Source organism: Acinetobacter sp. FB (assembly GCF_056033405.1).
The window spans coordinates 2,709,563-2,767,233 of the sequence record NZ_CM148502.1; the positions used below are offsets into that span (position 1 = coordinate 2,709,563).

At 40.6% G+C, this 57,671-nt stretch carries 51 protein-coding genes, 4 tRNA genes and 2 pseudogenes (2 of these 57 running past the window's edge); 18 read left to right on the top strand and 39 right to left on the bottom strand.

Annotated elements, in window-relative coordinates:
- From nuoG to ndhC, 6 genes are all read right to left on the bottom strand, one after another.
- On the bottom strand, positions 1-891 hold the start of the coding sequence (gene nuoG / locus AC0JIQ_RS12875) for an NADH-quinone oxidoreductase subunit NuoG (RefSeq protein WP_474201886.1). It extends 1,794 nt beyond the left edge of the window; only the first 891 of its 2,685 coding nucleotides appear in the window; its start codon is at positions 889-891; its stop codon lies off the left edge, out of view.
- Between the two features lie 11 nt (positions 892-902).
- Positions 903-2,228: an NADH-quinone oxidoreductase subunit NuoF gene (nuoF, locus tag AC0JIQ_RS12880; protein ID WP_046740049.1), complete on the bottom strand. Its 1,326-nt coding sequence runs from the start codon at positions 2,226-2,228 to the stop codon at positions 903-905.
- Complete coding sequence (nuoE, locus tag AC0JIQ_RS12885; RefSeq protein WP_004675093.1) at positions 2,225-2,734, bottom strand: NADH-quinone oxidoreductase subunit NuoE; 510 nt, start codon at positions 2,732-2,734, stop codon at positions 2,225-2,227. Before nuoE ends, nuoF begins: the two co-directional genes overlap by 4 nt.
- 12 nt (positions 2,735-2,746) lie before the next feature.
- Positions 2,747-4,534: an NADH-quinone oxidoreductase subunit C/D gene (nuoC, locus tag AC0JIQ_RS12890; protein ID WP_474201887.1), complete on the bottom strand. Its 1,788-nt coding sequence runs from the start codon at positions 4,532-4,534 to the stop codon at positions 2,747-2,749.
- A gap of 85 nt (positions 4,535-4,619) precedes the next feature.
- Positions 4,620-5,297, bottom strand: coding sequence for a NuoB/complex I 20 kDa subunit family protein (locus AC0JIQ_RS12895; protein ID WP_004638049.1), 678 nt, complete (start codon positions 5,295-5,297; stop codon positions 4,620-4,622).
- 6 nt (positions 5,298-5,303) lie between these two features.
- The gene (gene ndhC / locus AC0JIQ_RS12900) at positions 5,304-5,855 is read right to left on the bottom strand and encodes an NADH-quinone oxidoreductase subunit A (RefSeq protein WP_004663758.1); all 552 of its coding nucleotides are present in this window, start codon (positions 5,853-5,855) and stop codon (positions 5,304-5,306) included.
- A gap of 397 nt (positions 5,856-6,252) precedes the next feature.
- On the opposite strand from ndhC, the pseudogene AC0JIQ_RS12905 reads away from it, so the two are divergent.
- Positions 6,253-7,671 (top strand): annotated as a pseudogene (locus AC0JIQ_RS12905) (GGDEF domain-containing protein).
- 92 nt (positions 7,672-7,763) lie between these two features.
- A complete protein-coding gene (locus tag AC0JIQ_RS12910) occupies positions 7,764-8,120 on the top strand; it encodes a hypothetical protein (RefSeq protein WP_474201888.1) in 357 nt (118 codons plus the stop codon).
- A gap of 88 nt (positions 8,121-8,208) precedes the next feature.
- Here AC0JIQ_RS12910 and bfmS read toward each other — a convergent pair whose 3' ends face one another.
- On the bottom strand, positions 8,209-9,849 hold the full coding sequence (gene bfmS, locus AC0JIQ_RS12915) for a sensor histidine kinase BfmS (RefSeq protein WP_046740045.1): 1,641 nt from the start codon (positions 9,847-9,849) through the stop codon (positions 8,209-8,211).
- Between the two features lie 40 nt (positions 9,850-9,889).
- The gene (gene bfmR / locus AC0JIQ_RS12920; RefSeq protein ID WP_004655457.1) at positions 9,890-10,606 is read right to left on the bottom strand and encodes a response regulator transcription factor BfmR; all 717 of its coding nucleotides are present in this window, start codon (positions 10,604-10,606) and stop codon (positions 9,890-9,892) included.
- Between the two features lie 545 nt (positions 10,607-11,151).
- Here bfmR and AC0JIQ_RS12925 point away from each other — a divergent pair.
- The 7 genes from AC0JIQ_RS12925 (at position 11,152) to AC0JIQ_RS12955 (ending at position 19,788) form a co-directional block, all read left to right on the top strand.
- Positions 11,152-13,986, top strand: coding sequence for a ribonucleoside-diphosphate reductase subunit alpha (locus tag AC0JIQ_RS12925; RefSeq protein WP_474201889.1), 2,835 nt, complete (start codon positions 11,152-11,154; stop codon positions 13,984-13,986).
- A gap of 71 nt (positions 13,987-14,057) precedes the next feature.
- Complete coding sequence (locus tag AC0JIQ_RS12930) at positions 14,058-14,186, top strand: hypothetical protein (RefSeq protein ID WP_004663764.1); 129 nt, start codon at positions 14,058-14,060, stop codon at positions 14,184-14,186.
- A gap of 24 nt (positions 14,187-14,210) precedes the next feature.
- Positions 14,211-14,675, top strand: coding sequence for a hypothetical protein (locus tag AC0JIQ_RS12935; RefSeq protein ID WP_346511543.1), 465 nt, complete (start codon positions 14,211-14,213; stop codon positions 14,673-14,675).
- A 41-nt stretch (positions 14,676-14,716) separates the two neighbouring features.
- On the top strand, positions 14,717-16,000 hold the full coding sequence (locus AC0JIQ_RS12940) for a ribonucleotide-diphosphate reductase subunit beta (RefSeq protein WP_004663768.1): 1,284 nt from the start codon (positions 14,717-14,719) through the stop codon (positions 15,998-16,000).
- Between the two features lie 331 nt (positions 16,001-16,331).
- Positions 16,332-17,972 carry a malate dehydrogenase (quinone) gene (gene mqo / locus AC0JIQ_RS12945; protein WP_474201890.1) on the top strand — a complete coding sequence of 547 codons (1,641 nt, stop codon included), beginning with the start codon at positions 16,332-16,334 and terminating at the stop codon, positions 17,970-17,972.
- Positions 17,973-18,052: 80 nt separating this feature from the next.
- Positions 18,053-19,294, top strand: coding sequence for an MFS transporter (locus tag AC0JIQ_RS12950; RefSeq protein WP_474201891.1), 1,242 nt, complete (start codon positions 18,053-18,055; stop codon positions 19,292-19,294).
- Positions 19,295-19,332: 38 nt separating this feature from the next.
- Positions 19,333-19,788 (top strand): hypothetical protein, encoded by a 456-nt coding sequence (locus AC0JIQ_RS12955; RefSeq protein ID WP_474201892.1) that lies wholly within the window; start codon positions 19,333-19,335, stop codon positions 19,786-19,788.
- Positions 19,789-19,822: 34 nt separating this feature from the next.
- Here AC0JIQ_RS12955 and AC0JIQ_RS12960 read toward each other — a convergent pair whose 3' ends face one another.
- From AC0JIQ_RS12960 to AC0JIQ_RS12970, 3 genes are all read right to left on the bottom strand, one after another.
- A complete protein-coding gene (locus AC0JIQ_RS12960; protein WP_474201893.1) occupies positions 19,823-20,806 on the bottom strand; it encodes an alpha/beta hydrolase in 984 nt (327 codons plus the stop codon).
- Positions 20,807-20,983: 177 nt separating this feature from the next.
- Positions 20,984-23,044, bottom strand: coding sequence for a choline transporter (locus AC0JIQ_RS12965; RefSeq protein ID WP_474201894.1), 2,061 nt, complete (start codon positions 23,042-23,044; stop codon positions 20,984-20,986).
- Positions 23,045-23,161: 117 nt separating this feature from the next.
- Positions 23,162-24,781, bottom strand: coding sequence for a BCCT family transporter (locus tag AC0JIQ_RS12970; protein WP_474201895.1), 1,620 nt, complete (start codon positions 24,779-24,781; stop codon positions 23,162-23,164).
- Positions 24,782-25,045: 264 nt separating this feature from the next.
- Here AC0JIQ_RS12970 and betI point away from each other — a divergent pair, with 264 nt between their 5' ends.
- The 4 genes from betI (at position 25,046) to AC0JIQ_RS12990 (ending at position 29,773) form a co-directional block, all read left to right on the top strand.
- Entirely contained in the window at positions 25,046-25,672 is a 627-nt protein-coding gene (betI, locus tag AC0JIQ_RS12975) for a transcriptional regulator BetI (protein ID WP_474201896.1), read from the top strand.
- The gene (gene betB / locus AC0JIQ_RS12980; RefSeq protein WP_474201897.1) at positions 25,665-27,137 is read left to right on the top strand and encodes a betaine-aldehyde dehydrogenase; all 1,473 of its coding nucleotides are present in this window, start codon (positions 25,665-25,667) and stop codon (positions 27,135-27,137) included. The genes betI and betB overlap by 8 nt, the downstream gene beginning before the upstream one ends.
- A 92-nt stretch (positions 27,138-27,229) precedes the next feature.
- Positions 27,230-28,924: a choline dehydrogenase gene (betA, locus tag AC0JIQ_RS12985; RefSeq protein ID WP_474201898.1), complete on the top strand. Its 1,695-nt coding sequence runs from the start codon at positions 27,230-27,232 to the stop codon at positions 28,922-28,924.
- Between the two features lie 66 nt (positions 28,925-28,990).
- A complete protein-coding gene (locus AC0JIQ_RS12990) occupies positions 28,991-29,773 on the top strand; it encodes a TorF family putative porin (RefSeq protein WP_474201899.1) in 783 nt (260 codons plus the stop codon).
- Between the two features lie 70 nt (positions 29,774-29,843).
- Here AC0JIQ_RS12990 and AC0JIQ_RS12995 read toward each other — a convergent pair whose 3' ends face one another.
- Positions 29,844-31,019, bottom strand: a complete 1,176-nt coding sequence (locus tag AC0JIQ_RS12995; RefSeq protein ID WP_474201900.1) for a zinc-binding dehydrogenase — start codon at positions 31,017-31,019, stop codon at positions 29,844-29,846.
- Positions 31,020-31,373: 354 nt separating this feature from the next.
- Between AC0JIQ_RS12995 and AC0JIQ_RS13000 the strand changes: the two genes are divergently transcribed.
- From AC0JIQ_RS13000 to ntrR, 3 genes are all read left to right on the top strand, one after another.
- A complete protein-coding gene (locus AC0JIQ_RS13000; RefSeq protein ID WP_474201901.1) occupies positions 31,374-32,258 on the top strand; it encodes a phosphoribosyltransferase family protein in 885 nt (294 codons plus the stop codon).
- 18 nt (positions 32,259-32,276) lie between these two features.
- Positions 32,277-33,764 carry a nicotinate phosphoribosyltransferase gene (locus AC0JIQ_RS13005; RefSeq protein ID WP_474201902.1) on the top strand — a complete coding sequence of 496 codons (1,488 nt, stop codon included), beginning with the start codon at positions 32,277-32,279 and terminating at the stop codon, positions 33,762-33,764.
- A gap of 330 nt (positions 33,765-34,094) precedes the next feature.
- Positions 34,095-34,850: an ADPR responsive transcriptional repressor NtrR gene (ntrR, locus tag AC0JIQ_RS13010; protein ID WP_474201903.1), complete on the top strand. Its 756-nt coding sequence runs from the start codon at positions 34,095-34,097 to the stop codon at positions 34,848-34,850.
- Positions 34,851-34,889: 39 nt separating this feature from the next.
- On the opposite strand, the gene AC0JIQ_RS13015 is transcribed toward ntrR, so the two are convergent.
- The 17 genes and pseudogenes from AC0JIQ_RS13015 to rpe form a co-directional block, all read right to left on the bottom strand.
- Entirely contained in the window at positions 34,890-36,494 is a 1,605-nt protein-coding gene (locus AC0JIQ_RS13015) for a GMC family oxidoreductase (RefSeq protein ID WP_474201904.1), read from the bottom strand.
- A gap of 183 nt (positions 36,495-36,677) precedes the next feature.
- The gene (locus AC0JIQ_RS13020; RefSeq protein WP_474203285.1) at positions 36,678-36,956 is read right to left on the bottom strand and encodes an NERD domain-containing protein; all 279 of its coding nucleotides are present in this window, start codon (positions 36,954-36,956) and stop codon (positions 36,678-36,680) included.
- A 3-nt stretch (positions 36,957-36,959) separates the two neighbouring features.
- Positions 36,960-37,234: pseudogene (locus AC0JIQ_RS13025) on the bottom strand (nuclease-related domain-containing protein); the annotation flags it as partial.
- A 218-nt stretch (positions 37,235-37,452) separates the two neighbouring features.
- A tRNA-Pro gene (locus AC0JIQ_RS13030) sits at positions 37,453-37,529 on the bottom strand.
- A gap of 3 nt (positions 37,530-37,532) precedes the next feature.
- Positions 37,533-37,608: transfer RNA gene (locus tag AC0JIQ_RS13035), tRNA-His, on the bottom strand.
- Between the two features lie 36 nt (positions 37,609-37,644).
- Positions 37,645-37,721: transfer RNA gene (locus AC0JIQ_RS13040), tRNA-Arg, on the bottom strand.
- Between the two features lie 68 nt (positions 37,722-37,789).
- Positions 37,790-37,866: transfer RNA gene (locus tag AC0JIQ_RS13045), tRNA-Pro, on the bottom strand.
- A gap of 143 nt (positions 37,867-38,009) precedes the next feature.
- Positions 38,010-39,074: a quinolinate synthase NadA gene (gene nadA / locus AC0JIQ_RS13050; protein ID WP_005218157.1), complete on the bottom strand. Its 1,065-nt coding sequence runs from the start codon at positions 39,072-39,074 to the stop codon at positions 38,010-38,012.
- Between the two features lie 143 nt (positions 39,075-39,217).
- Positions 39,218-40,438: a bifunctional glutamate N-acetyltransferase/amino-acid acetyltransferase ArgJ gene (argJ, locus tag AC0JIQ_RS13055; RefSeq protein WP_474201905.1), complete on the bottom strand. Its 1,221-nt coding sequence runs from the start codon at positions 40,436-40,438 to the stop codon at positions 39,218-39,220.
- Between the two features lie 307 nt (positions 40,439-40,745).
- Entirely contained in the window at positions 40,746-41,231 is a 486-nt protein-coding gene (locus AC0JIQ_RS13060; protein ID WP_287690686.1) for a methylated-DNA--[protein]-cysteine S-methyltransferase, read from the bottom strand.
- Positions 41,232-41,249: 18 nt separating this feature from the next.
- Positions 41,250-41,567, bottom strand: coding sequence for a DMT family transporter (locus AC0JIQ_RS13065; protein ID WP_474201906.1), 318 nt, complete (start codon positions 41,565-41,567; stop codon positions 41,250-41,252).
- A 173-nt stretch (positions 41,568-41,740) separates the two neighbouring features.
- Positions 41,741-42,286 (bottom strand): hypothetical protein, encoded by a 546-nt coding sequence (locus AC0JIQ_RS13070; RefSeq protein WP_474201907.1) that lies wholly within the window; start codon positions 42,284-42,286, stop codon positions 41,741-41,743.
- Between the two features lie 2 nt (positions 42,287-42,288).
- Entirely contained in the window at positions 42,289-42,792 is a 504-nt protein-coding gene (locus AC0JIQ_RS13075) for a cobalt transporter (protein WP_474201908.1), read from the bottom strand.
- A gap of 82 nt (positions 42,793-42,874) precedes the next feature.
- Positions 42,875-43,774, bottom strand: coding sequence for a copper resistance protein B (locus tag AC0JIQ_RS13080; protein ID WP_474201909.1), 900 nt, complete (start codon positions 43,772-43,774; stop codon positions 42,875-42,877).
- On the bottom strand, positions 43,761-45,518 hold the full coding sequence (locus AC0JIQ_RS13085) for a copper resistance system multicopper oxidase (RefSeq protein WP_474201910.1): 1,758 nt from the start codon (positions 45,516-45,518) through the stop codon (positions 43,761-43,763). The genes AC0JIQ_RS13080 and AC0JIQ_RS13085 overlap by 14 nt, the downstream gene beginning before the upstream one ends.
- Positions 45,519-45,586: 68 nt before the next feature.
- Complete coding sequence (locus AC0JIQ_RS13090; RefSeq protein ID WP_474201911.1) at positions 45,587-46,006, bottom strand: hypothetical protein; 420 nt, start codon at positions 46,004-46,006, stop codon at positions 45,587-45,589.
- A 365-nt stretch (positions 46,007-46,371) separates the two neighbouring features.
- Complete coding sequence (rpe, locus tag AC0JIQ_RS13095; RefSeq protein WP_474201912.1) at positions 46,372-47,058, bottom strand: ribulose-phosphate 3-epimerase; 687 nt, start codon at positions 47,056-47,058, stop codon at positions 46,372-46,374.
- A gap of 182 nt (positions 47,059-47,240) precedes the next feature.
- Here rpe and AC0JIQ_RS13100 point away from each other — a divergent pair, with 182 nt between their 5' ends.
- On the top strand, positions 47,241-47,516 hold the full coding sequence (locus AC0JIQ_RS13100) for a DUF2218 domain-containing protein (RefSeq protein ID WP_474201913.1): 276 nt from the start codon (positions 47,241-47,243) through the stop codon (positions 47,514-47,516).
- 198 nt (positions 47,517-47,714) lie between these two features.
- Here the strand turns inward: AC0JIQ_RS13100 and AC0JIQ_RS13105 are convergent, their stop codons facing one another.
- From AC0JIQ_RS13105 to AC0JIQ_RS13140, 8 genes are all read right to left on the bottom strand, one after another.
- A complete protein-coding gene (locus tag AC0JIQ_RS13105) occupies positions 47,715-47,918 on the bottom strand; it encodes a hypothetical protein (RefSeq protein ID WP_474201914.1) in 204 nt (67 codons plus the stop codon).
- Positions 47,919-48,179: 261 nt separating this feature from the next.
- Complete coding sequence (gene fghA / locus AC0JIQ_RS13110) at positions 48,180-49,019, bottom strand: S-formylglutathione hydrolase (RefSeq protein ID WP_474201915.1); 840 nt, start codon at positions 49,017-49,019, stop codon at positions 48,180-48,182.
- Positions 48,988-50,433 carry a C13 family peptidase gene (locus AC0JIQ_RS13115; protein WP_004663809.1) on the bottom strand — a complete coding sequence of 482 codons (1,446 nt, stop codon included), beginning with the start codon at positions 50,431-50,433 and terminating at the stop codon, positions 48,988-48,990. Before AC0JIQ_RS13115 ends, fghA begins: the two co-directional genes overlap by 32 nt.
- 202 nt (positions 50,434-50,635) lie before the next feature.
- Positions 50,636-51,445: a class I SAM-dependent methyltransferase gene (locus AC0JIQ_RS13120; RefSeq protein ID WP_474201916.1), complete on the bottom strand. Its 810-nt coding sequence runs from the start codon at positions 51,443-51,445 to the stop codon at positions 50,636-50,638.
- Positions 51,445-52,266 (bottom strand): undecaprenyl-diphosphate phosphatase, encoded by an 822-nt coding sequence (locus AC0JIQ_RS13125; RefSeq protein WP_288401164.1) that lies wholly within the window; start codon positions 52,264-52,266, stop codon positions 51,445-51,447. Before AC0JIQ_RS13125 ends, AC0JIQ_RS13120 begins: the two co-directional genes overlap by 1 nt.
- A gap of 8 nt (positions 52,267-52,274) precedes the next feature.
- Positions 52,275-52,973 (bottom strand): tRNA (adenosine(37)-N6)-threonylcarbamoyltransferase complex dimerization subunit type 1 TsaB, encoded by a 699-nt coding sequence (gene tsaB / locus AC0JIQ_RS13130; RefSeq protein ID WP_336937595.1) that lies wholly within the window; start codon positions 52,971-52,973, stop codon positions 52,275-52,277.
- 143 nt (positions 52,974-53,116) lie between these two features.
- Positions 53,117-53,644, bottom strand: a complete 528-nt coding sequence (locus AC0JIQ_RS13135) for a gamma carbonic anhydrase family protein (protein WP_474203268.1) — start codon at positions 53,642-53,644, stop codon at positions 53,117-53,119.
- A 36-nt stretch (positions 53,645-53,680) separates the two neighbouring features.
- Positions 53,681-54,295: a CoA pyrophosphatase gene (locus AC0JIQ_RS13140; protein WP_005218190.1), complete on the bottom strand. Its 615-nt coding sequence runs from the start codon at positions 54,293-54,295 to the stop codon at positions 53,681-53,683.
- Between the two features lie 120 nt (positions 54,296-54,415).
- Between AC0JIQ_RS13140 and AC0JIQ_RS13145 the strand changes: the two genes are divergently transcribed.
- On the top strand, positions 54,416-54,964 hold the full coding sequence (locus AC0JIQ_RS13145) for an NUDIX hydrolase (protein ID WP_474201917.1): 549 nt from the start codon (positions 54,416-54,418) through the stop codon (positions 54,962-54,964).
- Between the two features lie 40 nt (positions 54,965-55,004).
- Here the strand turns inward: AC0JIQ_RS13145 and filF are convergent, their stop codons facing one another.
- Positions 55,005-56,963, bottom strand: coding sequence for a putative pilus system protein FilF (filF, locus tag AC0JIQ_RS13150; RefSeq protein WP_474201918.1), 1,959 nt, complete (start codon positions 56,961-56,963; stop codon positions 55,005-55,007).
- Positions 56,964-56,986: 23 nt separating this feature from the next.
- A protein-coding gene (gene filE / locus AC0JIQ_RS13155) for a putative pilus assembly protein FilE (RefSeq protein ID WP_474201919.1) crosses the window boundary here: on the bottom strand, positions 56,987-57,671 show its 3' portion. The gene runs 542 nt beyond the window's last position; 685 of the gene's 1,227 nt are visible here — the last part of the coding sequence; the start codon falls outside the window, past its right edge; it ends in the stop codon at positions 56,987-56,989.

A 57,671-nucleotide genomic window follows, 5' to 3' on the forward strand; every position in this document is an offset into this window, starting at 1 on the left:
TTGATCCACACTCACGGTTGTAACAGCGTCACCATTACGGAACTGTGGTTGACGTGGACGATCTGCACGATTCACATAACCTGTACCGAAACGACCTTTATCACACAAGAAGTATTGATTTACTGAACCATTGAAACGGTTTTCAACACGACGGATTTCGCCATAACGCTCACCCGGTGAGATGTTACAACCTGAAGAACAGCCTTGGCATACGCTTGGTGCATATTGCATGTCCCACTTACGGTTATAACGTGCTGAATGCGTCTTATCAGTAAATACACCAGTCGGACAGACTTCAGTCAAGTTACCAGAAAATTCAGATTCTAAAGTTCCTGATTCTGGACGACCGAAATAAACACGTGATGCATTGGCATAGACCCCAAAGTCTGTACCACCCGCGTAATCTTTGTAGTAACGCACACAACGATAGCACGCGATACAGCGGTTCATTTCATGTGCAATAAACGAACCCAATTCTTGGTTATGATGGGTACGCTTCGTGAAGCGATAGCGACGACGATCGTGTTGCGTCATCACCGTCATATCTTGTAAATGACAGTGACCACCTTCTTCACAGACTGGACAGTCATGTGGGTGGTTGGTCATCAAGAATTCGACGATTGATGCACGAAAATCCGTTGCTTCTTTGTCTTCAATAGAAATAAAGGTATTGTCGGCAGCTGGTGTCATACAAGACATGACTAAGCGCCCACGTGTATCTTCCGCATTATTATATTGCGTAACAGCACATTGACGACAAGAACCAACAGAACCTAAGGATGGGTGCCAACAAAAATACGGGATGTCGATACCAAGGCTGAGACATGCTTGTAGCAAGTTTTCAGAGCCATTGACTTCATACGATTTTCCATCGACATGAATTGTAGCCATAGTCGAATTCCTTAAGCTTGTTCTACGTCAAGAGCAGGAGCATGGGTTTTAACCTTTGCTTCAAACTCATGGCGGAAATATTTTAATGCGCCCATAAGCGGCTCCATCGCACCCGGTGCGTGAGCACAGAAAGTTTTACCGATCCATAATTTACGAGTCAGTTCTTGTAAATGATCGATATCTTCTTTCTTACCTGTACCTGTTTCGAGTGCTTTCAGCGCTTTGACTGCCCAAGGTAAACCATCACGGCACGGTGTACAGAAACCACATGATTCACGTGCAAAGAACTCTTCTAAGTTACGCGTTGCAGAGACCATACATTGGGTTTCATCAACCACCATCAACAAACATGTTCCTAAACGTGAACCTGCTTTCATGATGCTTTCAGCGTCCATTGGCAAGTCAATATGTTCAGCCGCCAAGAAATCTGTTGATGCGCCACCTGGTAACCATGCTTTCAAAGTGAGACCATCACGCATACCACCCGCATGATCTTCAATCACTTCGCGTGCAGTTGTACCAAAAGGAAGTTCCCAAAGTCCTGGGAATTTCACCTTACCTGATGCACCATAAATCTTAGTACCTGGATCTTTAGACTTATGTGCAGAAAGGTTGATATACCACTCTGGCCCACGCAACATGATTGCTGGCAAGTTATTATAGGTTTCAACGTTATTGACAATCGTTGGACGACCCCATGCACCAGCAACTTGTGGGAATGGTGGTTTAGTACGCGGATTGGCACGACGACCTTCAAGCGAGTTAATCAATGCAGTTTCTTCACCACAGATATAACGCCCTGCACCCGTGTGAACATACATCTCAAAGTTCCAACCAGTACCGAGGATGTTTTCACCCAAGTAACCTTTGGCACGAACTTGCTCTAATGCTTCATTTAAGTATTGAGCTGCTTCAATGTATTCACCACGAATGAAGATATAACCATGCGTTGCTTCAAGGGTATAACCTGCAATCAACATACCTTCGATCAATTGATGTGGAAGTTTTTCCATCAACAAACGGTCTTTAAAGGTACCTGGTTCCATTTCATCAGCATTACAAATTAAATAGCGTGGACCACCATCATTCGGTGCCATTAACGACCATTTAATTCCAGCTGGGAAACCTGCACCACCACGACCTTTAACCGTCGCAGCTTTAATCACGTCAAGTACATCTTTTGGTGGCATGCTGAGCGCTTTTTTGAAGCCTGCATAACCTTCTAAAGCTTCGTATTCATCAGCATTGCGTACCGCATCTTGCTTACTCAAACGCCAAGTGAGTGGATGAGTTTCTGGATTACCGTCGCCATAAATTGGTTTTGGTTCAGTATTCATACATACTTCTCCAATAACTGTTTAACTGATGACACATCCACTAAACCGTGAGTATCTTCATCAATCATTAACGTTGGACCTTTATCACAGTTGCCTAAACAGCAAATTGGGAGCAAGGTGAAACGACCATCTGCTGTGGTTTGTCCGTACTGGATGCCTAACTCTCGCTGAAATGCTTCTGCTAAAGTTTCTGCACCCATCAAGAAGCATGCAATTGAGTCACATAACAAAATCACATGACGACCTACAGGTTGGCGATAAATACGGTTATAGAACGTTGCTACACCTTCTAAATCCGCCACACTGATTGTCAACAATTGCGCAATCGCATTCATTTGAGCGTCATCTACCCAGCCATTACGACGTTGTACGCATTTTAATGCATCCAATGATGCCGCACGTGGATATGGATAGTGATCAATATGATGTTCAATGTCATGGATTTCTTCAGCAGTCAAAATCCCTTCAACATTCACACGAGGTTTTTTATCAGTCAAAATCATCATAATCGTTTACCCCTAGCGATCCACGTCAGCCATAACCACGTCAATGGTCGCCAAATAAATGATCAAGTCAGAAACCAAACTGCCATTAATCACAGAAGGCATTTGCTGCAAATGTGTGAAGGTCGGTGTACGAATACGAGTACGGTAACTCATCGTTGACTTATCTGAAGTCAAATAATAAGTACTCGCACCTTTCACCACTTCAGTCATAAATGATGACTCACCTGCAGGCATGACAGGACCCCAAGATACGCTCAGGAAGTGCGTAATCAAGGTTTCAATATCTTGTAATGTCTTATCTTTTGGTGGTGGAACAGCCAGTGGATGATCCGCTTTATAAGGACCAGATGGCATGTTGTCCAAGCACTGTTGAATAATTTTCAACGACTCAGTAATTTCACGGAAGTGAACCAAGACACGTGCATATGCATCGCCTTCATATTCCACTGGAATATCAAAGTCGAAGTTTTCATAACCACTGTATGGACGATATTTACGAACGTCAAAATCAATACCCGTCGCACGTAAACCAGTACCAGTTACACCCCAAGCCAACGCAGATTTAGCATCGTATTGCGCAACGTTACGCGTACGACCAATAAACACTGAGTTTTTAAGCGCCGAGGTGTAGTACTCATTCAAACGTTTCGGCATCCACTCTAGCAACTCTTTAACAAGTTTTTGCCAGTTATTTGGAAGGTCGTGTGCTGTACCACCAATACGGAACCATGCTGGGTGCATACGGTAACCCGTAATCGCTTCAACGATGTCATAGACTTTTTGACGGTCTGCGAACATATAGAATACTGGGGTCATACCACCCGCATCCTGAATCGCTGTACCACAGAATAACAAGTGGTTATTGATTCGGAATAATTCGTTCAACATCACACGAATCACTTGCGCACGCTCAGGTACTTTAATACCAGCAAGCTGTTCAACTGCCATCACATAAGGCATGTTTTGCGCACAACCGCCTAAGTAGTCAACACGATCGGTATAAGGAATGAATGAATGCCATGTTTGACGTTCAGCCATCTTTTCCACACCACGGTGGTGATAACCAATATCAGGTACGCAGTCTTTCACTTCTTCACCGTCCAACTGCAATACGACACGGAACGCACCGTGTGCAGATGGATGGTTAGGACCTAAGTTCAAGAACATGAAGTCTTCATCAGCATTGCCGCGTTTTAGACCCCAGTCTTCAGGCACAAAGCGTAGGTGTTCTTGTTCAAAATCCTGTTTCGCTTGATTCTGCATATACGGCGTATATTCTGTCGCACGCGCAGAATATTCTTTGCGTAATGGATGACCTTCCCAATAGGTTGGCAACAAGATACGACGGAGCATTGGATGCCCAGCGAAATCGATACCAAACATATCGTAAGCTTCACGCTCGTACCAGTTGGCATTTGGCCAAATATTGGTTGCGGTTGGAATGCTTAAATCATTTTCATTTAATGCAACTTTAATACGGATATCACTATTACGCTCAAGCGATAACAAGTGATAAAACACAGTAAAGTCTGATGCTGGTAAACCATCACGGTGAACACGTAAACGCTCATCAACCGCAGATAAGTCAAACAGCATTACATAAGGACGTTCCACTTTACGGAGGAACATAAGGACTTCTTGCACGCGTGCGCGCTCAACCCAGACTGTTGGAAACTCTTCAAAAGTCGCCTGCACATAGAAGTTCTCACCAAATTTGGTTTTGAGCTCTTCTACGATTGCAAATGCTGGGCGTGAATCAACTTGCGTTGACTCTGGCATAGCAATGTCAGTTTCAGCCATTGGCTTGGCTTCCTATTTAATACAAATTCTGGCAATTTTCCCGATGATCATGTCTCTTCAGACATGTCACAATTCATCGTTCAAATTATTTAATTTCATCCATAGAGCGTAAATTTTTCACCGCAATACGTTCCGCATTTTTACGATCGCGTTCTGGCATCATCTTTGGCTTATACACAGGCTGAAGATCATCACCAATCACCGCTGAAAGTGGACGGCGCTCTAGTTGAATTTGGTCTTGAAGTAACATCAATGCTTGGATCAATGCTTCTGGACGAGGTGGACAACCTGGAATGTACACATCAACAGGAATAATTTTATCGACACCTTGCACTACAGAATAGATGTCGTACATGCCACCAGAGTTCGCACAAGCACCCATAGAGATGACCCATTTAGGTTCAAGCATTTGTTCATACAAACGTTGAATTACAGGTGCCATTTTGACAAAACAGGTTCCTGCAACAATCATTAAATCTGCTTGACGTGGTGAAGCACGAATAACCTCAGCACCAAAACGAGACAAGTCATGTACACCAGTTAAAGTCGTCGCATATTCAACATAACAGCATGATGTACCGAAGTTAAAAGGCCATAAAGAGTTTTTACGACCCCAGTTCACTGCGGTATGCAACACATCTTCAAGACGTGTCATCATCACACTTTTATTCACTTCTTCCTCAAGAGGATCAGTTACGATTTGACGATCTTGTAATGGATACTGATCGGCATCTGGATTCGCACGGGTTAAAGTATATTTCATCCCGACTTACTCCTGTTCAAATGATGATGTAGTCGGTGTTTTAGACTTAACACGACCAGAAGATTGCGCTGGAATATGACCAGTAGGATCGACAACAAGCTCTTCAATATTATTGAATCGAGTAATGTCAGCAATATTCATATTCGGTGAACCAATTTTTGTTGTCACACCAGCAGATTTACGACGATCTACAGGTGCCCAATTCAGCGCGCCTACAGAAATTGCATAAACCAAAGCGATCAAAAGATCCACAACAAAAATAACGACCGTGGTAAATCCGAACCAACCTACTTCACGAACTGATGTCGACCATGCGTAGAGGTAAAGAGCTTCCAAGTCAAAGACAACGAAAAAAATTGCAACTAAATAGAATTTGGCTGACAAGCGGATACGAGCACCGCCCGCACCAACTACACCTGATTCAAACTGCTCTTGCTTCGCACGCCCCCATGCTTTACCCCCTAGGAGTAAGGGAACTGTAAGCATAAAAACGCAAAGAAATGTAACGCCGATCACGAAGGCGATAATCGCCCAATCGTATGGAGTAATGGCACTCATGCGGGGATAACTCCTGGCAGGCCTATTTTTAACAAAGAATGTATGTATTGGCCTTCAAATACACCAAACACAAAATTAATCCCGCCAATTGTACCTGATTTCTAATTTCTCATGCTAGTTGAAGCGCTTTAGTCTTTAGGATGATTTTGTTGATTAATTTCCTGATACGACCTAGATCGCTACAAATTCACCCTTAAAAATCGAATTATCAAATCGACTAACCAATATTGATCATTTTTTTCTTTATTCTTGCGCCAAAAATATCCGCAACTTATCATCAATGCTCAAAAATATTGCAGCATGAACTAAATCATTGCATTGATACAAATTTGTGCTGAAAATTTAAACAAAATTTATATAATAGCCCGACCTAATTCCTCAAAGGAAAAGTGTCAGGATGACTCAATCAATAGCAGCATCAAAACCTAAATCACTTTTGCAATTATTTTTCGTTTTCGCTGCTGTGATCTTTTTTTGTTGTCTCATCGGTATCGCTACCCGACACTTAACATTTCTTGCTTCGTTTTGGCCAGCCAATTCTGTTTTACTGGGTTTACTGATTCGTTTTCCACAAACACGGCACCCAATTAGTTTGATCGGTGCAATCGTAGGCTACTTGCTTGCGGATACTTTGCAAGATACTCCATTTTTGCTCAACCTCTGTTTAACTACAGCCAACTTGTGCTATGTCCTGACTGCACTTTTCCTTTACATCAAGTTAACCTCACTGATTCGCTCCATGCATCAAGGTTACTTCTACTTATTCTTATTTAGCTTCTGCTGTGTGGGTGCGGTATCAAGTTCTCTATTTGCTGCATTTTCCCTTCCCTACTTTAATAGCAAATTCGCTCTTGGTTCGTTTTGGATTGATTTCGGACATTGGTTTACCGCTGAAATTCAAAATGCTTTGTTAATCCTCCCCGCCATGCTAAGTGCACCTGTACTTGGAGAGTTCAAACAACAAATTAAAGAATTTAAAGCGCTCACTGTTCAGGAAAGCCTACCGTTATTTAGTGTTATTTTTTCAATTATAATCGCTTACTATGACACCGGTCCTGGTTCAGTGCTTTATCCAATTGCCGCATTAATTTGGTGTGCTTTACGCTATCGCCATTTTTCAGTCACGATTATCACGTCTGTGAGTTGTGCTTTTATTATTTATCACGTCTCACAAAACTATTTACTGCTCTATCCATAGCGATATTTAAATAATACCATTTCTATACGTTTGGGTTTAATCATGATGACGATTGGACCGCTCACAGTTTCCAGCATTAATATGGTGAGAACGAAGCTAATCCAAGAGTTACAACATATTATTGCTCATGATGAACTCACCTCAAGCCTGACTCGCCGTCAATTTTTACAGTCAGTTCAACTTTTACAACAGCAAGCAAAAAACTCTGCCCAAACGACCGCTTTTTTCATGTTAGATATCGATCATTTTAAACAAGTGAATGATAACTATGGCCATCAAATTGGAGATCGTGCGCTACAAAGTTGCGTCCAGACCATTCAAACTATGCTGAGACCGCATGATTTACTTGGTCGTTTAGGTGGTGAAGAATTTGCCATTTTCATGACTGATATAGATGCAAACACAGCCTACCAAGCTGCTGAAAACATCAGAAAAAGAATTAGCCAAACCCCTATCAAATTAGAACAGCAAAATGACTTTTATATCCAAGTGAGTCTAGGAATTTATATCTGCGAGGCAAAAAACCTACATTCTATCGAACATCATTTCAAGCAAGCTGATGACGCCTTATATCAAGCCAAACGCCAAGGTCGAAATCAGGTTGTTATTTCGACATAATATGTTGCAATTCAGCTACATGCTTTAATTAACTTTATACACTATTTGGCTGAGAGATCGGTATTCTAAAAGTAGCAAACAAGGAGAAAAATATGCATTTAGAATATACACATGACTCAGATTATTTCTTTTTTTCACAGCTGCTGATGCGGCACATTGAAAGTTATATTCGGAAACACCCTGATGCTGATAATGCAATTTTCGACCTAAGAGATATCTATGAAGTCTTTAGAGAAGACTTTGCAGCAACGACAACCAATCTTGAAAGTATTCTAAACATTGCTGATAGCTATAAAGTTGAAACATTAAATGGCGATCAACCATTGATTAAAAGTTATAAAATAGACGTAAAAAATAATTCATTACTTCTGGATTTTAATACAGATGCACTAAATGGCTTAAGGTCTGGTCATCCATTAATCGAACCTGATTCATCTGTTCATGAATAAACAATATTGATGCTTCATAAAAAATTAAAGCCAAAGCTTGAAGCTTTGGCTTTCTTATATTCTTCACACAAACTTAAATGAATTAAAACTATTTTTTTATGTTTTGTTTATAGCGCTTCGCTGGCCATGTCATGGTAAAACGTGCGCCACCTAAGTTAGGGCTTTGGTCTACCATAATATCTCCACCGAACCAATACGCAATACGACTCACGATTGATAAACCCAACCCATACCCACCTGATGCGCGTGTACGACTATCATCCAAACGAGCAAACGCTTCAAAAATACGTGTGCGCTCTTGCTCTGGAATCCCTGGTCCATCGTCCTCTACACACACATATGCCTTACCATCAGCACGAACACCACCACTAATTCGAACTTTATGATCGCAATAACGAACCGCATTTCCAACCAAGTTTTGCACCACACGATGCAAATAGCGACGTTCAGCATCTACAGATAATGACAATGGCGGTGCAATTAACTCAATTTCTTTTTGAGTCTTCAGTGCTTCTGTTTCCATTGCAACCTGATCGAGTACTTCAACCAATACTACATCTTCAAAGTCTAAAGATGGCGTACCCTGCTCTAATTTGGCGTAAGTCATAATTTCATCAATTAAAGTATTGAGTGCTTCAATATCTTTATCAATCATATCGACTTGCTGAATTCGATAATTATAGTCATCTTCTTCAGCTAACATTTCCATGCCAAAACGAATTCGTGCCACAGGTGTTCTGAGTTCATGCGACACTGCACGCATTAATTCACGTTGTGCTTCAATCAAACGCTGAATGTGATCTGACATATTGTTATAACTAGATGCCAAATTTGCCATTTCATCTGTACCTTCAATCGGAACACGTAATGACAAATCACCAGACTTCATTTTATTTAAAGCAAAACGAACCTGACGAATTTTCCGCTCAAGCGGTAGAATTAAACCGTAAACACCTAGACTTAATAAGAATAAGCTAAATAAGGTAATACCAGCTGAAAGCTGAAAAGGCATCCAATTAAACATTGGAACTGGACCTAAGATAAGGACTTGTGCAGGATGATTTGGCATTGGAGAAACAATCGAAATCGTTGTACCACGTACAGTTGCACTATCCTTATATAACAAAATACTTTGATCTTGACGTAAACGACCGATTTGCTCTGAATCTAGATTAATATCTTTAATATTGGCAATCGTAATCGGATAGTAAAAATGCTTTTTAATTCTTTCTAAATATTCACGCTCTTGCCCCGGATAAAAAATCAAATAATCCAGTACAAAAATTGGCAATGCCTTCATTTGGCGCTCGCCGAGCTTATCCACTTTGATATAAAGATAATGTTTCGCATCATCTTTCAGGCCAATAATGATATAACCCACACCATTATTGGCATCATAACGAACCACTGATTTCTGTTCAGCAATCCGCTTTTTCTCAGTACGAGAAAGCTCTACACGTGCTGCATCAACATAGTAGATTGGAAGTTCTAGTAAATCGGAGGCATCAGAAATCCAATCTAACTTTTGTTGTTTTTGAGGCTGTCGAGATACCCCCTCACTGATGACATACGAAATACCATCCGTCAGAGATTCACGATATTCTTGCGCGCGTTGATAGTTGATGACCTGTACCAGCAAATAACAAAATGCGGCAACAACAACAACTAAAACCACTAATCCAGCATAAATTCGCAAGAAAATGCTGTTTTTTAGTACTCGACTTACCATAAGGGAAATAAATCCAAGCTAATTTAAAGCAAGACGCAAATTATATCCCGTTAGTTTCTTTAACGAATAAATAACCTTTGCTACGCACAGTTTTGATACGTTTTGGATTTTCTGGATCATCACCAATTTTTGGACGAATACGTGAAATACGTACATCGATCGAACGGTCTTGACCATCGTATTCGATACCACGGAGACGCTCAAAAATATCTTCACGAGATAAGATGCGCCCTGCGTTTGAAGCTAGCAACCACAATAAGTCATATTCAGCGCTCGTAAAATCAACCAGCTCACCATTTAAAGTTACTGAACGGCCACCGTTATCAATCACGAGATCATCAAACTCGATACGTTGAGCAACTTCGTCTTCAACTGTTTTATCAGTACGACGTAATAAAGCACGAATACGAGCTAATAAAACACGTGGTTGAACGGGTTTAGCAACATAGTCATCTGCGCCCATTTCTAAACCAAGTACCTGATCCATATCTTCAGTACGTGCAGTTAACATCAAAATAGGCTGATGATAATGTGGACGAACTTCTCGACAAACGGTTAAACCATCTGCACCCGGTAACATTACATCCAATACAACTAAATCTGGCTGCTCACTGATAATACGGCGAATAGCACGATTACCATCTGTTTCGACCCCAACTTCTAAACCGTTACGAATCAAATACTCTTGTGTTAAGCGTGCTAAGCGTTCGTCATCTTCAACGATCAAAATCTTTGGTAACTTTTCTTCTTGGCTCATTTGTATGCCCCTACAATTAGAGTGAATCTATCTATAAAAATCTGACAGATACATTGGTTTATGTTTTGCAATATACACACGTTTACATTGTAAACAAGTAGGCGTTCACCAAACTGATACACGGCTAAGCACTTTTGTTATATTTTTATTAAAATTATGAATTTTAATATATTTTTTAATTTCATCTGATTTTTCCGACAGGATGAAGTTTTAGTATAGATTTTGTGCCAATGTTAAACAATTTGTTTCTTTCTTCACCCAAAATAATTTAAGTGTTTGTTTTTTGACTTATCCACAGAGTTATCTATAAGCCTTTTTTAATGGCTTTGTTATGCTATGTGCCTGTGAATTCAGCAGTTAAGACATGAAAAAAAAATTACCAAAATGTCAAGGATTGATCTGCTGTAAAAAATCCCGTATCTTGTGTTGAAAATAAACTTTAACCACTAAGTATTGTGTTTATCCCTCAAACATCGTGGCATACATTTTGCTCGATTCAAACGGTCTATGAACATAAAAATAGATGATAATGGAGCTATGCTGACATGAGCATCATCACTTCTACTCCTGGTCAAATTCAGGTAATTAAGCGCACTGGTGAAATCGCGTCTTTTAATGCCGAGAAGATTTCTGTTGCGATCGGGAAAGCCTTTTTAGCTGTTGAAGGTCAACAAGGTGCTGACTCTAGTCGCATCCATGACCGTATCACTCAATTAACTGAGATGGTACTCAATACTTTTAATCGTCGTTTACCTTCTGGCGGTACGATTCATATCGAAGAAATTCAAGACCAAGTTGAATTAGCACTTATGCGTACAGGCGAGCAAAAAGTTGCACGTGCCTACGTTATTTATCGTGAACAACGTGCCACTGCTCGTCAGCAAGCAGGCGCGAACCACCATCCTACCCTTCAAATCACTGATGCTCATGGACAGCTCCAACCATTAGACCTCGGTGCACTCACAGCGACAATCGAAACAGCAAGTGAAGGTTTGGAAGGGATTGATGTTCAAGCGATCGTTGATGAAACCGTTAAAAACTTATACAACGGCGTAAAAGAAAGCGACATCGCAACGACCATGATGATGGCAACACGTACTCGTATCGAGCAAGAGCCAAACTACACGTATGTAACTGCACGCTTATTACGTAATGAGCTAGTGAGCACAGGTTTAGAGTTCTTAGGTCTATCTACAGACACATTAGAAAATGATGCTTTAGAAACTTTCTTGAAGAAAGGGATCGAGCTTGATCTTCTTTCTGCTGATCTTCTTGATTTTGACCTTGCAAAATTGGCAGCAGCGATCCAACCAGAACGTTCAAACCAGTTTACTTATTTAGGTCTACAAACTTTATTTGACCGTTACTTCATTCATTCAAATGGCGTACGTTTCGAATTACCGCAATTATTCTTTATGCGCGTATCGATGGGGCTATCGCTCAATGAAGAAAATAAAGAAGAACGCGCAATTGAGTTCTATAACTTATTGTCTAGCTTCGACTATATGGCTTCTACGCCAACCCTGTTTAACTCTGGTACATTACGTCCACAATTATCAAGCTGTTATTTAACAACAATTGGTGATGACCTATATGACATTTATGGTGCAATGCGTGACAACGCTATGCTCTCAAAATGGGCTGGTGGTTTAGGTAATGACTGGACACCTGTGCGTGCTTTGAACTCATATATCAAAGGCACAAACGGTAAATCACAAGGTGTTGTTCCATTCCTGAAGGTTGCCAACGATACGGCTGTTGCAGTGAACCAAGGTGGTAAGCGTAAAGGTGCAGTCTGTGCTTACTTAGAAACTTGGCACTTGGATGTTGAAGAATTCCTAGAGCTACGTAAAAACACAGGTGATGATCGTCGCCGTACACATGACATGAACACAGCGAACTGGGTTCCTGATTTATTTATGCAACGTGTATTTGAAGATGCTGAATGGACACTATTCACGCCTTCTGAAACACCAGACTTGCATGACTTAACAGGTGCTGAATTTGCTGAGCGTTATGCACACTACGAAGCTGTAGCAAAACAAGAAAACATGTTACACAAGAAAGTACGTGCGAAAGACTTATGGCGCAAAATGCTTTCGATGTTGTTCGAAACAGGTCACCCGTGGATCACATTCAAAGACGTATGTAACTTACGTTCACCACAACAACATGTAGGTGTAGTTCACTCATCTAACTTGTGTACAGAAATCACTTTAAATACAAACCAAGATGAAATCGCGGTGTGTAACTTAGGTTCGATTAACCTTGTACAACACGTTCAAGGTGGTGTATTAGATCGTGAGAAGCTTGCTCGTACCATTAAAACTGCAGTACGTATGCTAGATAACGTCATCGACATTAACTACTACGCTGTGCCACAAGCGAAAAATTCGAACATGAAACACCGCCCTGTGGGTATGGGTATCATGGGCTTCCAAGATGCACTTTATGAAATGGGCATTGCTTATGGTTCAGATGCAGCAGTCGATTTTGCTGATGAATCAATGGAAGTGATCAGCTATTACGCAATCGAAACGTCGAGTAACTTGGCAATCGAACGTGGTGCTTATTCAACATTCAAAGGTTCATTGTGGGATCAAGGGATCTTGCCAATTGACTCTTTAGAAATTGTTGCGAAATCTCGTCCAGAGCGTATGTTCGAAGTTGATCGTACTCAACGTCTAGATTGGGATAGCTTACGTACTAAAGTTCAAAAAGACGGTATGCGTAACTCGAATGTGATGGCAATTGCACCTACTGCAACGATCTCTAACATTTGTGGCGTGTCTCAGTCCATTGAGCCAACATTCCAGAACTTGTATGTGAAATCTAACCTTTCTGGTGAATTCACTGTAATCAACCCTTACCTTGTTCGTGCATTAAAAGAACGTGGTCTGTGGGATACTGTGATGGTGAATGACCTGAAACACTTCGAAGGCTCAGTACAAAAGATTGCCCGTATTCCTGAAGAATTAAAAGCAATCTTCGCAACTGCGTTTGAAGTGGATACACGTTGGATCGTAGATGCTGCATCTCGTCGTCAAAAGTGGATCGATCAAGCACAGTCATTGAACCTTTACATCGCTGGCGCGAATGGTAAGAAACTTGACATCACGTATAAGATGGCATGGTTACGTGGTCTTAAAACCACATATTACCTCCGAGCTTTAGGTGCAACATCTGCTGAGAAATCAACAATTAACACTGGTGCACTGAATGCAGTAAAACCAGCGACAATTGAAGCACCTATCGTTGCGGCTCAAGCAGTTGAAGATAAAAAACCTGAAGCTCAAGTTGAAGAAGATGGTTTCACAACAGCAGCTCCAGTACCAATGGCTTGTTCAATCGACAATCCAGATTGTGAAGCTTGTCAGTAATTAGATCTTGGAGAAGCCCTTCTTAAATAAAGTAGGGTTTATTTAAGGTTTAAAGGAAAGAGGCAAAGATTATGTTGAATATTAGCCATAACTACATGTTAGGACTAGGTGTTTTAATCTTTGCCTTTATTTTCTTTTATGTACCAATGGTCTATGCATTTTTAGCCATTCGGAAACAGCAGCGTAAGCAAGATCAATAAAGTGTTTTATTGGGAAGTAGAACTATGCTTCAACCTGATTTAGAACGATATGCTAATGCTCCTGCTGTTTTAGTACAGATTTATGTCGATCGGATAGTACTTCATTATCCATCTTCTACAGAATATCTAACTGAATGTGCACAGTTTTCACATCCACGTTCGTTATTAGGTGATTTTAGTATCGCTGAAACTGCATTAACGCAGTTACTCAAACGTGGTGGTGGCGGTTTTAAGTATTTAGCTCCTTATATGTTTATTCAAGCAATGGAGCGAATGGAATTTGGTTTAACACAAGTAGAAATACGAGCATTACAAGAGCTAGGGCTCAGTAGCGGGGCAAGAGCGATTGCCATTTATGATGAAACAGGCAAATTATTAACGCCAAACTCACTTCCCGCAACTATCAATCTCAAACGTTTAGCGATGATGGGATTGATTATTACCCTTTTTGTTTTGCTGTGTTTCTTATGCGCCATTTTCATTTTTTAAAACTGCAATGTAAATAAATTAAGATTATAGTGAGATTAAATATGTCTATCCTTAGCTGGGACGATTTTGAAGATGATACGCAAAAACCGACTGCACCTGAACACAAGTCTGCGTCCCTCGACTCGCAAAAAACGGTTAATACGCAAGTGGTATCTGATTCAGAGCAACCATCGCCGCGCGTGGCAGTTGCACAACCCACTGGAACCAGTACCATCCGATCAACAAATCCAACCGATTCGTTGGCTCGAGCATCTCAAGCCTTAGAAAACCTTGATGTTGCACCAGGCTTAGAAGAGCTTGAAATGGGTGCACAGCGCGTACAAGTTGATGATAAAGCTATGATCAACTGTCGTGCCGACTTAAACCAGCTTGTTCCATTTAAATACGAGTGGGCTTGGCAAAAGTATCTTGACGGGTGTGCAAACCACTGGATGCCGCAAGAAGTGAACATGAACCATGACATCGCGCTTTGGAAGTCTGAAAATGGCTTAACAGAAGATGAGCGTACGATTGTAATGCGTTCTTTAGGTTTCTTCTCAACAGCAGATTCGTTGGTTGCAAACAACTTGGTATTAGCAATCTACCGCCATATTACAAACCCTGAATGCCGCCAATACATTTTGCGTCAAGCATTTGAAGAAGCGATTCATACACATGCGTATCAATACTGTATTGAATCTTTAGGTATGGATGAAGGCGAAGTCTTCAATATGTATCGTGAGATTCCTAGTGTTGCGCGTAAAGCGTCATGGGGCTTGAAATATACACAGTCATTAACTGATCCTAATTTCCATACAGGAACACCAGAAAACGACCAACGTTTACTTCGTAACTTGATCGCATTCTACTGTGTACTTGAAGGTATCTTCTTCTACTGTGGCTTTACTCAAATCTTGAGTATGGGCCGTCGTAACAAGATGAACGGTGTTGCTGAACAATTCCAATACATCCTACGTGATGAATCTATGCACTTGAACTTTGGTATTGATATGATCAACCAAATCAAGATTGAGAACCCTCACCTTTGGACTGCCGAATTCCAACAAGAAGTCATTCAAATGATTCTTGAAGGTACAATGCTTGAAATCGAATACGCACGTGATACGATGCCACGTGGGGTATTGGGTATGAATGCAAGCATGATGGAAGAATACTTGAAGTTCATCTGTAACCGCCGTTTGTCTCAGCTTGGTTTACCAGAGCAGTTTGCTGGCGTGACCAATCCATTTGCGTGGATGTCTGAGATGATGGACTTGCGTAAAGAGAAGAACTTCTTTGAAACGCGTGTAACGGATTATCAGACTGGTGGTGCGTTAAGCTGGTAAGGTCATTGAGTGGAAAAAGGCTGTCATTAGACAGCCTTTTTTAATGGTTATAAATATTAAATGTCCCTTTAACCTACAAAACTTAGATTGACTAGAACAAGAAACAATAAGACCTATAATCTACTATTCAAAATGACTTGAATAATACATATTGCAACATTTGGTATACCAAAATCCTTTCTATTTTAAAGTAAAATTCACAAACTTTTTCTCCAAACATCAGTCAAGACAACCTTTTTACTGATGTGCCTTTATTGCGCCAATTCTTATTGAAATCCTTTCTCTCTATATTACCCATATAGGGAGTCATTTAATTTTTAAGGTAAATTGAATGAAAAAATTCTGGAAGTATTTATTAGTACTATTACTGGTACTAATAGTGATTGCTATTGCCTTTCTTTTTAGACCAATTACGTCTAAGGCAATTAAAACGAAAAATGATGAAACTGTTGTTGATGCTGTATTGGTCGGCGGTGGAATCATGAGTGCCACACTTGGTACTTACCTCAACGAGTTACAACCTGACTGGAACATCCGCATGTATGAACGTCTTGATGCTGTCGCACAAGAAAGTTCAAATGGCTTTAACAATGCGGGTACAGGCCACTCAGGCTTTATGGAAATGAACTATACCGAAGAAAAAGACGGTAAAATGGACATTTCTAAAGCTGTAAACGTGGCAGGTCAGTTTGAAATTGCCAAACAGTTCTGGGCATACCAAGTGAAGCAAGGTGTACTCGAAACACCAAGTACATTCATTAACCCAGTACCACACATTGCATTCGTATGGGGCGATAATGTGAACTTCATGGAAAAGCGTTATGCTGCCATGATTCAAAATCCGTTATTCGCTGGCATGAAATTAAGTGAAGACAAAGCCGAAATTCAACAGTGGGCACCATTGGTGATGGACGGCCGTGATCCTCAGCAAAAAGTGGCTGCAACTCGTATGGACGTTGGTTCTGACGTGAACTACGGTGCAATCACCAAGCAATTGATTAACAATCTTGAGAAAAGTCCAAACTTTAAACTCAGAACTTCAACTGAAGTCACTGGGATTAGTAAGAATGACGATAATACTTGGTCTGTTGCATTCAAAGATGTCAAATCTGGTGAAGTCAGTCATGTAAAAACACGTTTCGTGTTTATTGGTGCTGGCGGTGCTGCAATTAAATTATTGCAAATGACTGGTTTACCAGAAGCGCAACAATATGCTGGTTTCCCTGTGGGTGGTGAGTTCCTTGTGACTGACAATCCTGCAGTAACAGCAAAACACACAGCCAAGGTCTATGGTCGTGCTGATCTGGGTGCGCCTCCAATGTCTGTTCCACATATCGATACCCGTTATATCGACGGTAAAAAATATGTGTTGTTTGGCCCATTCGCAACCTATTCAAACAAGTTCCTGAAAAATGGTTCACAGCTTGATTTGCTTGCATCGACCAACAAAAACAACGTTTTGCCTATGGCTGCAATTGGTCTACAAAATGCTGATCTTGTTCAGTATCTGGTGAGCCAAGTGTTGATGTCTGATGCAGATCGTTTCAACGAGTTGAAAAAATACTACCCTGAAGCTGATCCAAAAGACTGGCATTTACAACAAGGTGGTCAACGCGTTCAGATCATCAAAAAAGAACCGGGCAAACCTGCTAAATTACAATTCGGTACCGAAATCTTTGCCTCTAAAGACAAGTCTGTAACGGCATTGTTAGGTGCTTCTCCGGGTGCGTCAACTTCACCTTACATCATGCTCAACCTGCTTGAAAAAGCCTTCCCTGAGCAAACCAAAGGTGAATGGAATGCTAAGTTGCATGAAATCGTGCGTTCTTATGGTAAAGACCTTTCAACAGATCCAGCGTTGTTAGATCAAATCCGTCAGTACTCAAGTTCAACTTTGGGCTTGAACTATACGACTCCTGCTAACTTGGTTCCTGCCAAGAAAGTTGAAAAAGCGGAAGCTGTTGCGCAATAAGCAACGCCACGCCCTTTGAAAATGGGAGGAGTTTTAGCTCCTCCCTTTTTCTTTATTTGTATGTTTTAAATCTACGCCTTATGTCCTCTGCTGTACCTCATTCTGCTTTTGCTGCATTTGCCAGTCGTGACTTCACGTTATTGACTGTCAATCAATGCTGTCTGACTTTTGCGGTACTAATTCAAGAAGTGCTGGTGGCTTTTCATCTCTATCAAATCACCAAGAATCCGCTCATTCTCGGCTTGGTCGGGATCATGGATTTCTTGCCTTTCCTCGCCCTGTCTTTATGGGGCGGTTATATTGCTGACCGCTTTAATCGGCAGCGTATTTTACAAATCAGTTTTAGCCTAGCCATTCCCCTGTCGGTTGGCTTATGGATCTGCTTTGATCTGTATAACACCCAGATGTTCAGTACCAATGTCCTGCTGATTGCAACCTTCAGTATTCTGTTTTTATTTGGTTGTATTCGCGGGATTTATAGCCCCTGCTTTAATTCGCTACGGCCTTTTGTAGTACCAGAACATCATTATACAAATGCAGCAACTTGGACCAGTATGTGCTGGCAAGCCAGTGGCATTCTTGCTCCCATGATCGGTGGCTTCTTGCTTGCTCATCTCGATTTAGAGATTACTTTTAGCGTCATCGTGGCACTTTTTTTCAGTGGCAGTATTGCCCTTTGGTGTTTGCAAAAACGAGATTTCCCGCAACTGCAAACAGAGTCGGTAACTCAAAGCCTAAAAGAAGCGCTGCATTTTATTTTTAAAACTAAAATTATTTTTTGGGCGATGTTTCTCGATCTGAGCTCAGTTTTTTTTGGTGGCATCATCGCGCTATTGCCAATTTTTGCCCAAGATGTTTTACATATTGGTGCAGATGGTTTTGGTCTATTACGCGCGGCACCTGCTTTTGGTGCATTGCTGATGATGATCATCTTAATTCGCTATCCACCAAAATCTAGACCATGGCAGATGATGCTCATAGCAGTGACAGGCTTTGGCCTCTGTACTTTATTATTTGCTGTTACCAGACAACTGTATTTTTCTGTCGCAGTTCTCATTATTATGGGAGCATGTGACAGTATCAACATAGTCATTCGTCAAACGATTCTGCAACTAATTCCACCCAAGGACATGCTTGGACGTGTCGCTGCCATTAATGGCATCTTTGTCACCTCAAGTAATGAGCTTGGTGCGTTGCAGTCCAGTGTGATGACGCGCTTTTTCAGCGTGGTGCCAGCCATGTTGATTGGCGGTTCACTGTCTTTGTTCTGTGTGCTACTGACCAAGATCAAAACCAAAGATTTATTGAAGTTTCGTTTTTAATCCTCCAATCAAACAGCTATTTAAAAAACCAATATCATATGAAACATACTTTGCCCGCGTCTTCAGGCCTCCCTAAATTTATTATTTTTTCCGTTTTTCTATGGCTGGTCCTGTTGTGGCTGCAGTCGACCTATATCGTTATTATTGGTGGTCAAGCCTATCTATTCTGGACTTCATTCGGCCTGCTTATCTTAAATCTCCTTAGTCTACGCCCCAGCATTTTAAAAAATCGAATCGCTCTGGTAATTACAGCACTACTGTTGCTCTATCTGGGCTTTCACTCTTTATTTTGCACATATTTGATGATCGCTTTTTACTGTATTTTCTATTTATATGCTGGTGAATATAAGCATAAACGCACCATTAAATTGATCAGTCTATTTTTGATCATGATCATTTTTGCGATCTATCAAAGCCAATCATTGCATGAACTGAAAAGCCATTATGCAAACTATGAAACAGGTGAAACATGGCAAAAATATGGTGCGCTATAAACCAACATTTATGTTTTTTGTGTTTTTGATCAAATCATTTTTGTCTATATGTAGCCATAAACTGAAGTGTATCCTGCAAACTCAGTTGAGCAGGTTTAGTATCCAATAGAAATTGATATTCGTGTCCTGTAGGATCAGTTTTCTGATCAAAATATCTTGATTTTGTTGCTACACCGACTTTCTGTAATTGTTTTTCTAATTCGCGTGCTTGTTGTTCAAATGATGCGATATTGCCATCTGTTAAATAAATTGGCGGCAGTGCTGAGTTTAGATATTCAGACACGACCAATCCTTGATCCTCAGTACGTGTCAGCCAATCTTTATCCTGCAAATATGCCCAACCAATACGTCCAAAGACAAATTGGGTAATTGCTGAGTTTGCTTGGAGAACCATATTTTTTAGATCATAGGGACCACAATACAATAAAGCTCCTCGAATCTCAGATGAGTTTAACGTATTGGGAATATTCATTAAATTTGCATATGAAGGATTTGATTGAATAAGTAAAAATTGCAACGCAATTTGTGCTCCCGCAGAATCACCTGCAATAAAAATATTCGACATATTTAAATCATGTTTTTTAGCAACACTACTTTTTATATAACGAATCGCTTCCGAAACTTGGATGACAGGTTCAGGATATTTCGTAGTCGGTACAAGTTCATAATTGAGTACGATTACAGCGTAACCTCGCGCTGCTAATTGAGTTGCGTAGTCTTTGACCTCAAGCTTATCGCCACCCACAAAACCACCACCATGAACCCAAATCACGACTGGGTGATCAGGTAACGGAGTTTGAGTTTTATAGAAATCGAATGTATTTCTCTGATATTTTGATGGATAGGTTAAGTTTGTTGACACAGCCACATTTGACTCTTGGTATTGAGCAGGCCGTAAATCTTTTGGAATACTAAATAAACTATGCTGCAATAACCAAATCGTTGGTTTAGGACTAACAAATAATACAGATACGAATATCACAACAATAAGAGCGCAAAATATGATTATTCTTTTCATTTGAAGCTCCTCTCAAGTCTCATATTGATTGAGAATCAATATATAAGATCATTATTCTTTTCAGATGATATGCAGATTATTATGATTGCAAGCTAGAACATTGACCAGATTATACTTTGCAAAATCTTCTAGGTTTAAAAAAACCCCACATGACGTGAGGTTTTTTTCTTGCAACAATTAGTCTTGTGAATCAGGATACAAAGGACGATTTCCGGGACTAATACGATTGATATGTAAGAAGGTCATATGACGTTCGTACTTATCAAGAATGTCGTTAATCACCTGTTCTTTGGTGTATCCAACCAGATCATTGTCCTGTGAACCCTCATACAAGAAGGTTTCCAAACGGTAGTAGAACTGCTTACCGCGTTTACCACGCTCACTAAAGGTCGGCGCGATATAACGTACAGGCCAGATTTGATAAATGAAGTTATGTTCTTCTTCAATGTAAATGGTGAGATCAAGATGATACAGGCTTTCGCTTTCTTCGACTTCGCCCTGCGTCACTTCGACATTCATGCCACGCTTCACCAACTCATCCGCCACGGTCTGTACTGCTGGCTTACATACGCTATCCAGCATGCGTTGCGTTTCGCTACTGCCTGGATGATGCATGACACGGGATAAACGCTGTTTCCAGTTCAAAATGTCCACGTTTCCAACCACGGGCGCAGCATTCAGGCTACGGCTGGCTTTACGATAATCTTCTAAGCGCAAGGATTTATATAAGCCCGCCATCACCAACAGCATCACAAAACTAAACGGTAAGCCCATGATTACGGTGGCACTTTGCAGTGCGGTAATCCCATTGGCCATCAGCATCGCCACGGTAAGCAAGCCAATCGCAGTTGCCCAGAAGATTCGGAGCCAACGTGGTGCATCATTATCGACATTAGAAAACTTGGTGGTAAAGTTACCCAGTACCAGCGCGCCTGAATCGGCAGACGTCACATAAAACAATAGACCGGTAATGGTGGCGATACCTGCAATAAAGGCAAAGCCCGGATATTGCGCCAACAAGTCATAAAAACCATGTGCAGGATCAGTCAGAACGGTTTGTGCCAGTGCCGTATTGCCTTCAAAAATCACGTTATATAAAGCGCTATTTCCGAAAATAGACAACCACGTAATCGTGAACAATAAAGGAATGATCAAGGTTCCGCAGACAAATTCACGAATGGTACGGCCACGCGAAATACGTGCCAAGAATAGCCCTACAAAGGGCGACCATGCGACCCACCATGCCCAGAAGAACAAGGTCCAACTGTTCATCCAGTCTTTTGGTCGGTCAAAGGCAAAGCTTTCCAAGGCCAAACTCGGGAAACGACTGATATAGTCACCAAAGTTTTGCACCAAGGCATTGAGCAAGAATTCGGTATTGCCGAGGAACAGGACGAACAACATCAAGCCAATCGCGGCATAAATATTGATTTCGGATAAAACCTTAATGCCTTTATTGACCCCTGCCGTCACCGAAATAATAGTCACAATCACAGCAAGACCAATCAGTGCGATCTGAATCCATAGGTTTTCAGGTACATCAAACAGCACATGCAAACCATAATTGATCTGCACCACCGCAATACCACAGGTGGTCGCGATACCAAAGATCGTACCAATAACCGCAGCGGTATCCACAGTATGCCCAATCGGCCCATCAATTTTATTACCAAAGATTGGATATAAAGCAGAACGAATGGTCAGCGGTAAATTATAGCGATAACTAAAATAACCCAAGGCCATCCCGACCAGTGCATACATGCCCCAACCCGTTAAACCATAGTGGAACAGGGTCCAAACCATGCCCTGACGCGCAGCTTCATAGGTTTGACCTTCACCCACAGGCGGATTCATATAATGAGATAAAGGTTCTGCAACAGAGAAGAACATTAAATCTGTTCCGATCCCTGCCGCAAACAACATCGCCGACCAACTGAGTAAGCTAAACTCAGGTTTGGAATGCTTAGGACCAAGTTTGATATCGCCATAACGTGAGCAAGCAATAAAAACCACAAAGATTAAATACAATGTTGCAGCTAATAGGTAATACCAGCTGAATTTATCACTGACCCAAGCCAGTACCACGTTGAGTAAGTGGTTGGCAAAATCGTTAAATAAAATCGTAACAAGTGCAAATGTTAAAATAAGTAGAGCTGAAACATAGAAGACCACACGATTTAAATGGTCTTTATTCGCTAATGTAGCATCATCAACCGCTCTTGGATTATCTGTCGCCATACAATCCTCAGGGAGTTAGAGAAGAAAAAGAAAATATTCATCCACGTCTTTTCATCACTAGATCAATGAAAAGACATATCTGAATAGAAAATGAAAAACAAAAGTTATTTACCTGAATTACAATGTTTCTGATTTTTCAGTGGTGTGATGTGATGACTGAGTGTCCTGCGTTATCACTTGCGGTGGTGTAGGACGAAACTGATCCTGTTTCAGTGCTTTGGCCAAGCCAAACATATACAGCAAAATAATAACGGAGAATGGCAAACCACACAGTACCACAGCGCTTTGCATAGAGTGAAAACTCCCTGCCAACAGCAGCCCGATACTGACAATGGTAATCACCACAGACCAGAAAATTCGCAACCAAATCGGTGAATCACTTTCATTGCTACCCCCTTTCGAGGACAGATTTGCGATCATGAGTGTACCAGAACCCACAGGGGTCAAAAACAATACGAAACAAATCACAACAACAATCCCAGCAACATAAGGATTGAACGGTAAAAATTCGAGAAGCTTAAATAAGGACAAAGCAGGATCGGTTAACACCAGATCACCTAAGATTTTTTGCTTTTGTTCCAAAATAAAATAGATTGCGGTGTTACCAAAAATCGAGATCCAAGCCAACGTAAAACCGAGTGGAATCAGACAGACACCGAGCACAACTTCACGAATAGTACGACCTTTAGAAATACGCGCAATAAACATGCCGACGAATGGTGCCCATGCAATCCACCATGCCCAATAGAACACTGTCCATGAACCTAACCACTCACCTGCTTTGGCATTGTAGAGGTACATATCAAAGCTTTTCGCCAGAAAATGATCGAGATAATCACCCACGTTCTGTACTAATCCATTGAGCAAATGGTTGGTTGGCCCTGTGAGGAATACAAACAGCAAGAGCGCATAGAGCAAACGCAAATTGATACGCGATAACCAAGCTAAGCCCTTTTCAATTCCAACCACGGTGGTCATGGTCGCAACTGACATCATCAGTAACACCACCGTAATCAGTGTGGTTTGGTTATTTGGAATCTCGGGCAAAAGATAATGCACACCCGAAACCAGTACCAAAGCACCAATACCGAGGTTGGTCACCAAAGAAATGACCGTAGCTAAAATCCCAAAACCATCGACAAAGTCTCCAATCAAACCATGAATACGTTCACCAAAGATCGGATATAGCGCAGAGCGCAATGCCAATGGTAAGTTCTGACGAAAAGCAAAATAACCGAGTGTCACACCCAATAAGGCATACAACACCCAACCATGAATGCCCCAATGTAAAAAGCTATACATCATGGCATCACGTGCGGCTTGAATGGTTCCACCCTGACCTTCTGGCGGTCGAATAAAATGGTCAACGGGTTCAGCTACACCGTAATACAGTAGTGCAATCCCGATCCCTGCGGAAAACAGCATCGACACCCAAGCCAGATAGCCAAACTCAGGTTTATCGTCATCTTTACCTAATGGAATCTGCCCAACCCGAGAAAAGGCCAGCCAAGCAACAAAACCTAAACAAACCACAATCACCAGCATGTAATACCAACCAAACAATTGATTGGCCTGCCCTTGTATATAGGTTAACCAGAACTGACTGCGCTGTGGAAACAACACAAACAATAGGCCAAAAATGCCAATACTGATTGCGGAGCTCCAAAAAACAAACAAATTTAAACGTATAGGTTCAGATGGGGACCCTTCATTACTTTCTGAACTTTCTGACACCATGTTCTTGCTCCTTGCAATTGGTGTTTTTTCTTAAAAAATAATGTGATAAGTGTTCAATTCTGCTTATCGCCTTATCCATAAGAATCTTTGATTTATTACGCTACTTCTATTCTTTCCAATCAAAAATTCATTGATTTTTACAGATCATACTTTTTATTGATTGAACGTTCAATCAATAAAAAGTATGATAAAAAAATGTTATGATGCTCTACATCGAGAAATGTTGAATAAAAAGCACCTTGGCAGGGCTTTAAATGGATAAGCATGACAAAGCGTAGAGTAAAACCAGAGCATGTGCGACGTGAAGAGATTATTAGCGCCGCATTTTATGTAATTTCTGAAGTGGGGTTATCCAATACCACCATTGCACAAATTGCAAAAAAGGCTGAACTATCGACCGGTATTGTGAGTCACTATTTTGGTGACAAACAGGGTCTAATCAATACCTGTATGCAGGAAATGCTCAACATTTTGCGCCAAAAAACCGACCAATACAAAACCGAAGCAGATGCGCATCCAGAAAGCCAAATCAAGGCCATTATTGATTCCAACTTCGATATCAGTCAGGTCAACAAACAAGCCATGCGGGTCTGGTTAGACTTCTGGTCAGCCAGTATGCACTTGCCCGAACTTGGACGTTTACAACGAATTAATGATCAACGCCTGTATTCCAACTTGAAACATTATTTTCTGATGTTGATAGAGGATAAACAACAGGCCAGCATTGCCGCTCGCGGATTGGCGGCTTTGATTGACGGATTATGGTTACGTGGCAGTTTGAGCAGTCATGATGAGTTTGACAGCCAGTTGGCACGTTCCATTGCTTACGATTATGTAAAAACGCAATTGCAGTTTGCGAACAAACCTTTGCAGGAGAGACAGAATGAGTGATGCACAAGTTCATCAGTTATATATCCACGGACGTTATGTCGCAGCGACCAGTGGCAAAACATTTAACAGCATTAACCCTGCCAACGGTGAAGTGATCGCAACACTTCAACAAGCCTCACAACAAGACATTGAAGCGGCTGTTCAAAGCGCACAACAAGGCCAGAAAGTCTGGGCAGCCATGACTGCGATGGAGCGTTCTCGCATCCTACGTCGTGCGGTTGATATCCTACGTGAACGTAATGATGAACTTGCCCAACTCGAAACCCTCGATACCGGTAAAGCCTACAGCGAAACATCGACTGTGGATATTGTGACAGGTGCCGATGTCATCGAATACTACGCAGGTCTTGCAACTGCCATTCAAGGCGAGCAAGTGCCACTGCGTGAATCAAGCTTCTTCTATACCCGTCGTGAACCCCTCGGTGTAGTAGCTGGTATTGGTGCTTGGAACTATCCAATTCAAATCGCCATGTGGAAATCTGCGCCTGCCCTAGCAGCGGGAAATGCCATGATTTTCAAACCAAGCGAAACCACGCCACTGACTGCATTTAAACTTGCTGAAATCTATACAGAAGCCGGCGTACCAGACGGCGTATTTAACGTGGTTCAAGGCGCGGGTCGTGATATCGGTCAATGGCTGACTGAGCATCCTGTGATTGAAAAAATCTCGTTCACGGGTGGTGTCGAAACTGGCAAAAAAGTGATGGCCAGTGCTGCAGGTTCGACCTTGAAAGAAGTCACCATGGAGCTGGGCGGTAAATCACCGTTGATTATTTGTGATGATGCCAATCTCGACCGTGCTGCGGATATCGCAGTGATGGCAAACTTCTTTAGCTCAGGTCAAGTCTGCACCAATGGTACCCGTGTGTTTGTACCCAAAGCCTTGCTTGCCGATTTTGAAGCAGCCGTTGTGGAACGGGTAAAACGGATTCGTATCGGCGATCCAATGGCCGAACAAACCAATTTCGGTCCACTCACCAGTTTCCCGCATATGGAAAAAGTGTTGTCTTTCATTGAGTCAGGCAAACAGCAAGGTGCAAAACTATTAATCGGTGGTGGCCGTGCCACTGAAGGTGACTTAGCCAAAGGTGCATATGTACTCCCGACGGTATTCAGCAACTGCCAAGATGATATGGCGATTGTGCAAGAAGAAATCTTTGGCCCAGTAATGAGCATTCTCAGCTATGAAACTGAGGAAGAAGTGATCCGTCGTGCCAATGACACCACCTTTGGCCTAGCTGCAGGTGTGGTAACCCAAGACATCACTAAAGCACATCGTATGATTCATCAACTTGAAGCAGGTATCTGCTGGATCAATACCTGGGGCGAATCGCCTGCGGAAATGCCAGTGGGTGGCTACAAGCAATCTGGCGTTGGCCGTGAAAATGGCTTAACCACTTTGGGTCATTACACCCGTATCAAATCCGTTCAAGTTGAGTTGGGTGAGTATCACAGCATTTTCTAATGCCCTCAGCTTTCACCCTCAAAATTAATCCTCAATGCCGAGCAATCCCATGATTGTATCGGCATCCTCAAGAATAGAAAAAAGGGATAACGATGAATACTCAAGCATATGACTACATTATCATTGGCGCAGGATCTGCTGGAAATGTACTCGCAACACGTCTGACTGAAGACAAAGACGTGACTGTTTTATTATTGGAAGCCGGTGGCCCAGACTACCGTTTAGATTTCCGTACTCAAATGCCAGCCGCTTTGGCCTTTCCTTTACAAGGTCGTCGCTATAACTGGGCCTATGAAACCGATCCTGAACCCCACATGAACAATCGTCGTATGGAATGTGGTCGTGGTAAGGGCTTAGGTGGTTCTTCTCTGATTAACGGCATGTGCTATATCCGTGGCAATGCCATGGATCTGGATCAGTGGGCAACCATGAAAGGTCTGGAAGACTGGACTTATGCAGACTGCTTACCCTACTACAAAAAAGCCGAAACCCGTGATATCGGTGGTAATGACTACCATGGTGACAAAGGCCCTGTGTCAGTGGCAACCCCTAAAAATGGCAACAATGTCTTGTTCCATGCCATGGTGGAAGCAGGCGTACAGGCAGGTTATCCACGTACCGATGACTTAAATGGTTATCAACAAGAAGGCTTTGGTCCAATGGACCGTACTGTGACCCAAAAAGGCCGTCGCTCAAGTACTGCCCGTGGTTATCTCGATTTAGCCAAAGGTCGCCCGAATTTAACCATCGTCACGCATGCCACCACCAATAAAATCCTGTTCAATCAAAAACAGGCGGTGGGTGTGGAATATATTATTGGCGCAGACCAAGCCAATATGAAACAGGCACAGGCCAAACGTGAAGTGTTGCTCTGCGCAGGTGCGATTGCCTCACCACAAATCTTGCAACGCTCAGGTGTGGGTGAAAGCAACTTCCTGAAATCGATGGATATTGATGTCGTGCATGATTTGCCGGGTGTGGGTGAGAACCTGCAAGACCATCTGGAAATGTATTTGCAATACCAATGTAAACAGCCTGTATCACTCTACCCTGCACTGCAATGGTATAACCAGCCTGCAATCGGTGCTGAATGGTTATTCAATGGCACTGGCGTTGGTGCAAGCAACCAGTTCGAAGCGGGTGGCTTTATCCGTAGCTCAGAAGAGTTTGACTGGCCGAATATCCAATATCACTTCTTGCCTGTTGCGATTAACTACAACGGTAGTAATGCAGTAAAAGAGCATGGCTTCCAAGCGCATGTCGGTTCAATGCGCTCACCGTCACGTGGTCGCATTAAGCTGAAATCAAAAGATCCGTTTGAGCATCCAAGTATCCTGTTCAACTACATGTCAACTGAACAAGACTGGCGTGAATTCCGGGATGCGATTCGTATCACCCGTGAAATCATGGCGCAACCTGCACTTGATCCGTATCGTGGTGAAGAAATCAGTCCGGGTAAACATATCCAGACCGATGCAGAACTGGATGAATTCGTCCGCACCCATGCCGAAACAGCATTTCACCCATCATGCAGTTGTAAGATGGGCGAAGATGAGATGGCTGTAGTCGATGGTCAAGGTCGCGTTCACGGGGTACAAGGCTTGCGTGTGGTTGATGCTTCCATCATGCCACTGATCATTACTGGCAATCTGAACGCCACCACCATTATGATCGCAGAAAAAATTGCCGATCAAATCCGTGGTCAAAAACTCCCTCGTTCTGAAGCGGCTTATTACAAAGCGGGTACAGCACCTGTACGTCAAGCGCCGTTACGTCCAATACAATAAGCAAGAAATTCCTTTAGGGGATACCCGAAGCAAAGCTTCGGGTTTTACTTCATTCAGGGAGAAATGATGAAAAAAACCTTATTTTTAATTGTACCTTTGGCTTTTTATTTTCAAAGCATCCACGCCACTGAAACCACCTCACCCTACTCAGCCAATATCACTGCGGCTAGCCAATACGTTTCTCGCGGTTTTCAACAAACTTGGGGTAAACCTGCCTTACAAGGTGGACTGGATTACAACCATGCCAGCGGTTTTTATGCAGGGACTTGGGCATCGATGGTAAGTGATCATTTTATTCGTGATGCCTCGGTCGAGTGGGATGTGTATACTGGCTATAGCCGCAGTTTTGGTGATTTAACTATTGGCACCAAAGTCGCCTATTACTATTATCCTGGGGCAAAAACCACTGCGGATACAGGCCATACCCGTTTTGATTATGGGGAAATTATCCCTGAGATTAGCTATGGGCCGCTTAGCGTTAAATATGCGATTACCTATACCCAAGATTATTTCGGCAATAATTCGGATACCTTAGGCGTCGGTAACAATAAGCATTCACGTGGTTCGGGCTATTTGGATGTCAATTGGCACCAACCGATTACGCAAGGTTGGTCTGTCGATGCCCATTATGGTAATCAACGCATTAAAAACTTTTCTGCAGCAAGCTTTCAAGATGCCAGTTTTGCCGTCAACAAAGAACTGCCATATAACCTTTCAAGTAGTTTGACCTATAGCAAAGCATGGGATAAAGACGGTTTTTATCAGCAATACAGCAATGGCAATCCCAACGCCAAAGTATCGAATCCAATTGATTCAACTGTGACACTGTCATTGACCAAAAGTTTCTAATCCAAGCGGGATCAAGACTTCTGACATAAAAAGCCGCTTCATTGAAAGCGGCTTTTTAGAATCTTGAATATTAAGGCTTGATCAGTTCAATCGTTGAACCTGCACGTTTTGGATCAATCAAAATCTTGGCATGTTGCTCTGGGTCGCGTAGCGCCTCAAACGCATTGCCGACGCCTTCCAAACCGACCACACCCGTGATCAATGGTGAACAATCAACTTTACCTTCCGCAATCATATGCAGGGTGTCACGGAACTCAAGTGGGGTATAACCCAGCACATACTGGATTTCTAATTCTTTATTGATCGCCAACGCAGGTTCGATTTTATCACTTTGCATACAAACCCCTACTCCGACAATACGTGAGAATAGCGGTGCGCCCTCTAAGATCTGCTGCATAATCCCTGCCACACCCACGCACTCAAAAATTACAGGTCGTTTCGGCAATATTCCGAGCTTGTCACCAACGCGCATGGCATTGACCCACGGTAATGAGTACGTCTGAACCTTATCAAAAATTCCCATGCCCATATTCACTGCTTCAGAGACATTGCCCAATAAGCCAAGTTCTTTCCAACTACCGAATGGAGACTGTTGTTTAGGATCAATCAAGACATCCGCACCACATTGCTCAGCCAAACGACGACGGTTCGGTGAAAAATCACTGGCAATCACGGTTTTAACGCCTGCTGCTTTAAGCATAATAATCACACCCAAACCGACAGGGCCACAGCCAATCACAATCGCAGGCTCGTTTTTCTTGATTCGACTACGACGTACCGCATGTAAGGCAACCGCCATTGGTTCAGTCAGTGCAGCACGATCCGCATCTAAACCATTAGGAACTTCAAACATTAAACTGGATTGTACCAAGACCTGTTCTGCATAACCGCCAGAAGCACTTGGCGACAACCCTGTCGGCACATAACCTTGCGGATCAACATTTAACAATGGCATGGCACAAACTAAAGTATCTACTTTCAATTTACGGCGTGTTTTTGGACCATAATCCAAGACTTTACCGCAGAACTCATGACCGAAAACCAATTTATCAGAGGACTTTGCAACTCCATTGAACCCGACTCGTGCTGCCAAATCATGCATGTGATCACAGTGATGTTGCATGTGTAAATCTGAACCACAGATACCGCAACGTACGACTTCAAGTAAGACTTGCCCTTTTGCAGGAACCAATTGAAGACTGGCTTCTAGTTTTAACTCAGCGTTATGACAAATCAGAGATTTCATAGGATGCTTTCCTTTTTTGTTTTATTCCGATTGTTCACTTTTAGCACTTTGACCTGCTGCAATGCCAAGCAAACAATACATGCCTCAATCCTGACAAGGATAATTGTCAAAAACTATGACCGAAACATCAATATATCGCAGCAATAAAGTCAGCAGCTGGTCCATTTTAGAATGATCCCAATGATTAAAAAAAGTTTAATAATTATTCTCTTTTAACTTCAAATAGATGAATCTATTTTCTAAGTTGCTTCCCTATTTTTATTAAAACGATCAAATTTAAACCTTGCATTTAATAGTGTCATTATGCCAATATATATTTACTGGCTTTAAGCCACTATAAAAGAGAAATTAATAATGACGATTCAACTTATGACAGCTCAAGCGAATGTTCCCATCGAGTTTTTGCAGTTTTCAGGTGGTGAGCGTCATATTCAACTACAGCCTGAGTTATTGAACCAATTACAAGCTGACACTCAGATCAAAGCCTCACTTCAGAGCAGCACCGATGTGATGGACTATCTATTATTGGAAAATGTGTTACTAGAACAAGGCACTCGCCTTTCGGTGGAAATCCCTTATTTTGCCTATGCACGTCAAGACCGTATCTGTGCACAAGGTCAGGCCTTCTCACTGGATTTAATGACCAAGCTATTGAATAGCAATAGTGAAAAATTTGCAGGACAACGTCAGAAAATTGTGGTGTGGGATTGTCATAGCCCAGTGACGCTTGAGCTATTACGCAAAAATACGCGTTTTCAAGCGGTGATCAATATCGAACCGATTGAGATTATCCAGCAAAGCCCTGCATTGATGCAGATTTTAAGCGCTGACAATAGCGTGTTGATCTGTCCCGATGCAGGAGCAACACAACGCACCCAAGCGATTGCAAACGGCATCAATCCGCAACGCCAACAAGCCATTGAAGTGATTCACTGTGAAAAGAAACGCGATCCAAGCACTGGAAAAATTAGAACAACTGCGGTGGATAGCCCTGATTTGACAGGAAAAACAGCCGTGATCACCGATGATATTTGCGATGGTGGTGCCACTTTTATTGGTATTGCCAAACAACTACGCAGCCTAAACTGCCAAAACATTATTTTGTATGTCACCCATGGCATTTTTAGCAAAGGTCTCGTGGTATTTGATGGCTTGGTCGATCAGCTCTTTACCAGCAATAGCCTGCCACAAGCAGAAGCAAGCAAACTCAATATCATCAATTTTCAAAATCAAGATTAAAGCAAGAGGCCGATAAAAATGAGTATTAAAATTAACCCACTCAATGCAATTGATTTCTATAAAGCAGATCACCGTCGTCAGTATCCAGTGGGAACTGAATACGTCTATGCCAACTTTACCCCGCGTTCATCACGTTTAGCCAAAATGCTGCCTGACTTTGATGACAAGATTGTGTTCTTTGGTCTGCAAGGCTTTATTAAACATTTTTTGATTGAAACTTGGAACGAGGGCTTCTTTAATCAACCTAAATCCAAAGTAGTCGCAGCCTATAAACGTCGCATGGACAATTCTCTAGGTGAAGGTGCTGTTCCCGTTGAACACATCGAAGCCCTGCACGATCTTGGCTATTTACCTTTAAAGATTAAAGCACTAGAAGAAGGTAGCCGAGTCAATATCAAAGTACCTGTATTGACTATTATCAATACTGATCCAAATTTCTTTTGGTTAACCAACTATATCGAAACCGTGCTCAGTGCCGAATTATGGAAAAGCTGTACCACGGCCAGCATTGCCTATGAATATAAACGCTTATTGACCCAATATGCAGAAAAAACAGGTGCAGCTTTAGACTTTGTTGCTGTTCAAGGCCATGATTTTAGTAGCCGAGGGATGAGTGGGATCTATGATGCTGCCCAATCGGGTGTGGGTCACTTAACCAGTTTTATTGGTACCGATTCAGTCGCTTCAATTGACTATGCAGAAGAATATTACAACGCAGAAGGTGTAGTGGGCGTTTCAGTACCTGCAACAGAACACAGTGTGATGTGTATGGGTAGTGAAGAAAGTGAAATCGAGACCTTTAGACGTCTGATCTGTGAACTCTATCCTAGTGGCGTGGTCAGTATCGTTTCAGATACTTGGGATTTTTGGCGTGTGATTACTGAGTTTAGCGTGGAATTGAAAGCAGAGATTCTAAATCGTCAACCGAATGCTCTCGGACTAGCCAAAGTGGTGTTTCGCCCTGACTCTGGTGATCCCGTGAAAATTATCTGCGGCGATCCTGATGCAGAGCGAGATAGTCCCGCTTATAAAGGTGCGGTGCAATGTTTATGGGAGATTTTTGGCGGCACAGAAACAGCGCAAGGCTATAAAGTACTGAATGAGCGTGTTGGCTTAATCTATGGTGACTCTATTACCCTAGAACGTGCACAAAATATCTTAAAAGGTTTAGAAGCCAAAGGCTTTGCTTCCAATAATCTAGTTTTTGGAATCGGCAGCTATACCTATAACTATTTAACTCGCGATAGCTTTGGTTTTGCTGTAAAAGCCACTTGGGGACAGGTCAATGGCGTCGGTCGCGGACTGTTTAAAGACCCAGTGACCGACTCGGGTGTTAAAAAATCAGCCAAGGGCTTATTACGGGTTGAACAAACTGAAAATGGTTTTGAGCTCTTTGATCAACAAAGCTTTGAACAGGAGAAGATGGGGGCACTGCAAACAGTATTTGAAAATGGTCAATTGCTAAGAGAATGCTCGCTTGATCAAATTCGGGAAAGATTGGTCTAAGCAATATCAAGACCCCTCATTTGCAGTTCATCTACCTTACATCATGACAGGCGGCATGGATGCCGCCCATTTAACAATCTTGCACGAAATTCAGAATGCTATTTTGAACTGGGCTCAGGATGCAGCATCAACTAACCGCAGCAATGAACAGTTTTTGCTTAGGCTTTATCCCTAAAAGTATACAATTGCCAATACACAAAAGTTTTGATTTCTCGATAACTGCTGTCGCTACGCTGAAACAAACTTAACTGTTTTTTCATTTATAAATAGCGCATTCAAATCTATACAAAACCTTTATACTTGATTCACTCATCCATGAGATAACGCTAAATGACCTATACTTCCGAACAGGAATACCTTGCCCACTACCAAAAAACAGACTATGACACCCCACTGTTTACGGTCGATATGGTAATTTTTTCTGTGGCAAAAGGTCAATTACAAGTCTTAATGATTCAACGCTCCAACTTTCCCGAAAAAGGCAAATGGGCGCTACCGGGTGGCTTTGTCCATTTAAAAACCGATCCAGACTTAATGGCAACGGCCCACCGCAAACTGCTTGAAAAAACAGGAATTCACTCCCCTTACCTAGAACAAGTTGAAACCATTGGTAATCAACATCGTGATCCACGTGGCTGGTCCATTACCGCTTTATATTTTGCCTTAATTGATTTTGACAAATTTGAAATTCAAGCAAGTACCACCACTGAGCATAGTCAATGGCTTGCAATCGATCAGGCATTACAACTTGATTTAGCCTTTGATCATCAACAATTGCTAAAACTCGCTTATGATCGCCTTGCCAATAAAACCCGTTATACCGCTCTACCCGCCAGCCTCATGCCTGAGCTTTTTACCCTGACCGAATTACAAACCATTTATGAAATTATTTTAGGGCATACATTAGAAAAGAAATCATTCAGACGGCGTATGCAAGAAGCAGGTGCAGTTGAGGAAACAGGGCAACAAAAAATTGTCGGAAAACGCCATGCTCAATTATTTCGTTATGCACTTGATGATTTTAATTTCACCTTTCCGCGTATGCTGGAAACACCTCGCAACAACACTGAAAATGAAAAGAGCTAAGATATTTCTAGCTTAGCTCCAATTGCTGATCGTTTAAGTTTACTTCCACGTTTGACGAATCAAATCCACCGCTTTTTCAGCAATCATGATCGCTGGAGCATTGGTATTACCATTCACCACGGTTGGCATAATCGACGCATCCACCACGCGCAATCCTGCAATACCATATACTTTCAGTTCAGGATCAACCACTGCCATCTCATCCACACCCATTTTACAACTGCCGACTGGGTGATACACCGTATCGACACGTTGGCGTAAAATCTCACGGATTTCATCATCAGACTGCACATTAGCGGTAAACATATCCTCTTTAATTTTTTCACTTAAAGCAGGTGCGTTCATTAACTTCTGTGTGACTTTAAACCCATCGACCATATCTTGCAGATCTTGTTCATCCTCTAAGAATTTAAAATCAATCAATAATGGATCATCAACATTTCTACCACTGAGTTTGACTGAACCACGCGCACGCGGATTCAATAAACACACATGACATGAAATACCATGACCTGTGTGCATCGTGCGAGCATGGTTATCTACTACAGCAATCACAAAATGTAATTGTAAATTTGGCTTATCTAACTCAGGGCGACTTTTTAAGAAGCCACCACATTCAGCATAATTGGTAGTGATTAAACCACGGCGTTCTTTACGATAACGACCAATCTGCTTAACCAAATCTAAACTACCACCAACCGACACCCCAAAGGTTCCTTCCATTTGCTTGGTCTTATAAGCAAAAATAAAGTCAGGATGATCGTGCAGGTTTTCACCCACACCCGCCAAATCTTTAATTACAGGGATACCGTGTTTTTCTAGTTCTTGTCGTGGGCCAATCCCCGACAACATCAAGACTTGTGGAGATTGGAATGCACCCGCAGATAAGAGCACTTCTTTATTGGCACGAACAACCGTGCTTTGTCCATTGTGTTTATATTCGACCCCAACAGCACGACCATTTTCAATCACAAGTTTTGACACCAAAGCTTTGGTAATCACATGTAGATTCGGGCGTTTACCTAAATAAGGAAACAGATAACCACGTGCTGCGCTCCAACGTTCACCATTTTTTTGTGTGACCTGATAAACACCGAGTCCTTCTTGTTCTGCGCCATTAAAGTCATCATTCAGCGGATAATTGACCTGCTTCGCAGCTTCAACAAAGGTTTTCTGATACGGATTGTCCGAACGCAATTCACTGACATTCAATGGTCCGTGTTGACCATGATATTCATTACGAATGCGCTCGTTATGCTCTGATTTTATAAAGTATGGCAATACATCCTGATAAGACCATCCTGTATTACCTAGAGCTGCCCAATGGTCATAATCACTATGATGACCACGGATGTAGACCATCGCATTAATCGCAGAACTACCACCTAAGCATTTTCCACGAGGTTGATAGCCTTTACGCCCATTTAAACCTTTTTGTGGAATGGTTTCTAAAGCCCAGTTATTAATCTTGGTTGGAATACTGATCACTGCTGCTGATGGTGTATTCACCAACCAGCTATTGCCATCACCACCAGCCTCAAGTAAACAAACTGATATATTTGGATTTTCTGAAAGCCGACCTGCAAGTACACAACCTGCTGAGCCACCACCAATAATTACAAAATCAAAAGCTGCTTGTGTCATTTCTATCCCTGTTATTTTCATTTTTTAAAAAGTTAAAATATTATGCCTAAAACCACATAAATAAGCGGCATTACTTGTCTAACAGCTCTATGCTCTACAATTAAAAATTAACTGGATATCATTCAAACCACAATAGCTAAACTAAGCAAGGAATTTGAGATAAATGAACAGATAAAACAAAAGCTAATTTATTGCATCTTTCTTCGTGCTTTTCTGTTTGAGATATTCAACATGTTGGCGATCTGTTTTCCATAAAGATTCCAATATTTCTTTTTCTATTCTGTAATGAATTCTTTTTTGCTTCATTGAGCTGATTACTTCCTCATTGAAGCTCTTTACATAATTTATCCATGTCTTTCCACGAAATACATTTTCAGGCATCTCTGTTTTGAATTCACTTTTAGGAGTAAAAACAATAACTGAATGCAAATATTTTGGTTCAAGTATATCACTTAAAATCATCTCCAAAACTTTCATGTGTTTGTAGTTTTGATGTAATGGATTTTGAAACTTATAACTTTTTTTATAAATCTTTTGCGTCCATTGTTTCTGACGAGCACTACCAAAAATCCACCCCCTATAGTTTTTGTTTCTATAATAAAAACACCGTAAGGACTTATTAGAATGTGATCAATTTGTGTTGTTCCCTGCTCTTGATCAGGAATCGTACAGTTATTTAACAGAATATACTCATCACCTAATGCTTTATCGACATATACGGCAACCATGAGTTCGCCCATCTTTCCTTTAAAATGGGGCGATTTCAAATAAGTAAGAACAGCTAAAATAATAATGATAAAATAAAATAGAAAAGCATCTCTTCCCAATCACTTATAGTTTTTGAAGTTTAAAATAATGAATCTGATACGTTATAAATATTATATTAATAACATAATCAATTAATGCAGACGTAAAAAAACCGCTAAATTAGCGGTATTTTATCTCATCTTAAAGATGATGGTCGGAGCAGTAGGATTCGAACCTACGACCCCCTGGTCCCAAACCAGGTGCACTACCAGGCTGTGCTATGCTCCGAATTGGGGTGAATGACGGGATTCGAACCCGCGACAACCGGAATCACAATCCGGGGCTCTACCAACTGAGCTACATCCACCATCAAAACTTTGATTCTATATACCAAGCTGCCAAATGGCGCGCCTGACAGGATTCGAACCTGTGACCATCCGCTTAGAAGGCGGATGCTCTATCCAACTGAGCTACAGGCGCATAACGATGATAATACTATCACGATACTTCGCCGATATTTAAAACTATGTTTTACAACATATTTTAAATGGTCGGAGCAGTAGGATTCGAACCTACGACCCCCTGGTCCCAAACCAGGTGCACTACCAGGCTGTGCTATGCTCCGATTTCTTTTCAGCTTTTAGCGTATCGCACATCGTGCGGTACGGTGTGCATTCTAGGCGCGACGCTCTAGAACGTCAACACCTATTTTTCAAAAAAAGAATAAATCCTTATCAAATGTATATTTAACAAGCATTTTCAAACGTTTTAGCGTTTCAAAGAAGCACTAAAGTTCAACATTCGATCTAAGGGTAATTTCGCGCGTTCAGCAAGGGCTGGATCAACGTGTATTTCTTGATCAGCATGTTGTAATACATGCAAAATACCATCCAGTTCGTTCATCGCCATCCACGGGCAATGTGCACATGAACGACAAGTTGCCCCCTCACCTGCGGTTGGTGCTTCAAATAATTCTTTATCAGGCGCTGCTTGTTGCATTTTATAGAAAATACCGCGATCCGTTGCCACGATCATTTGTTTATGTGGCAAGGTCTGAGCTGCTTTAATCAGTTGCGAGGTGCTTCCCACCGCATCAGCAATATCCACCACCGATTCAGGTGACTCAGGATGAACCAATACCGCTGCATCTGGATAGAGCGCTTTCATTTGCGCAATACCACGGGCACGGAATTCTTCATGCACGATACATGCACCATCCCACAACAACATTTCAGCGCCCGTTTTCTTTTGAATATAGCGACCTAAATGCTGATCTGGTGCCCAAATAATTTTTTCGCCCAAACTATCTAAATGTTCAATGATCTCAACCGCACAACTTGAAGTCACCACCCAATCGGCACGTGCTTTCACAGCTGCCGAGGTATTGGCATACACCACCACGGTATGATCAGGATGCTGATCACAGAACGCTGAAAACTCATCTACAGGACAACCCAAATCAAGTGAACAGGTTGCTTCTAAAGTTGGCATCAACACTGTTTTTTCTGGTGATAAGATTTTAGAGGTTTCGCCCATAAACTTTACGCCTGCCACCACAAGGGTTGTTGCAGGATGATCACGACCAAAGCGCGCCATTTCCAATGAATCAGAAACACATCCCCCTGTCAGTTCGGCAAGCTCTTGCACTTCAGGATCACAGTAATAGTGAGCCACAAGCACTGCATTTCGCTTTTTCAACTCAGCTGCAATTTGAGCAAACTTTTCTTGTTTCACTTCTGGGCTAAGGCTATTGTCCTTTGGCTCGCCCAAACGATCTAAATGCGCCTGCACAATATTTTTGGCTTCGTTCGCAATTAAATTCGCATCATTCATAAAGCGTCTTCTCTATCCTGCGTGCTTGCATCGCTGCAAACTTATAACGTGGGTATCTTGGTGAGCATTTAGTTAATATCACACTATCCACATACCAGCTTATAAAAAAAGCCTCACTGTGGAGGCTTTATTATAACGCAAATTTATGAGCGATAATCGGCATTAATTTTGACATAGTCATAAGAAAAGTCACAGGTATACACCGTGTCTTTTGCTGTACCACGACCGAGGTCAATACGAATGCTAATTTCCTTCTCTGCCATCACTGCTGCACCAGCTTCTTCGGTATAGTCTGGGTTTGCACCACCATCTAGGCAAATTTGTACATCACCGATCCAGACCTGAACCTTGCTACTGTCTAGCTTTGGCACACCTGCCTTACCGATCGCCATCACAATACGTCCCCAGTTTGGATCTGAAGCAAATAAAGCCGTTTTGATGAGTGGTGACTCGGCAACACTATAGGCAACATCACAACATTCTTGAGTATTGGCTCCGCCTTCCACCTGAACTGTGATGAACTTAGTTGCACCCTCACCATCACGTACGATCAATTGCGCTAGACGATCCATGATACGAGCAAGTACTTCTAATACTTGCTGATAACGTGCATCCTCTTGATTCTGGATTTCTATACCACCTGCCAAACCCGTTGCTACAAAGATACAAGAGTCATTGGTCGAGGTATCACCATCAATGGTAATACGGTTAAAAGAGTGCTCAACCGTGGTTTGCAGTAAACGCTGTACCAGTTCAGCACTAATCGGAGCATCGGTTGCAACAAAGCTGAGCATGGTCGCCATATTTGGACGAATCATGCCTGCACCTTTACTGATTCCCGTCATGGTATAGGTCACACCATCCAGTTCGAACTGTTCAGATGCACCTTTTGGTGTAGTGTCTGTGGTCATGATGCCAGATGCCGCATCTGCCCAACGATCTGCATTTAAATCATTTAACGCAGGTTGAATCCCTTGTACTAAACGTTCAATTGGGAGTTGCTCACCAATCACACCAGTTGAAAACGGTAAAATCTGATTGGCTTGAACACCAGTTAACTCAGCCAACTTTGCACAAGTCGCCTCTGCATTTTTATAACCAACTGTTCCTGTTGCAGCATTGGCGTTGCCTGTATTAATAATCAGGTAACGTGGTGTATTTTCTGCTAAATGCTTTTTACTCAATTGAACAGGCGCAGCAGCAAAAGCGCTTTGGGTAAACACCCCTGCAACGTTTGAGCCTTCAGCAAATTCAAAAATGACTAGATCTCGTCGATTTGGATAACGTACATACGCCTCAGTTGAGCCAATTTTTACACCCTGCACCACATGCATAAGTGGCATTGTTACGTCACCAACAGCCATTTTTAAACTTCCATTCAACTTATTATGAAAGGCTTAAGCTTATTCCAAAAGGCAATTAAAATCGAGTATTAACGACATGGATAATTTATAAAATAAAGTTAGTTTTTTTAGAATTATACCCAAGATTGACTATCGTGATAGGCGGCATGGATGTCGCCAGTTTGGCTATGGTATCAAGGATGTACCATCAGCCAAACAAAAGATTTTTGTTACTTTTCATCTTTGAAAAGTAAAAGAATGCCTACGCAAAATACATCCAATCCCTTACTAATTTATGAGGTCATGCAGAGTTTGAAATTAAAATTATTTAAGCTTTACTTTGCTCTAAACTGAGTAAAATCTGCTTCTTATCCAAACCACCAGCAAAACCAACCAAAGCCCCACTCGAACCAATCACCCGATGACACGGCGCAATAATCGAAATCGGATTCTTACCATTGGCAGCCCCAACGGCGCGTACCGCTTTTTCGTTGCCAATCTGAATAGCTATTTCCTTATAACTACGTGTTTCGCCATATGGAATAGTTAATAAAGTCTGCCAAACCTGTTGTTGAAAATCTGTTCCTTTAAAATCTAAAGGTAAATCAAATTGCTGACGTTGCCCTGCAAAATACTGTTCTAATTGTTTTTTTACTCGAAGTAACATCGGATGTTGATGATCTTCTATCAGTTCAGCAAGTCGAACTCGTTTATGATCTTCATTGTCCCACATCACGGCGACCAATGCATGATCATGAGCAACCAGTTTTAATGCACCCACAGGAGAATCCATGTACATATACACCAGTTGCATTACGCTCTCCTTAAACCATTAATTTGATGACAGTTTCATCAATATTAAGCCAGATACAATTAATATTGCAGCAATCATTCGCATCGCAGTCATTGGTTCATTTAAAACCATGATGCCAACAATAAATGATCCTATCGCACCAATTCCCGTCCAAACCGTATAAGCTGTACCCAAAGGCAACGATCGCATTGCAATTGACAATAATACAACACTTAAAATCATAAAAATGATGGTCACGATACTTGGCGTTAGTTTGGTGAAACCCTCAGACATCTTCATTGAATATGCCCAAATAATTTCAAAAATACCCGCCAAAATTAAAATTGCCCATGCCATTTTTTACACTCAACCTTAACAAGAGTTGGGTCGTCCCAACGTGATGCTTTTGAAGTGAGGTCGTCCTCTTAGGAAAAGCAGTGTACTGTAAAATTTCGAGATTATGTGAAAGGTTATGTATGGATTCCAGTGCAGTATTTTAAAAATTAAATCGCTTTATCTAAGATTAAGATTTACTGCCATGAAATCTGATCGACCTGCATTAGCTCACATGCCCCGTTTCCTGTATCTTCACGGGATAAAGAACTTTTCCAATGCCAGCCATCTTTTGTCTGTATTTCGATTAAAGAACCCTTTAAATAGACTAAATCATCTTTTTTAATTTTTTTCATTTGAGATGCGACATAAGCATTGGCAGGAACCAGATGCATATTGGCACTATGCGTTGCGATTTCTCTCAAAGAAATAGGCGGTTGATGATCTATGCGCCAGTGATACCAACGATTACTTTGTGATACATCAATTTGTTTATAGATCTGCGGATTTGCCATATCTCCCCAGCCAACAGCAATATCCATTGGTGAAAATTCAGCTTCACGCCCTAAATTGTAGTCTTCTCTAGAAAGCACACGAAATGCGCCTTCATAACGCTCCAATGTATTAATCTGTACGCCTTGTTGAGTGGTCATTTGACTAATATTTGGCGCTGGTTTTAATACCTGTGTCCAAACCAACCATGCGATAGCCAATCCTAGTACGCCATACATCCATCTTGGCATGCTTAATTATCCTTCTTTCTCTGTAAGCATTTTATCCATTGCTTAAAATGATTTAAGCATGAAATTAAAAAATGACTTAAAGCACTTAAATAACTATCCTGTGACTCATTTTTATGCTCCTGTAAAGTTACAGTGCTTGTATTCAAAGTATTCATTTCTAAAGGTTCATAATGTGACAAAGTTTGTTGTAACTCTGCTCCCAAGCTCAAGCGAATTAGAGCAATTGTCACCTCATCAATTCCACAATGATGATATAAAGTTAGATGACGTGTGTCTAAATCAATACTATGTTCAACTAAGATTTCTGCAAAAGGCAATAATGCTTTTCGAATACGTTGTACTTCCACCAAACTACTCATGTGTGGAATATAATAAAAACTGACTTTCATACTGCCATCGCGTGGAACAGCGTCAAATTGAGTTATGAAATTTTGTGTTTTTTCTCTCCGACTTAGAGATTCATTTGCTTTATCAGTTATTAAATTGTCTTGTTGTTCTAAAGCCATTTATGCACCATGAATGACTCAAAAAAGATACTGCTAGTATAAACCAACAGTATCTCAGGATAGTGACCTTTTAGACAAAGGATCAGAACTTTAACGTAAGTCCCAAACCATATAGCCAACCTTTTTTACTGTCTGTAGCCGATTGCAATTCGGTTTGTTTCAAACCTTTATTGTATGCATAAGCGACATCAATAAATGGCATTATTTTTTTACTGATTTCATAACGCGTTTGCAGGCCTATCTGAAGTTTAGATAATCCAGATTTATTTGCATAACTTGACTCATCATTGAATATTACATCTGCATTCAAATAAGGTTGAGCAATCAACTTTTGCGTAAATAATACATCCCGTGTTGTTTCTAAACTCAATTGCCAACGTTGATTTTGGCCTGCATAAATATAAGCTTCGGTTTCAAAGAAATACGGTGCTAGACCATGTAAACCTAATACCGTGTCCCATTGATTTTGAGCATGCTTTTGTTCAGGCTGATATTGATAACGAACACCTGTTTGTACATCCCAAAAGTCAGCAACATTGCGGCTGTATAACAGCTTTGTTTCGGTTTGAGTTTTTTCCGATTCTGCTTTTTCAACATGCGCTTTGATGAATATTTTATTTTCATCACTTCCCACCCATGTTTTTAGTTCAGTACTAGCACTACCTCGACCATCGTCATCAACGATCCATGCATTTTTAATCGCCGTGGCTTGATAAATTTGTCCACCATGTTCACGATGATGATCATGTGTATCATGTTGAATATCAGATGGTACTTGCTTTAATTCAGGTTGATGTTCTGAATGATCAATAGAAGATGATGTCTCCATCAATATATTCTGTTGTACCGACTGATCCATTTTCATCATTTGATCATGACCCTCATGCGCAGATGCAAATGCACTCAAAGAAGAAATCATGCCACCCATTGCCAATAATTGCGTATAGCGTTTCATCGTAGAAGCTTGCTTAGTGATGTGCATGGCTCGCTCCTCGAGATGATTGAACAGATGTTTGTTGTAGTGCTTTTGAATCATCAACATTTGCGACAATCAATTTACTCATCATACCCGCACTCATGTGGTACAAAAGATGACAATGAATCGCCCATTCGCCTAGCTCATCAGCAGTAAGTAGAGCTGTAACAGTTTTGCCCGGTGGCACGATCACTGTATGTTTATTTGGCATATCCTGTGGTGCCTGACCATTTTCCAGCTGCATAAACATGCCATGTAAATGCATTGGATGCGCCATCATACTTTCATTCACAAATTTGAGACGGATACGCTCGCCATAACGCACGGTTAAAGGTTTGAAGTCAGGATCACTAAATTTCTTACCATCAATCGTCCAAATATAACGCTCCATGGTTCCACCTAAACGAATCACCAATTCTCGCTCTGCTGGGCGACTATAACGCTCAGGTTGTGGCTGAAAGGATTGCAAATCGGCATAACTTAAAGCTTTTTGGCCTGCTGGCATTGCTGTATTAGCCCATCCCTGAACGGTATCTGGAGTTGCTTTTTCAGAAAATACCGCCATCTGGTGTTGGTTATGATCTGACGGCGTTACTGAAGCTGACATATCCATCTGACCATGTGTACTATGGTCCATACTTGACATGTTCATCTGACCATGCGAACCATGATCCATGCCCATATCTTCCATCGTCAATAATGCACGTGGACGCGCTTTAGGGATTTGAATCTTTTGCGTATTCGGTGACATGCTATTTTGCAGTGAACCAATTGCAAAACCAGAACGGTCGATTGATTCAGCTTCAATTTGATAATGTGCCTGCTTAGGTTCCACTAACACATCATAAGTTTCTGCTGTGCCAATACGAAACTCATCCACAGGAACGGGTTTCACTGGCTGACCATCGGCACTAACCACAGTCATTTTTAAGTTTGGAATACGTACATCAAAAAAAGACATCGCTGAAGCATTAATAAATCGCAAACGAATCTTTTCATCGGTGTTAAAAATAGCAGTCCAATTTTGTTGTGGTGTTTGCCCATTCACCAAGAAGGTGTAACCAGTGACATCAGATAAATCAGTTTTAAGCATCCTCATCTGATTCCACATCGAACGATCTTTCCAAGTTGCTTTTAAACCATCTTGTTTCATCTGCTTCCAGACATCACCCACTGTTTCACGTTGGTTTTGATAATACTCAGCCGACTTCTTCAAATTTGCCATGATCTTGTCACTTTCTGTTTCATGGAAATCAGACAACATCACCACATAATCACGCTCAGCTTTCTCATGTGCCGCGACAGGTTGTTTGCCTTTCGGATAAATTACCAAAGGGCCATATAGGCCATCTTGTTCCTGTCCTTTACTATGCGCGTGATACCAATAAGTTCCGTTTTGACGAACTTTAAAACGATACTCAAAACTGCCATTCGGCTTAATACTTTTAAAGCCATTAAAACCAGGCACACCGTCCATCAATCCTGGCAAAAGTAATCCATGCCAATGTAATGACGTATCTTGATCTTTGAGTTGATTATGCACATGAATGACCGCTTCATCCCCTTCTTCAAACTCTAATAACGGTGCAATAAATTTGCCATTTACCGTAATACGTTTGACAGGTTTTCCAGTGACATTGACCATTCCTTGATTAATGTTCAGATGATATTCTTTTATTGCAGCCAAACTATAAGGCGCAAAAATTAAGCTTAAGCCAGCAATGACACCAGCATATATTTTTGAGGACATGATATTTTCCTAATCTGTGAACTATTTTTAAATCGCTCGTTGAAGCGAAAAAGAGCTTCTAAGACAGATTAGGTTTTAGGTGGACGTAAAATTTCTTGCCAATGACCTGCAAGATGACGAGCTTGATACGCTGTATTTTTATATGTGTTTAGCTCAAAAAAAGGTGAAACAGACAGGCTTGGAATTTGTTGATCGAGTGCAAAATTAATCGTTTGGCAATGTGAAATATTATTACAACCAGGGCAATGTTGCTGATCTTGTATTTGCCCATCATGGCATTTAACCACATTGGTTACATCATGCGACATATCCATTTGATGATGCGGACGTGTCATCTGTTGATCATGACATGGTATCACTTGCGCTGTAGGCGTCTTTTGATCAAGTTGAGTCTTTTGGACTGCTGCAATAGACGCACCGCTCCCCCCGATAAAAAATATCATCAGGAATACAAACCATAGATGCTTGTATTTTTTATGAAGCTGCACTAAATATCCTTGGATCAATCATCAAATGAATGCGATTTACTTAGCATAATTTCTTTCTATCTTATGCACAATCTACTTTATGTTCAACTTATGCTAATTTCATGCATTTAAGCAACAGGATTGCAGATTTATCAAGCAAAAAGAATAAAATACGTTATGAACAAAAATAAAGCAAAATAAAGGACTTGACGCACAAAAAAAGGACAAAAATTTGTCCTTTTTTGATATTTTTGTTGAGAATATAAACAACTGAAATCATTTTGTTTATTTTAACAACATCTTATCCACTTGCTTATCAACACGGTTATCCACTCAGTTATAAACAAAGTTATCCACAACCTTATGTGAAAAATAGTATGAAAACACTAAATTTCTTTTGCACCAACTTGAGCTAATTCTGCACGCATTTGATCAATTACCGTTGTATAGTCAGGTTGACCAAAAATTGCAGAACCTGCTACAAACATATCCGCACCCGCTTCAGCAATTTCACGAATATTTGCTGGACCGACGCCACCATCAACCTCTAATCGAATATCAAGACCGCTGGCATCAATGATTTTGCGTGCTTGGCGAAGTTTCTCCAATGTCATTGGAATAAATTTTTGCCCACCAAAACCAGGGTTCACACTCATCAATAAAATTTGATCTACTTTATCGAGAATATAATCAAGATAATGTAAAGGGGTTGCTGGATTGAAAACTAAACCGGCTTTAGCACCACCTGACTTGATCAGTTGTAAAGAACGATCAATATGATCCGTAGCTTCTGGATGGAAAGTAATAATATCTGCACCTGCCTCCAAAAAATCACCAATCATACGATCAACAGGTGAAACCATCAGATGCACATCAATTGGTGCCGTAATACCATAATTTTTCAATGCCTTACAAATACCTGCACCAAAAGTTAAGTTTGGTACATAATGGTTATCCATGACATCAAAATGCACAACGTCTGCACCTGCAGCTAAAACCTTTTCTACATCTTCACCTAAACGTGCAAAATCAGCAGATAAAATCGAAGGAGCAATTAAATAAGGCTTGGACATGAATGACCTGGCAAACTTTGAAAAATGATAATTGAATTATAACAAATTCATCGGCTTTAGGCTGTTACAAAGATACGATTACGACATTGCAAACTTGCAACAACACGTTGCATGAATACTGTTTTTAACTGCATATGATTTTGCTATTTTTTAATGGTGAAATCAGAATTTGAAGTTAAAAAATGAATAGTACGGCACAAATTACAACTCACGAAGGTAAACGTATCAGTAAACGTTTACTGAATCACTGGAAGCACAAATTTGAAGTATCGGAGACTGAACTGTATTCAAAAATTTTTATGCCGACTGCAACGGTGACACTGACACCACAAGAACAGCATTTAGACGTATTGATTGAGAATCAGCAAGAAGATGTTACTCGTCTAGAACAAGTGGTTATTGATCATTTAAATCGTATGGCACAGCAAGAGTTTATTGTTGAATGGCAGCATCATTAAAAAAGAAGCTCAATCGAGCTTCTTTTTTGAACCTGCAACTTTTTCTAGTTGCATGGCATGGAACTGTAAGTGGTCATTCTTAGCAAAAAACTATCTAATTTTTCGAAAATGATTGAGGTCATATATTTATTAATAAGCCATAACGTTAAAGTTAAGGCGGCACACTGAAGTATCCATTTAAAACGACTGTTAACCACTTTAATCTGCAAAGTTGTACTCTGCACTTTGCACCATCCCTTTTTCAAGTGTTACACGACATCCCCACCGCCCTAAGGTCTTTGACTCTACCATAAAGATCACGCCTGACTCTTGGCGAGGAAGATTAAGACCATGCTCCTTGGCGAAAGCACTCAATGCTACAACTGACATGCCAGAAGTAATTTCACTACAGGTTTGACGCATACGACTCTCAGCACTGCCAAAGGAATACGAACAATAAGAGATGCTACCAACAATAAGGAGACCAGTTATCAGATTTGCTACTTTACTGACTTTGCTCACAAACTTTCCTTAGTGACTAAGATTGAGGCTAAGCCCCTAGACAGTTATATGGCATAACTACCATAAGAATTTAAAAAGATACTGCACAATTTTTCTTCTCATTTCGTGGCATTACTCTATCTAACAATTTAACCCACATATCAAATAGACTACAAAATAGTTTTAATGCTTTTCTAACTGAATCGCATGAAATTGCAGATGATCATCAATAAAACTTTGAATAAAGTAATACCCATGATCATAGCCCTTGTGCTGGCGTAAAGTTAAATGCTGCCCTGCTTCTAGACAAGCTTGCTTAAACTTTTCAGGATTTAATTGAGCATAAAACTGATCTTCTAGACCTTGATCAATTAAAATTTCCTCAAAGGTTCCACCCTTTTGCTGAACTAAAGTGGTTGCATCATGCGCTAACCATTGCTGTTGATCTGCACCTAAATATTGGCTAAATGCCTTTTCACCCCACGGACAAATACTTGGCGCGCAAATCGGAGCAAAAGCTGAAACCGATTTAAATTGCTCTGGGTATTTAAACGCCAAAGTTAATGCACCATGTCCACCCATTGAATGTCCAAAAATTCCAATCTGACTTTCAATAATCGGAAATGCTTGTAAAACATGTGCATAAAGTTCATCAACCAAATAAGACTCCATTTGGTAATGTTCAGCCCAAGGTTGTTGAATAGCATTGATATAAAAGCCTGCACCCTGACCAATATCCCAATGATCGCCCTGCGCAACTCCCTCTCCACGCGGAGAGGTATCAGGGCTAATTAGAATCAAACTCAGTCGAGCAGCCATGCGCTGTGCATGTGCTTTAATCGCAAAGGTGTCTTCAGTGCAAGTTAAACCCGCAAGATAAAATAATGCTGAACAAGGCTTTCCTTCTAAAGCAGCAGGAGGTAAATACACTCCAACTTTGGTTAGACCTTTAAGATGCTGTGATTCCAGTTGATAAATACGCTGTTCACCCTCAAAACAACGATTTTTTTGCAGTAGCTGCATGTTGATTATCCTGTGTTTTTGTAATGTCTGTTGTTGTGATATTTTGCGTTGGGAATAAATATGGCTCAAGTTGTGGCAACATCAATTCCATGTTACGACCAATGGCCCATTGCGGCTCAGATGGTTCAAATCCTTGAGCTGTTTCCCACTGTGTCACAGTTTGTTTAGACTGATCAAATGCTTTTTTCATTGAGGATTGTTCACGCATCGCCAAATCGAAGAAAGCACGACCAAAATAAGTGTAATCCGCTTCATTATTACAACCAAAAGAGGTTTTATCTGCGGCTGAAGCAGTAATAATTAAAGTTTCAGGCGACTGTAACGCTGGAATAAAACTTCCTGAATAACAAGCTGAAATTACAATCACTCGCCAACGAATCCCTGATTTATCAAGCGTTTCACGTAGCCATTTCGGATCGACTTGCCCTAATTCTAATGGTGCATTTTCGATTTCAAAATGATTACGCTCACCATGGGACGTCATATAAAGAAATAATACATCGCTATCACGGTTCATCTGCTGACCAATCCGACGCAACGCTAACTCAATACTGGTTTTAGATGCAATTGGAACATCTAGACGTGTCGCAGGATTATTAATCAACATAATGGAACGTCCAAACGTTCCAAAACGGGTATCAAATTGCTCTCTAATGCGCTCAATTTCAGATTTGAAAACATCAGCGTAGCTATCCCCAGCTACGCCCATAAAATACCAATGGCTTTTCGCAATATCACCATATTGGATTTGATCTAAAGCTTTGTCCAACACATGACTTTGCGCATAAAAAGCATCTTCAGCAAAACTTGGTGGTGTCTCTTCAACTTTCCAAATCGGTTGATCTTTTACCGAGAGTTGCCAAACCACCATTGTTGCAATAGTCGCAATAAAAACTAAAGCACGCTCCCACCACGGCCAATTTAATGCCCGTGAAAATACCCAAATCACAGCCAAACTTTGCCAAACAAATAGCCCAACAAATAATGGTGGTAAGAAACCATTATAGATTGTATCCGGAATGAAATTTAGATAGCCATTTGAACCTAAATATTGGATCAAGCACTGTAATAATAAGATATTGGTATCAAGCACTAACCATAATAATGCAGGTACAAGCATTAAGCGGGCTTGGTTCATACGTTGCGAAAGGAAAATCCCCACAATTAAGGCAATAAAAGGCCACAGTGCGTAGCCAATCAAACCTTGAGGGTTGAACTCACCAATTTGCCCTGCCACCAACCAGCTATAAAGTGAGTTGGTACAACCACCTAAAATACCCCAAATAATGAGTTGAGTAATTGATGGATGAACAATCTGTAAGGAACGTCGAGACCCAAGGAACAACCACATTCCAGCAATTTGGTTACTTTTAAAATCATGCCAGATATTAATGGAGGGTTTGAGGTCGATCATAAAGTTCTTCGGGTATTTCTCTTTTCAAGCTTAGATTGAGAATATGTCTATCTTTTATAAAATGAATATGACTTTTCCTAAAAGGAACAATGTCTTTCCTTCATTTAAGCTCGACAAGAATTTTTTATCAATCATGCTTTTGCACTATATCACAAATCTTTACCGAGCATTCACCTAAGCTAAACAATCACTTGGATAAAAGTTAAGTTGAACTTTTGGGAAAATATGCATCAAAACGACAAGCATCACCTAACCATTGATGATCTGGAGCTTGATCAGCCAAATAAACTGCATGTCGAGGTCGTTTTACAATAACGCGCTTAGCGATTTTACTGGCAAGATGCAGTAATTCATCACCTAAATCCATTTCACCATCTTCAGGTAATAACATATGCAATAATTGCATTTGCTTTTTGACCTGTGCCTGTTTCTTTTGTGCTTGGTGGTTTTGATCTCGCTGTGGGAACATCGGATCTAAATAAACGACATCGACTTGTTCATCTCGCGGCTTTAATCCATGTAAATAATCAGTTGAATCAGCATAAATGAGTTGAATCCGTGGCATAACAGATTGCAAAAAAGGATCTCGTTCTGCTTGGGCTTTGGTATATTCTAATAATACAAATAGGATGGGATGACGTTCAATTAAACGCACATCAGCACCCAAGTATGCCATCAATAAACTATCATGACCTAAGCCAGCCGTTGCATCAATTAAGCTAGGTTTTTCACCTAATTGACATGCTCTTGCAATCATTTCGGATTTCAGACTGGCTCGTTTTAAACGAGGAATCTCAGCACGCCAATCCGGTTGCATTTTCATCCCATTCGCAGCCAGACTGAGTCCATCCTCATCTAAAACCAAAGCCATTTCTGGATTCAGACGAAGGAAACGCGCATTCACTTTTTCAACGATTTGACCTTTTAGTTCGACATCCAAACTCGCTAAACGGGTTTGAAGTTGTTGAAATTGCTCCGCGTACTCCGTCTGATACCAACAGATCATCTGCATTACCAATGCACCCAACCTGTCCACCATGTCGCCAAAATAAATAAACCAAAGACTATACGGTAGTAAGCAAAAGCGGTGAAATCATGCTTAGAGACATAACGAATTAATGCACGAATCACAATTAAAGCTGAAACAAAAGCAACAATAATTCCAACTGCTAAAATAGCCATATCATTACTATGTAATTCATGACGCATTTTATACATATCCAGTAAGCCTGCCCCCATCAATACAGGAATACCGAGGAAGAATGAAAATTCAGCCGCTGCCTTACGTGAAATACCTAAGAATAATGAACCAATAATGGTTGAACCAGAACGTGAAGTCCCTGGAATTAACGCAAAACATTGAATCAAACCAATCAGCGTTGCCTGCTTGAATGTCAAATCCTCGACTTCAGGACTTATAATTTTATGCTGGCGGCGTTCAGCCCATAAAATAATGAAACCACCGACAATGAGCGCGATTGCAACCGTAACTGCATTAAACAAATAAGCCTTTACCACATCACCAAAGGTCAATCCAATAATCACAATTGGAATAGAAGCAATAATTAAATTCAGGCTTAAACGGCGACCTTGTTCTTGACCTGTGAATGCTCCGATTAATGCGCCCCACAGCTTGCCCCAATATTCATAGATTACCGCTGCAATTGCACCGATTTGTACTGCAACAGCAAACATTTCTCGCTTTTCAAGCGTCCAGAAATCTAGCAACTGCCCTGCTAGAATCAAGTGCCCTGTACTTGAGATCGGTAGAAATTCAGTAATCCCTTCCACCAAACCCATAATTGCTGCTTTAAATAGCAATAAAAGATCCATAATTAACCTTAATTCGCTTTACTTTGTTCTGGAATTTTTTTCCATGCATCATCACGTAAATACACAGGGAGTGCATGTTCAGCATCAACCCATTTTTTTTGTACAGCATAAATTCGCGCAATGGTTGCGATATCCTGCGCAGTTGCTCGAATTTCTGTTGCAGACGTTTTTAGAATGGAAGCCTCTTGCAAGTCTATTTGACTTGGCTTAATCAATTCTGAACCTGAGCCAATCGCCGTAAATTTACGATATGCGGTCGCTTGTTCATAATTTAATAATTTTTCTTCATCGACAGCATGCATAATCCCATCTTCATCTAGACTAAAATTAGCAATATAAACTTCTTGCATACGCGCATCTAAAACAGCTGTAACCTGCTGTAATCCTGTCAAACGATATGCAGCTTGCGCCAACGCTTGCAAGCTTGATACCGGAATAACAGGCAAATCTTGTGACCATGCCAGAGCTTGAGCAACCGCAGCATTAATACGTACACCACTAAATGAACCTGGCCCACGACTAAACGCAATTGCAGCTAAATCAGCCAATTGAGTTTGGGTCTGTAATAGCGCCTGTTCAGTTAATGGCAATATGGTTTGCGTTTGTGCTTTTGGTCGCTCATCTAATTGAAAATAGAGTTCTTGAACATCATCAATTAATGAAACTGAACAATGCTCATTTGCAGTTTCCAATGCAAGCAACTTCATGCAAAAACCTTAGCTTTAAAGAGATAAAAAACGTCGTGTATCATACCCCACTCAAGCGCCCTAAGCGAGTTATTGGCTTTTTATAGATACAAAAAAGCCAAGGATATACTTGGCTCAATTCAGATGCAGATGACTTAAAATTATTAAAAATTAAACTCTTCCAATACTAAGAAATTCTTATAATGTTCAGCATAATGTAAAGCACTCAAGCGTAACCGTGCAGCACCTTGCTCATCTAAAGTCTTAATCACTTTTCCTGGCGCGCCCATAACAACAGAATTATCAGGGATAACTTTACCCTCTGAAATCAATGCGTTTGCACCAATAATACAATTTTTACCAATCACAGCATTATTTAAAACTACAGCATTGATACCAATTAAAGAATTATCTCCAATCGTACAGCCATGCAACATTGCTTGATGACCGACTGTCACATAATCCCCAATATTCAGTTCAATACCTGCATCAGTATGTAAAACTGCATTCTCTTGAATATTCGAGAAATTTCCAATCCGAATTTTACAGTTATCAGCTCGTACAACTGCACCAAACCAAATACTGACTTGGCGACCTAACTCAGCTTGACCAATCACCGTTGCATTCGGTGCAATCCAGCCATCCCAAGGTTCATGTAATGCTTTAGGGCTCAATCCTTGATATGTGTACATCATGACAAAATACTACTCTATTTTAATAAGACGTGATTAGAATTTAGATAATCCAAAATGAGGAGGATTAACTAAAAAAGGCCATTTTTTTTGATGTCCTAGTCCATACTGAAATAATGATACTAACATTCGAGCGGTTAAGCCCCATACGATCTCATTTTCAACCTGCATACTCGGAAAATAAATTGATTGTCGAGCTAAACGCACTTCATAAGGTAAAGGTGGTGCATCAATTAGCTGCTGTAATGGTGCAAAAAAAATACGATCTATCTCTGTAGGTTGGGCAATTAGATCTACTTCTGCTGGAATTAATCCTACAATCGGTTTCACAGATAAACCACTACGCGCACGCTGTATCGGTAAATCACCTAACAGTTTGACATCGAACGGATTAAGTGCTGTTTCTTCTTGTGCTTCACGTAAAGCAACTACAATATTGCTAGTATCACTCGGATCACGCTTTCCTCCCGGAAAAGACACCTCACCTGCATGTTGAGATAAATGGATTGAACGACGTGTGAGTAAGACCTTAGGTTGCTGTTCTTGTGTAATTGCAATTAAAACCGCTGCATCAGCTTGTTGGATTCGTTTGGAAAAACGCAACCGTTGTTGTAAAAGCTGTATTAACGATGGTTCTTCCATATGACTCATCTCTTTTTCTCGTTTTCCTTACAAATTATCATAACTGAAATCTCAATCACAATCATAGATCATGATGCGAAGTGATCAAAATTCAGTTATGCTGAGTTATCTCTATAGCTGATGATAATTATGAGCTTTTGCGTTGCATGTGGACATCAAACTGAAGCAAAAATCCCGCTAGGTGATCATAAAACACGGCTCGTCTGTACACACTGTGGCAACATCCACTATGAAAATCCGAAAGTTATTTGCGGTGCATTAGCCATTTGGGATAATAAAGTTTTATTGTGTCGACGTGCCATCGAACCACGTTATGGGCTATGGACACTTCCTGCTGGGTACATGGAATTATTTGAAACCATGGAACAAGGTGCTGCTCGTGAAACACGAGAAGAAGCTGAAGCTGAAGTTGAAATCGAACAATTATATTGTATGTACAATATTCCACGTATTGGACAAATTTATGTTCTATTTAAAGCACAATTGAAAGATGGTGTTTTTGGAGCTGGAGAAGAAAGTCTCGAATGCCGTTTATTTGAAGAACATGATATCCCTTGGTCGGAACTCGCATTTCCGAGTGTAGAACAAACTTTAAAACATTATTTTGCAGATCGTAAACTAGGATTATTTCCTTCTCATTTAGAAACATTAGGTACACGTTTAGATCATACAGGTTAAATAAAAAGACCGCTTATCGCGGTCTTTTTATTATAAGCTTTTAAGATTTGATTCTAATTGCCTTACAAGCATCAATTTTTTGATCTGCAATTTTAATACTTACAGTACCAGAATAACGTTTTGCTAATTCGCGATCTTCTGTCGTTGGTGCAATATAATTATTTCGTTCTGTATCTTTTAATTTATCATACAACTCATTGTAAATTAATTGATATCCAGCATAAGTATTAGACCATGTTACAGAATCATTTGTAAAATTACTTAAATTGATTCCAGTTGGTTGACCTGCTAATAAATTATGAATGTTAACTTTTGCGCCTGTGCCCGTACTTAAATTTAATCCAAACATTGCACCATCAGCATTTCCAAATTTTGGATTAGAAAGAATCATACGAACAGTTATAGACTTATCATCAGCTGCAAATAATGTTCCACCTGTCGTGCCAATACGATATTGAACCTGATCATTGCTGTCAGTAATAGTTCCATCTGTATTTATCGTTTTAACTGTACCACAAACACCACTCAAATCTGTTGTAGTTGAATTATTCTTAATGTCTGTACGAATATCTCCATTTTCATCAATTACAATCCCAATGTCTACAGCAGGAATACTCTTCTCTTTAAACTTAAAAGTTAATGTTGCATATAATGGAAAAACATATGAATCTTTAGATTTAACATTTTTCTCAGTTCTAAAAATATCTTTGTTTAAATAACTAACAGGATTAACTTTAACAATATCAAGTACACCTTTATAGTTTTCATTTGTAATTGACTGTTGCCATGCCCCTAAATAACTTGTGTTAACAGGATCAGTATCCTTAATTTTAGTTAATTGTCTATAAATAGATTCAGTACCGGCTATAGTATTGCCATTAATAATCTTACCTTTGGTGATAAGAAGGTCGTTTGTAGAGCTTGAATTAAGACTAAAACGAAGAGGCTGACTACTGTTAATTGTTCTTTCTATAGGATTCAGCCAACCTGTTTGTGCATTTAACTGCATTTTAACTGGTTTTACTTTGGTCGATAAAATATAAGGAGCTAATACCAAACCATTTACAATAGTCGCAGGACCTTTGAATTGTTGCCCATACCCAAGTGTATAACCTTGACGGTCAGTTAATAATAGGAAATTCCCCATAGAATGTAAAAGATTACTTTGCTTCGCATCTGTACATAATGTGTACGTATCTTTATTACAACCAAAAAAACCATCTGGTCTAGTTGTAGTGCCAGTACCACTAGGTTTAGCAACTGGTAAATCAGCCTGCCAAACCCCTGAGTTAGATAAATTCAAAAGCTGCTTCAATAAAATTAAGGCTTGATCTTCAGAAAGGTTATCAACATTCAACCATGGTTTTAATATATCAATATACTCGTTATTTTTAAATTCTTGCACGCCCACATCTTTTGAAATAATAGCCAACTTATCTTTTTTATCTTTAGTTAAGGTGGTTGGTTGAATATCACCAAGAATATTGTCTTCTCTTTCGATTCCTAAACCTTGAAAGATATTAATTAAAGCTAATGCAACACGAATTGTTTCATCGTTAATATTAAGGGATGTTGCTGGTGTTCCAGTTAAAGCTGTTGCTAAATCAATTAAACGGATTCTTGGTGGAGTTGCCATTTTTAATTTAGAAATGTCATCTAGTTTGATGGTTCCTAAATTAATTTTACGAGGACTTTCACCCTGTATATAGAATGTTACATCATCACCTAATTTACATGCTCCACTAGCAATATTTCCATCTATTTTTGTAGCGAAATGATTTACTTTATCTGTACTACAATCAAAATTTAATCCTGCAATAGGATAATCTACAACAAATGGCAAACAATCAGATGCAGAAACATCACAACTCGTACTTTGCGTAACACCAGTAACACCAGTATTTGGATTTTCATTAATATTTGTTTTTTCGCCACCACAACCATTCAATAAAACTGCAATTGTTGATAATGCAAATGGTAATAATATTTTCCTTTTCATACTACATATATCCTAAATTCTTGTTACTGTAAGACAGAAATACGAACCTGTCCTTGATTAGAAAGTTCTTCTTCGGAAACATCTACTGCTGAGGCTAAAGGGGTTAGCATCATATAATATGCATTAGATGGAACTTTGAGTGTTCCTTGCAGTGAGGAGTGTTGAAATAATGTTGATGTAGTCTTTGCGTTTTTAAACCCACTCACCCCTTCTTGGATACAGCCTTTTTCATTTAGAAAAATAACCAATGGCCAATAGTAATTCGGTTTTTCATTGGTTGCTGCATAAGACTCAATTTGCATAAATTGAATCGAGTTATCTAATTTAACTAATTCATATTCAAATTTCTCTTTTAATGGCTTTCTTGGCCATAGACCAACTTCTTTTTGAGCTGTTAAAGTTTTAATAGATTTAGAATATCCATCTACAAAACAACGATCTTTTTCAAAAGCTAACGCCAACTCATCAGCAGATAGTCTAATATAACTCATTGATAAACTGATAGGTACGTTGGATTGTTGTGCTTTATTTATAAATTTATCTAGCACTGATCGGCTTACACCTTTTTTTCTTTCAATCGTTTCTAATCTACCCGTACCATCAGGCATTGAATAAAACCGTTTCTTACCTTCTAAGTTGAATTCTTGATCTTCTAAATATTCACTATTTACATATTCAACCCCGTCAACTTTTGAAAAAGCCTGTTGT

Coding starts and splice junctions, on each gene's coding strand:
- betA (WP_474201898.1), top strand. CDS start 27,230: ATGAATACTCAAGCATATGACTACATTATCATTGGCGCAGGATCTGCT.
- AC0JIQ_RS13070 (WP_474201907.1), bottom strand. CDS start 42,286: ATGCCAAGATGGATGTATGGCGTACTAGGATTGGCTATCGCATGGTTG.
- AC0JIQ_RS12950 (WP_474201891.1), top strand. CDS start 18,053: ATGTCCTCTGCTGTACCTCATTCTGCTTTTGCTGCATTTGCCAGTCGT.
- AC0JIQ_RS13145 (WP_474201917.1), top strand. CDS start 54,416: ATGAGCTTTTGCGTTGCATGTGGACATCAAACTGAAGCAAAAATCCCG.
- AC0JIQ_RS12895 (WP_004638049.1), bottom strand. CDS start 5,297: ATGAAATATACTTTAACCCGTGCGAATCCAGATGCCGATCAGTATCCA.
- nuoE (WP_004675093.1), bottom strand. CDS start 2,734: ATGATGATTTTGACTGATAAAAAACCTCGTGTGAATGTTGAAGGGATT.
- tsaB (WP_336937595.1), bottom strand. CDS start 52,973: ATGAAGTTGCTTGCATTGGAAACTGCAAATGAGCATTGTTCAGTTTCA.
- AC0JIQ_RS13015 (WP_474201904.1), bottom strand. CDS start 36,494: ATGACACAAGCAGCTTTTGATTTTGTAATTATTGGTGGTGGCTCAGCA.
- nuoF (WP_046740049.1), bottom strand. CDS start 2,228: ATGAATACTGAACCAAAACCAATTTATGGCGACGGTAATCCAGAAACT.
- AC0JIQ_RS12910 (WP_474201888.1), top strand. CDS start 7,764: ATGCATTTAGAATATACACATGACTCAGATTATTTCTTTTTTTCACAG.
- AC0JIQ_RS13005 (WP_474201902.1), top strand. CDS start 32,277: ATGAGTATTAAAATTAACCCACTCAATGCAATTGATTTCTATAAAGCA.
- AC0JIQ_RS12990 (WP_474201899.1), top strand. CDS start 28,991: ATGAAAAAAACCTTATTTTTAATTGTACCTTTGGCTTTTTATTTTCAA.
- AC0JIQ_RS13080 (WP_474201909.1), bottom strand. CDS start 43,774: ATGCACATCACTAAGCAAGCTTCTACGATGAAACGCTATACGCAATTA.
- bfmS (WP_046740045.1), bottom strand. CDS start 9,849: ATGGTAAGTCGAGTACTAAAAAACAGCATTTTCTTGCGAATTTATGCT.
- AC0JIQ_RS13065 (WP_474201906.1), bottom strand. CDS start 41,567: ATGGCATGGGCAATTTTAATTTTGGCGGGTATTTTTGAAATTATTTGG.
- AC0JIQ_RS13020 (WP_474203285.1), bottom strand. CDS start 36,956: ATGATTTTAAGTGATATACTTGAACCAAAATATTTGCATTCAGTTATT.
- AC0JIQ_RS13135 (WP_474203268.1), bottom strand. CDS start 53,644: ATGTACACATATCAAGGATTGAGCCCTAAAGCATTACATGAACCTTGG.
- ntrR (WP_474201903.1), top strand. CDS start 34,095: ATGACCTATACTTCCGAACAGGAATACCTTGCCCACTACCAAAAAACA.
- ndhC (WP_004663758.1), bottom strand. CDS start 5,855: ATGAGTGCCATTACTCCATACGATTGGGCGATTATCGCCTTCGTGATC.
- AC0JIQ_RS13105 (WP_474201914.1), bottom strand. CDS start 47,918: ATGCGTCAAACCTGTAGTGAAATTACTTCTGGCATGTCAGTTGTAGCA.
- AC0JIQ_RS13120 (WP_474201916.1), bottom strand. CDS start 51,445: ATGCAGATGATCTGTTGGTATCAGACGGAGTACGCGGAGCAATTTCAA.
- AC0JIQ_RS13140 (WP_005218190.1), bottom strand. CDS start 54,295: ATGAGTCATATGGAAGAACCATCGTTAATACAGCTTTTACAACAACGG.
- AC0JIQ_RS12935 (WP_346511543.1), top strand. CDS start 14,211: ATGCTTCAACCTGATTTAGAACGATATGCTAATGCTCCTGCTGTTTTA.
- AC0JIQ_RS13060 (WP_287690686.1), bottom strand. CDS start 41,231: ATGCAACTGGTGTATATGTACATGGATTCTCCTGTGGGTGCATTAAAA.
- AC0JIQ_RS13125 (WP_288401164.1), bottom strand. CDS start 52,266: ATGGATCTTTTATTGCTATTTAAAGCAGCAATTATGGGTTTGGTGGAA.
- AC0JIQ_RS12970 (WP_474201895.1), bottom strand. CDS start 24,781: ATGGTGTCAGAAAGTTCAGAAAGTAATGAAGGGTCCCCATCTGAACCT.
- fghA (WP_474201915.1), bottom strand. CDS start 49,019: ATGCAGCTACTGCAAAAAAATCGTTGTTTTGAGGGTGAACAGCGTATT.
- nuoC (WP_474201887.1), bottom strand. CDS start 4,534: ATGGCTGAAACTGACATTGCTATGCCAGAGTCAACGCAAGTTGATTCA.
- betB (WP_474201897.1), top strand. CDS start 25,665: ATGAGTGATGCACAAGTTCATCAGTTATATATCCACGGACGTTATGTC.
- AC0JIQ_RS12925 (WP_474201889.1), top strand. CDS start 11,152: ATGAGCATCATCACTTCTACTCCTGGTCAAATTCAGGTAATTAAGCGC.
- AC0JIQ_RS12955 (WP_474201892.1), top strand. CDS start 19,333: ATGAAACATACTTTGCCCGCGTCTTCAGGCCTCCCTAAATTTATTATT.
- AC0JIQ_RS13100 (WP_474201913.1), top strand. CDS start 47,241: ATGAATAGTACGGCACAAATTACAACTCACGAAGGTAAACGTATCAGT.
- AC0JIQ_RS13075 (WP_474201908.1), bottom strand. CDS start 42,792: ATGGCTTTAGAACAACAAGACAATTTAATAACTGATAAAGCAAATGAA.
- AC0JIQ_RS12995 (WP_474201900.1), bottom strand. CDS start 31,019: ATGAAATCTCTGATTTGTCATAACGCTGAGTTAAAACTAGAAGCCAGT.
- AC0JIQ_RS13115 (WP_004663809.1), bottom strand. CDS start 50,433: ATGATCGACCTCAAACCCTCCATTAATATCTGGCATGATTTTAAAAGT.
- betI (WP_474201896.1), top strand. CDS start 25,046: ATGACAAAGCGTAGAGTAAAACCAGAGCATGTGCGACGTGAAGAGATT.
- AC0JIQ_RS13085 (WP_474201910.1), bottom strand. CDS start 45,518: ATGTCCTCAAAAATATATGCTGGTGTCATTGCTGGCTTAAGCTTAATT.
- argJ (WP_474201905.1), bottom strand. CDS start 40,438: ATGGCTGTTGGTGACGTAACAATGCCACTTATGCATGTGGTGCAGGGT.
- AC0JIQ_RS12940 (WP_004663768.1), top strand. CDS start 14,717: ATGTCTATCCTTAGCTGGGACGATTTTGAAGATGATACGCAAAAACCG.
- AC0JIQ_RS13000 (WP_474201901.1), top strand. CDS start 31,374: ATGACGATTCAACTTATGACAGCTCAAGCGAATGTTCCCATCGAGTTT.
- filF (WP_474201918.1), bottom strand. CDS start 56,963: ATGAAAAGGAAAATATTATTACCATTTGCATTATCAACAATTGCAGTT.
- nadA (WP_005218157.1), bottom strand. CDS start 39,074: ATGAATGATGCGAATTTAATTGCGAACGAAGCCAAAAATATTGTGCAG.
- AC0JIQ_RS12960 (WP_474201893.1), bottom strand. CDS start 20,806: ATGAAAAGAATAATCATATTTTGCGCTCTTATTGTTGTGATATTCGTA.
- rpe (WP_474201912.1), bottom strand. CDS start 47,058: ATGTCCAAGCCTTATTTAATTGCTCCTTCGATTTTATCTGCTGATTTT.
- AC0JIQ_RS12930 (WP_004663764.1), top strand. CDS start 14,058: ATGTTGAATATTAGCCATAACTACATGTTAGGACTAGGTGTTTTAATC.
- bfmR (WP_004655457.1), bottom strand. CDS start 10,606: ATGAGCCAAGAAGAAAAGTTACCAAAGATTTTGATCGTTGAAGATGAC.
- AC0JIQ_RS12965 (WP_474201894.1), bottom strand. CDS start 23,044: ATGGCGACAGATAATCCAAGAGCGGTTGATGATGCTACATTAGCGAAT.
- mqo (WP_474201890.1), top strand. CDS start 16,332: ATGAAAAAATTCTGGAAGTATTTATTAGTACTATTACTGGTACTAATA.